52 protein-coding genes and 1 tRNA gene (2 of these 53 only partly in view) are annotated in these 57,671 nt (G+C 46.7%); 38 read left to right on the forward strand and 15 right to left on the reverse strand.

Annotated features, from left to right (window positions below; translation table 11 throughout):
- The 4 genes from H6626_01190 to H6626_01205 all read left to right on the forward strand — a co-directional run.
- Window positions 1-122, forward strand: partial view of a S8 family serine peptidase gene (locus tag H6626_01190; protein ID USN47738.1) — the final stretch only. It extends 487 nt beyond the left edge of the window; only the last 122 of its 609 coding nucleotides appear in the window; its start codon lies beyond the left edge, outside the window; its stop codon occupies window positions 120-122.
- A 280-nt stretch (window positions 123-402) separates the two neighbouring features.
- The gene (locus tag H6626_01195) at window positions 403-3,033 is read left to right on the forward strand and encodes a cation-transporting P-type ATPase (GenBank protein ID USN47739.1); all 2,631 of its coding nucleotides are present in this window, start codon (window positions 403-405) and stop codon (window positions 3,031-3,033) included.
- 130 nt (window positions 3,034-3,163) lie between these two features.
- On the forward strand, window positions 3,164-5,188 hold the full coding sequence (locus tag H6626_01200) for a cation:proton antiporter (GenBank protein USN47740.1): 2,025 nt from the start codon (window positions 3,164-3,166) through the stop codon (window positions 5,186-5,188).
- A 210-nt stretch (window positions 5,189-5,398) separates the two neighbouring features.
- Window positions 5,399-6,214, forward strand: a complete 816-nt coding sequence (locus tag H6626_01205; GenBank protein USN47741.1) for a YihY/virulence factor BrkB family protein — start codon at window positions 5,399-5,401, stop codon at window positions 6,212-6,214.
- A gap of 50 nt (window positions 6,215-6,264) precedes the next feature.
- Here H6626_01205 and H6626_01210 read toward each other — a convergent pair whose 3' ends face one another.
- The 3 genes from H6626_01210 to H6626_01220 form a co-directional block, all read right to left on the reverse strand.
- Complete coding sequence (locus H6626_01210) at window positions 6,265-6,717, reverse strand: GNAT family N-acetyltransferase (GenBank protein USN47742.1); 453 nt, start codon at window positions 6,715-6,717, stop codon at window positions 6,265-6,267.
- Window positions 6,718-6,733: 16 nt separating this feature from the next.
- A complete protein-coding gene (locus H6626_01215; protein ID USN47743.1) occupies window positions 6,734-7,159 on the reverse strand; it encodes a hypothetical protein in 426 nt (141 codons plus the stop codon).
- 85 nt (window positions 7,160-7,244) lie between these two features.
- Window positions 7,245-7,667 (reverse strand): hypothetical protein, encoded by a 423-nt coding sequence (locus H6626_01220; protein ID USN47744.1) that lies wholly within the window; start codon window positions 7,665-7,667, stop codon window positions 7,245-7,247.
- Between the two features lie 609 nt (window positions 7,668-8,276).
- On the opposite strand from H6626_01220, the gene H6626_01225 reads away from it, so the two are divergent.
- The 11 genes from H6626_01225 to H6626_01275 all read left to right on the forward strand — a co-directional run bounded on the left by H6626_01225 (window position 8,277) and on the right by H6626_01275 (window position 22,288).
- The gene (locus tag H6626_01225) at window positions 8,277-10,751 is read left to right on the forward strand and encodes a hypothetical protein (protein USN47745.1); all 2,475 of its coding nucleotides are present in this window, start codon (window positions 8,277-8,279) and stop codon (window positions 10,749-10,751) included.
- A 107-nt stretch (window positions 10,752-10,858) separates the two neighbouring features.
- Window positions 10,859-13,297, forward strand: coding sequence for a hypothetical protein (locus tag H6626_01230; GenBank protein ID USN47746.1), 2,439 nt, complete (start codon window positions 10,859-10,861; stop codon window positions 13,295-13,297).
- Between the two features lie 392 nt (window positions 13,298-13,689).
- On the forward strand, window positions 13,690-15,657 hold the full coding sequence (thrS, locus tag H6626_01235; protein USN47747.1) for a threonine--tRNA ligase: 1,968 nt from the start codon (window positions 13,690-13,692) through the stop codon (window positions 15,655-15,657).
- Window positions 15,658-15,704: 47 nt separating this feature from the next.
- The gene (gene infC, locus H6626_01240) at window positions 15,705-16,280 is read left to right on the forward strand and encodes a translation initiation factor IF-3 (protein USN48918.1); all 576 of its coding nucleotides are present in this window, start codon (window positions 15,705-15,707) and stop codon (window positions 16,278-16,280) included.
- Window positions 16,281-16,484: 204 nt separating this feature from the next.
- Complete coding sequence (gene rpmI / locus H6626_01245; GenBank protein ID USN47748.1) at window positions 16,485-16,676, forward strand: 50S ribosomal protein L35; 192 nt, start codon at window positions 16,485-16,487, stop codon at window positions 16,674-16,676.
- Window positions 16,677-16,693: 17 nt separating this feature from the next.
- Window positions 16,694-17,041, forward strand: coding sequence for a 50S ribosomal protein L20 (gene rplT, locus H6626_01250; protein ID USN47749.1), 348 nt, complete (start codon window positions 16,694-16,696; stop codon window positions 17,039-17,041).
- A gap of 67 nt (window positions 17,042-17,108) precedes the next feature.
- A complete protein-coding gene (locus tag H6626_01255) occupies window positions 17,109-18,149 on the forward strand; it encodes a type 2 isopentenyl-diphosphate Delta-isomerase (protein USN48919.1) in 1,041 nt (346 codons plus the stop codon).
- Window positions 18,128-19,486, forward strand: coding sequence for a hydroxymethylglutaryl-CoA reductase, degradative (locus H6626_01260; GenBank protein ID USN47750.1), 1,359 nt, complete (start codon window positions 18,128-18,130; stop codon window positions 19,484-19,486). Before H6626_01255 ends, H6626_01260 begins: the two co-directional genes overlap by 22 nt.
- A 5-nt stretch (window positions 19,487-19,491) precedes the next feature.
- Window positions 19,492-20,427, forward strand: coding sequence for a hypothetical protein (locus tag H6626_01265; protein ID USN47751.1), 936 nt, complete (start codon window positions 19,492-19,494; stop codon window positions 20,425-20,427).
- Window positions 20,424-21,398: a diphosphomevalonate decarboxylase gene (gene mvaD, locus H6626_01270; GenBank protein USN47752.1), complete on the forward strand. Its 975-nt coding sequence runs from the start codon at window positions 20,424-20,426 to the stop codon at window positions 21,396-21,398. Before H6626_01265 ends, mvaD begins: the two co-directional genes overlap by 4 nt.
- Window positions 21,398-22,288 (forward strand): hypothetical protein, encoded by an 891-nt coding sequence (locus H6626_01275; GenBank protein ID USN48920.1) that lies wholly within the window; start codon window positions 21,398-21,400, stop codon window positions 22,286-22,288. The genes mvaD and H6626_01275 overlap by 1 nt, the downstream gene beginning before the upstream one ends.
- 38 nt (window positions 22,289-22,326) lie before the next feature.
- Here H6626_01275 and H6626_01280 read toward each other — a convergent pair whose 3' ends face one another.
- Both H6626_01280 and H6626_01285 read right to left on the reverse strand, forming a co-directional pair.
- Window positions 22,327-23,217, reverse strand: coding sequence for a ThiF family adenylyltransferase (locus tag H6626_01280; protein ID USN47753.1), 891 nt, complete (start codon window positions 23,215-23,217; stop codon window positions 22,327-22,329).
- Window positions 23,218-23,265: 48 nt separating this feature from the next.
- Window positions 23,266-24,303, reverse strand: coding sequence for a hypothetical protein (locus H6626_01285; protein USN47754.1), 1,038 nt, complete (start codon window positions 24,301-24,303; stop codon window positions 23,266-23,268).
- 170 nt (window positions 24,304-24,473) lie between these two features.
- Between H6626_01285 and H6626_01290 the strand changes: the two genes are divergently transcribed.
- Window positions 24,474-25,661 carry a hypothetical protein gene (locus H6626_01290; GenBank protein ID USN47755.1) on the forward strand — a complete coding sequence of 396 codons (1,188 nt, stop codon included), beginning with the start codon at window positions 24,474-24,476 and terminating at the stop codon, window positions 25,659-25,661.
- Window positions 25,662-25,706: 45 nt separating this feature from the next.
- Here the strand turns inward: H6626_01290 and H6626_01295 are convergent, their stop codons facing one another.
- Genes H6626_01295 through H6626_01305 form a run of 3 tightly spaced genes read right to left on the reverse strand, consistent with a single transcriptional unit; the run spans window position 25,707 to window position 28,550 of the window.
- Window positions 25,707-26,702, reverse strand: coding sequence for a hypothetical protein (locus H6626_01295; GenBank protein USN47756.1), 996 nt, complete (start codon window positions 26,700-26,702; stop codon window positions 25,707-25,709).
- Complete coding sequence (locus H6626_01300; GenBank protein USN47757.1) at window positions 26,692-27,333, reverse strand: hypothetical protein; 642 nt, start codon at window positions 27,331-27,333, stop codon at window positions 26,692-26,694. Before H6626_01300 ends, H6626_01295 begins: the two co-directional genes overlap by 11 nt.
- Window positions 27,330-28,550: an ankyrin repeat domain-containing protein gene (locus H6626_01305; protein USN47758.1), complete on the reverse strand. Its 1,221-nt coding sequence runs from the start codon at window positions 28,548-28,550 to the stop codon at window positions 27,330-27,332. The genes H6626_01300 and H6626_01305 overlap by 4 nt, the downstream gene beginning before the upstream one ends.
- A 198-nt stretch (window positions 28,551-28,748) precedes the next feature.
- Between H6626_01305 and H6626_01310 the strand changes: the two genes are divergently transcribed.
- Complete coding sequence (locus H6626_01310; protein ID USN47759.1) at window positions 28,749-30,536, forward strand: hypothetical protein; 1,788 nt, start codon at window positions 28,749-28,751, stop codon at window positions 30,534-30,536.
- Window positions 30,533-31,156 carry a hypothetical protein gene (locus tag H6626_01315; GenBank protein USN47760.1) on the forward strand — a complete coding sequence of 208 codons (624 nt, stop codon included), beginning with the start codon at window positions 30,533-30,535 and terminating at the stop codon, window positions 31,154-31,156. The genes H6626_01310 and H6626_01315 overlap by 4 nt, the downstream gene beginning before the upstream one ends.
- A 218-nt stretch (window positions 31,157-31,374) precedes the next feature.
- Here H6626_01315 and H6626_01320 read toward each other — a convergent pair whose 3' ends face one another.
- Window positions 31,375-31,875 (reverse strand): hypothetical protein, encoded by a 501-nt coding sequence (locus tag H6626_01320; GenBank protein USN47761.1) that lies wholly within the window; start codon window positions 31,873-31,875, stop codon window positions 31,375-31,377.
- A gap of 281 nt (window positions 31,876-32,156) precedes the next feature.
- Between H6626_01320 and H6626_01325 the strand changes: the two genes are divergently transcribed.
- Entirely contained in the window at window positions 32,157-32,852 is a 696-nt protein-coding gene (locus tag H6626_01325; protein ID USN47762.1) for a hypothetical protein, read from the forward strand.
- 115 nt (window positions 32,853-32,967) lie between these two features.
- Here the strand turns inward: H6626_01325 and H6626_01330 are convergent, their stop codons facing one another.
- Together H6626_01330 and rsmG are read right to left on the reverse strand one after the other, a co-directional pair.
- Window positions 32,968-33,696 carry an RNA methyltransferase gene (locus H6626_01330; protein ID USN47763.1) on the reverse strand — a complete coding sequence of 243 codons (729 nt, stop codon included), beginning with the start codon at window positions 33,694-33,696 and terminating at the stop codon, window positions 32,968-32,970.
- The gene (gene rsmG, locus H6626_01335) at window positions 33,693-34,397 is read right to left on the reverse strand and encodes a 16S rRNA (guanine(527)-N(7))-methyltransferase RsmG (protein ID USN47764.1); all 705 of its coding nucleotides are present in this window, start codon (window positions 34,395-34,397) and stop codon (window positions 33,693-33,695) included. The genes H6626_01330 and rsmG overlap by 4 nt, the downstream gene beginning before the upstream one ends.
- Before the next feature lie 133 nt (window positions 34,398-34,530).
- On the opposite strand from rsmG, the gene pheS reads away from it, so the two are divergent.
- The 8 genes from pheS (at window position 34,531) to H6626_01375 (ending at window position 41,829) form a co-directional block, all read left to right on the forward strand.
- Window positions 34,531-35,550, forward strand: a complete 1,020-nt coding sequence (gene pheS, locus H6626_01340) for a phenylalanine--tRNA ligase subunit alpha (GenBank protein ID USN48921.1) — start codon at window positions 34,531-34,533, stop codon at window positions 35,548-35,550.
- Window positions 35,551-35,552: 2 nt separating this feature from the next.
- On the forward strand, window positions 35,553-38,027 hold the full coding sequence (locus tag H6626_01345) for a phenylalanine--tRNA ligase subunit beta (GenBank protein ID USN47765.1): 2,475 nt from the start codon (window positions 35,553-35,555) through the stop codon (window positions 38,025-38,027).
- 133 nt (window positions 38,028-38,160) lie between these two features.
- Complete coding sequence (locus H6626_01350) at window positions 38,161-38,514, forward strand: integration host factor subunit alpha (GenBank protein ID USN47766.1); 354 nt, start codon at window positions 38,161-38,163, stop codon at window positions 38,512-38,514.
- 23 nt (window positions 38,515-38,537) lie between these two features.
- Window positions 38,538-39,008, forward strand: coding sequence for a MerR family transcriptional regulator (locus H6626_01355; GenBank protein USN48922.1), 471 nt, complete (start codon window positions 38,538-38,540; stop codon window positions 39,006-39,008).
- A 145-nt stretch (window positions 39,009-39,153) separates the two neighbouring features.
- Window positions 39,154-39,933 carry a response regulator transcription factor gene (locus H6626_01360; GenBank protein ID USN47767.1) on the forward strand — a complete coding sequence of 260 codons (780 nt, stop codon included), beginning with the start codon at window positions 39,154-39,156 and terminating at the stop codon, window positions 39,931-39,933.
- 32 nt (window positions 39,934-39,965) lie between these two features.
- Window positions 39,966-40,484, forward strand: a complete 519-nt coding sequence (locus tag H6626_01365) for a pyridoxamine 5'-phosphate oxidase family protein (GenBank protein USN47768.1) — start codon at window positions 39,966-39,968, stop codon at window positions 40,482-40,484.
- 167 nt (window positions 40,485-40,651) lie between these two features.
- Window positions 40,652-41,626, forward strand: a complete 975-nt coding sequence (locus H6626_01370) for a hypothetical protein (protein ID USN47769.1) — start codon at window positions 40,652-40,654, stop codon at window positions 41,624-41,626.
- Window positions 41,627-41,752: 126 nt separating this feature from the next.
- Window positions 41,753-41,829, forward strand: a tRNA-Pro gene (locus H6626_01375).
- Between the two features lie 18 nt (window positions 41,830-41,847).
- Here H6626_01375 and H6626_01380 read toward each other — a convergent pair.
- The gene (locus tag H6626_01380) at window positions 41,848-44,004 is read right to left on the reverse strand and encodes a S9 family peptidase (protein USN47770.1); all 2,157 of its coding nucleotides are present in this window, start codon (window positions 44,002-44,004) and stop codon (window positions 41,848-41,850) included.
- 306 nt (window positions 44,005-44,310) lie between these two features.
- Here H6626_01380 and H6626_01385 point away from each other — a divergent pair, with 306 nt between their 5' ends.
- The 3 genes from H6626_01385 to H6626_01395 are packed head-to-tail and all read left to right on the forward strand — an operon-like array spanning window position 44,311 to window position 45,461.
- Entirely contained in the window at window positions 44,311-44,727 is a 417-nt protein-coding gene (locus H6626_01385; GenBank protein USN47771.1) for a MarR family transcriptional regulator, read from the forward strand.
- Window positions 44,724-45,017, forward strand: a complete 294-nt coding sequence (locus tag H6626_01390; protein ID USN47772.1) for a cupin domain-containing protein — start codon at window positions 44,724-44,726, stop codon at window positions 45,015-45,017. The genes H6626_01385 and H6626_01390 overlap by 4 nt, the downstream gene beginning before the upstream one ends.
- A 12-nt stretch (window positions 45,018-45,029) precedes the next feature.
- The gene (locus tag H6626_01395; protein USN47773.1) at window positions 45,030-45,461 is read left to right on the forward strand and encodes a hypothetical protein; all 432 of its coding nucleotides are present in this window, start codon (window positions 45,030-45,032) and stop codon (window positions 45,459-45,461) included.
- A gap of 126 nt (window positions 45,462-45,587) precedes the next feature.
- Here H6626_01395 and H6626_01400 read toward each other — a convergent pair whose 3' ends face one another.
- Window positions 45,588-47,582, reverse strand: coding sequence for a hypothetical protein (locus tag H6626_01400; protein ID USN47774.1), 1,995 nt, complete (start codon window positions 47,580-47,582; stop codon window positions 45,588-45,590).
- Window positions 47,583-48,811: 1,229 nt separating this feature from the next.
- The gene (locus tag H6626_01405; protein USN47775.1) at window positions 48,812-49,153 is read right to left on the reverse strand and encodes a hypothetical protein; all 342 of its coding nucleotides are present in this window, start codon (window positions 49,151-49,153) and stop codon (window positions 48,812-48,814) included.
- Window positions 49,154-49,334: 181 nt separating this feature from the next.
- Here H6626_01405 and H6626_01410 point away from each other — a divergent pair, with 181 nt between their 5' ends.
- The 3 genes from H6626_01410 (at window position 49,335) to H6626_01420 (ending at window position 50,737) form a co-directional block, all read left to right on the forward strand.
- Window positions 49,335-49,613, forward strand: coding sequence for a BrnT family toxin (locus H6626_01410; protein USN47776.1), 279 nt, complete (start codon window positions 49,335-49,337; stop codon window positions 49,611-49,613).
- Window positions 49,597-49,833: a BrnA antitoxin family protein gene (locus tag H6626_01415; GenBank protein ID USN47777.1), complete on the forward strand. Its 237-nt coding sequence runs from the start codon at window positions 49,597-49,599 to the stop codon at window positions 49,831-49,833. The genes H6626_01410 and H6626_01415 overlap by 17 nt, the downstream gene beginning before the upstream one ends.
- Window positions 49,834-50,263: 430 nt before the next feature.
- Window positions 50,264-50,737 carry a hypothetical protein gene (locus H6626_01420; protein ID USN47778.1) on the forward strand — a complete coding sequence of 158 codons (474 nt, stop codon included), beginning with the start codon at window positions 50,264-50,266 and terminating at the stop codon, window positions 50,735-50,737.
- A 78-nt stretch (window positions 50,738-50,815) separates the two neighbouring features.
- Here the strand turns inward: H6626_01420 and H6626_01425 are convergent, their stop codons facing one another.
- Window positions 50,816-51,901 carry a hypothetical protein gene (locus H6626_01425; protein USN47779.1) on the reverse strand — a complete coding sequence of 362 codons (1,086 nt, stop codon included), beginning with the start codon at window positions 51,899-51,901 and terminating at the stop codon, window positions 50,816-50,818.
- A gap of 121 nt (window positions 51,902-52,022) precedes the next feature.
- On the opposite strand from H6626_01425, the gene H6626_01430 reads away from it, so the two are divergent.
- The 5 genes from H6626_01430 to H6626_01450 all read left to right on the forward strand — a co-directional run.
- Window positions 52,023-53,045: a helix-turn-helix transcriptional regulator gene (locus H6626_01430; GenBank protein USN47780.1), complete on the forward strand. Its 1,023-nt coding sequence runs from the start codon at window positions 52,023-52,025 to the stop codon at window positions 53,043-53,045.
- 213 nt (window positions 53,046-53,258) lie between these two features.
- Entirely contained in the window at window positions 53,259-54,971 is a 1,713-nt protein-coding gene (locus H6626_01435; GenBank protein ID USN47781.1) for a VWA domain-containing protein, read from the forward strand.
- A 34-nt stretch (window positions 54,972-55,005) separates the two neighbouring features.
- Window positions 55,006-56,625 carry a S8 family serine peptidase gene (locus H6626_01440; GenBank protein ID USN47782.1) on the forward strand — a complete coding sequence of 540 codons (1,620 nt, stop codon included), beginning with the start codon at window positions 55,006-55,008 and terminating at the stop codon, window positions 56,623-56,625.
- A 131-nt stretch (window positions 56,626-56,756) separates the two neighbouring features.
- Complete coding sequence (locus tag H6626_01445) at window positions 56,757-57,458, forward strand: outer membrane beta-barrel domain-containing protein (GenBank protein USN47783.1); 702 nt, start codon at window positions 56,757-56,759, stop codon at window positions 57,456-57,458.
- A gap of 4 nt (window positions 57,459-57,462) precedes the next feature.
- Window positions 57,463-57,671: the 5' end (the start) of a hypothetical protein gene (locus tag H6626_01450; GenBank protein ID USN47784.1), read on the forward strand. Its footprint extends 1,294 nt past the window's final position; only the first 209 of its 1,503 coding nucleotides appear in the window; it begins with the start codon at window positions 57,463-57,465; its stop codon lies off the right edge, out of view.

The following is a 57,671-nucleotide window of genomic DNA, read 5'->3' on the forward strand; positions in this document are numbered from 1 at the left end:
ACGGCCCTGAGATAGATCGGGTGATCGCCCCACCCTCTGGCTTAAAAGGCAGCAGTTTCTCAGTGGCCAAGTTAGTGGGGCAACTGGCATGCGAAAGGGAAAGGTACCCGGTTCAATTCTGATTTACATGGCGTTAGAAGCCTTCACGGTTCCTAACCCCTTACTCAATTCCGGTAGCACGAAATTGTTAACATTGAGGTGCCGATGTTTTTTGCCATATTCAATGTAGAGCTACGGGGGGCTGACCAAAAAAAGCAATTCTAGGGGAGACATATTGAATCTGATGAAAAAGATCAGGACAGAACGTTAAGTATCTCCCGCTCCAAAAAATAGCACATCGATAGACTGCCTAACGCCATGCAAATCAGAATTGAACCGGGTATCTTTCAAGGGTATCTTTCAATGATGTTAAAGGAACAACCCTGGGTACTCACAGTACCTCGTGTATTAGACCTGCTTGAAGTTGATAAAGTGAATGGTCTTACTGCGGAGCAGGTCAAAGAGCGAAATTTCACATACGGAATAAATCGTATTACAACGCAGGCTCCGCCGAGCCTGTTGGCCTTATTTTTTAGGCAGTTTAAAAGTATTTTAGTGGGGCTACTGGCTTTGGCGGCTCTGGTTGCCGCTTTGTCTGGTGATGTTTTAGATGCGGCAGCTATTGGGTTAGTGCTTTTAATCAATTCAGTTATTGGGTTTATCACCGAAGTGCGAGCGATCAGTTCGATGGAGTCGCTTAGAAAAATAGGGCAGACGCATTCGCGAGTGGTTCGTGCCGGAGAGCAGACATTGACACCAGCAGAGGATTTGGTTCCTGGCGACATCCTTATACTGGAGGCAGGTGATGTGGTGACCGCTGACTGCCGAATCATTGAAAGTCACAATCTAAATGTTGATGAATCAGCCTTGACCGGTGAATCCGTGCCCGTCGAGAAAAAACCTTTTGTTGAATTGGATTCTGACACAAATGTGTCTGATCGCCAAAACATGTTGATGAAGGGGACTTATCTCACGCGGGGTGTCTGTCGAGCTGTGGTGACTCACATTGGAATGGGCACGGAGATCGGTAAGATAGCGAAGTTGACAGCAAGCGCTGAAGAGGAAATCACTCCATTAGAAAAGCGCCTTGATCGGTTAGGTCGACGGTTAGTGGTACTCACACTTTTCGTATCGATGGTGATACTCATTAGCGGATTGCTGACAGGAAAAGACACGTTGTTAATGATACAAACCGCCATTGCATTGGCTGTGGCCACGGTTCCTGAGGGACTTCCCATTGTGGCGACCATTGCCCTTGCTAGAGGGCTATTGATTATGTCTCGGAAAAACGCTCTCGTTAATAAACTCTCGGCCGTGGAAACTCTCGGTGCGACAAGTATCATTGTTACCGACAAGACGGGGACCCTTACTGAAAACAACATGACGTTGGTGGAGGTAGTAACAGAAGAGGGGCCTTTCACCGTTAGCAGAGATGAAAACACCCAGAAGATAAACCTATTGGCAAAAAATGGATTACCCATTTTTTATACTGGTGCAGGCGAGATCATGCGACGGCTCATAGAGGTGGTTGGGCTTTGCAATGACGCTCATTACAATCACGGGGCAGAGAGTTTTGGTGACCCGATGGAAGTTGCGCTTTTAAGATTTTCAAAAGAGGTCATTGGTGATGACAAATACCTGAACACACAATACCCGCGAGTTTCTGAGGTTCCCTTTGATTCTCATACGAACATGATGGCCACCATCCATAATGTCTCAAATGAAAAACTGGTGGCCGTAAAGGGGGCACCGGAGTCGGTGATATCCCGAAGCCGCCTCAGTGATGAACAAAAGGAAGCATGGAGACAACAAAATAGGACTCTTGCAGAAAGAGGTTTGCGGGTGCTCGCGATAGCCTACAAATCCGAATACCAAAACGACGAGTCCGTATTTGATGAGTTGGAGTTGCTGGGTCTTGTGGGATTGATTGACCCTGCTAGGCAGGACGTGCCTCGCTCCATTTCGCAGTGCCATAGTGCGGGTATAAAAGTGGTTATGGCCACTGGCGACCAAGCTGGAACGGCCTTAAAAATAGCTAAAGACATTGGGCTGCCGCAGGCTTCGCTGGAGCCCGTTTTAGGAAAAGATCTTACCGGCCCTTGGACGCAAAGCTTGATAGACTCCATTGACAAAACCTCCGTGTTTAGTCGCGTCAGTCCTGAGCAGAAGCTGCAATTGGTGACTCACTACCAAAAGCAAGGCGCCATAGTGGCGATGACCGGTGATGGGGTCAACGACGCTCCGGCACTTAAGAAGGCCGACATTGGCATTGCCATGGGTCAGCGTGGTACGCAAGTGGCAAGAGAGGCCGCCGATATGATTCTTAAAGATGATCGCTTTGAAACCATTGTGTATGCGGTGGAACAAGGCCGCATTATCTTTTCTAATATTAGAAAATTTGTAACATATTTGCTTTCATGCAATATCAGCGAAGTTTTTATCGTGGGAATTGCAGCTGTGTTTAGCACCAAGATTCCGGTCACACCCTTGCAGATTCTGTTTTTGAACTTAGTCACAGATGTATTTCCGGCCCTAGCTCTGGGCATGGGAAACGGCGATCGATCCTACCTGTCAAATCCTCCCAGAAAATCTGAAGAAAAAATAATCGAGAAGTCCCACTGGTATTTCATTTTTTTGTACGGAATACTTATAACGGCAAGTGTTCTGGCCGTGTTTTATCTCTGTTTATATTTGTTCTTGTATTCATTTGAAAAAGTGGTGACCATTTCGTTTTTGACTCTGGGTATGGCCCAGGTGTTTCATGTGTTTAATTTGTCCGGAAGAAATTCAAATGTATTTATTAACGAAATCACAAAAAATCCCCACGTGTGGGGTGCGGTCATGCTGTGTGTGGGTTTACTGGTTGCAAGCGTTCACGTTCCATTTACTCAGGAAGTTTTAGACTTATTGGCATTGTCAAAGAAGGATTGGATTCTTGTGTTAGGCTTTAGCTTATTGCCATCACTGGGTCAGTTGGTGTTGAGGATGAAATGACCAATCAGCCAAGGCCAAAACTCCACGAATGTATGGGTTGCTGAAGCATTTATAATTTCGATTGGACGTTGCCAAAAATATTTTTACAGTTAAATATATTTAAAAGATTTCAGTGGTGCAGGAGGCCCGTGTGCACGGCAGCTTTGTAAAAGATATTGCATTGGTATTGGGTGTGGCCGCTCTCATCGGATCAGCATTTTTTCGCTTTCGTTTGCCATCCATTTTGGGTTATCTGACGGCAGGTCTAATTATTGGACCTTATATCCCCATACCGCTTTTTGCAGATCCCCATCGGGTGGAAAGTCTATCCGAGTTCGGTGTGATTCTAGTTATGTTTGCTGTGGGACTAGAGTTTTCTATTGAAAAGTTTTTTAGAGTATTGCCAACGGCAGGAGTGACGGCGGCTCTAGAAATCAGTGGCATGTTTTTGGTTGGGTTGACGATAGGATATTTTTTAGGGTGGTCGACGGCGCAGTCCATATTTTTGGGCGGCGCACTGGCGATTTCTTCCACAATGATAGTGAGTAAGGTTTTTGAAGATCAAAGGCCAACCCAAGGAACGCGAGATCACGTATTTGGTGTGCTGGTGATTCAGGATATGGTAGCGATTTTACTTTTAACTGTATTTGGCACATTTGCAGTGAGCAAAGAGATCAGTTTAGATAGCCTGGCCCCTACCTTGGCAAAAATGGTATTTGTGGTGACCTCTTTGACGTTGTTGGGGTTGTTTGTGATCCCGAGATTTGTGAAACATATTGTCGCTCAAAACAACTCAGAGGTGCTTATTGTTGTGGCAACGGGGTTGTGTTTCACTGTTGCGCTTGTCATGAAGAGCTTGGGGTATTCCGTGGCACTGGGTGCGTTCTTGGCTGGAGTGCTGGTCTCGGAGAGTGGGGAGTCTCACAGAGTCGAGTCAATATTGAAGCCATTGAAGGATGTATTTGTTGCCATATTTTTTGTGTCTGTGGGAATGACCGTAGACCCATTGATAGCTATTGAGGTTTTACCTCAGTCAGTTTTGATATCGGTAGCTGTGGTGGTGTCACAATTTCTACTTGTGTTTATAGGGAGCGTATTGTCAGGATCTGGCCTTAGTAGATCACTGTGCTCATCGATTTCTCTGGGACAGATCGGAGAGTTTTCATTTATCATTGCGGCGATAGGGTTTGGCGCAGGTATGGTGACGAAAGAGTTTCAGGCCATTGTGGTTTCAGTAGCTATACTGACTTCATTGTCTACTTTGGTGCTTTGGAACAGGTCTGAATTTATAGTCAGTAATATATCAAAAAAACTTCCTGAATCTTTTCGAATTGCTGTTGGGTTTTATGAGACTTGGTTTCGCAGAATGAGAGACTTTAGTGCCAGAGAAGGCCGATTTTTTGGCGTACCGAAGAAAGTGATTTTCGGATTACTATTTGATTTAGTTTTGCTGATCTTGATCCCTCCGCTTTTCTTAAAGTTTTTGCCGGCAACACTTTCGCACATGGGTATTGCAGAGGGGACTGTTGTAAGTCAGGTTGTTTTAATTGCAGCTTTAGGGGCGGTATTGGCACCAATTATCTACGGTTTTGTGATCATGTCTTCGGCTTTGATTGCTAGACTGTCACAAGCCGCGTTTTCGGGGGATATTGATGGGAGTAGGTCGGTATCATCAGTGCAGCGACTATTTAATTTAACCATTTGGACTATTTTGGGGTTGATGGTGGCCTTTCCGCTACTGGCATCAATAAGGCCGTTTATTAACAATACGATTTACACGGTATTAGTTCTGTTGACGATCCCGACCATATTTTACCGGTTGTGGCGAAGTGCCGGCAAGGTGGCATTTGAATGCGAGGCGGGTAGTGAGAAGCTCATATCGATGATTAAGCGGCAAACTATGATTAGATCAAAGGCAAGTGTTGAGTCAACGCCTCCCAGTTTGCCTGGATTTGATAATTTAGTTTCAATTAGTATGAATAACAATAATTTATCGGGCAAGACGATTGCCGAGCTAAATGTGAGAAAATTGACTGGAGCGACAATAGTATCAATATTGCGAGACGGAAACTTGATGATTTTTCCCAATCACCTAGAGGAAGTTCACGTCGGAGATACTCTACACCTTTCGGGAGATGAGATGGCTATCGAGAGCTGTCGAGAGATGTTTCGGTAGAGATTTCATTGCACTTTGAGTGAAAGCGTTTTTGTTTTGGACGTGAGATGATTTGTGTGAGTTTAAGTATTGCCTGCCCATAAATTATAGAGAGTGAGATAGGCGACGTGGCGATCCCGATGGAGCCAATAAATACAATATCTTTTTACTTAAGCCAGTTGACGTAGTGGCATCATAAAGTATCGTTGTCTTTGGAAGTGAAAAAGTACAATGAATAACATCCGTCCAATTATTCCTAAACCCACTGATTTAAAACCAGTGTTCAAAAGGTTCTACCGAGAACTCATTGCTATGCAAGTGGGTTCGCGCTCAGCCGAGCTGGCTTACCTTACGGTGATCTCCATTGTTCCGATTTTGTCGGTGTTGATGGTCACGTCGCGGGCGTTGGGAAGCGGATATACCATGATGATGAGGTTGCAAGATTGGGTGCTTGGATTTGTTACTCCAAGTACTTCGCCAGAGCTATTGGGTTTGATGTCGTCAGCCATTCTAAAAATGAGTGACGGAGTTATAGGGTTAAGTGGTCTTATTTTAACGATACTAGTGACAGCGCGCCTTTTGAGTCGACTAGATCAGCTGACCCAGATGATTTGGGGTTTGGGCCCATCTCACAAGTCCGTTAAGAGGTTAGCGTTCATGTTGTTGGGCTTGCTTGGGGGGTTGCCAGTATTTTTGTTTTTTATGGGGTCTGCCTTGAAGTTGTTACCTTTGGTCAATGACATTTTGCCTGTGGTCTGGATATCGAGGGCGGCCTCGTTTTTAACGATATTTTTAATTTACTATTTTTTGCCAAATCGAAATTTGAAAATACAAAGCGCGGTCATTTCATCTTTATTTGTTTCATTGATTTTGTATGCTGGGCAAGCGATATACAAATGGGCTTCCCACAGTATCTTTTACTACGACGCCGTATACGGATCGTTAGCTTTTTTACCACTGTTTTTGGTGTGGGTGCTTATATTCTGGCGCATCATTTTAGGTGGAATGATTTTCACCCGAATACTAAACGGCTGGAAACAGATCTAGTCCGTTGGGCAGCTATGTGGCTAGTACTCACAAGGAGTTATTAACAGATCTTATTTGAGCCACTCAAAAAGTGCGTAGTGATCAGAGGTCATGCCCAGTTGTTGATAAACCTTTTGAGCATTGATATTTGACTGATCTACGTAGAGCCGCAGGCCGAACAATTGGGGTGACGCCTCCACAGTGGCCTTTAGGGCGTTGTACATTTCGCGAAACACGCCTTGTCCGCGATATTTTGGAGTAATATAAACAGAGTGAATCCACCACACAGATCCGTTGCGCCAATCGCTCCACTCGGGAATGATAAGTAGGTTGCCGACCACCTGACTATTTTTCTCAGCGATCCAATATTGCCCTTTATTAGAATCTTCAAAAACAGCAGATACACCGCGCTCCACGGTTTCTTTGTGCAGGCGTAGACCTTCAGTTTCAAGGGCCATGGCCAACTGAAAATCAACAAGGGTTGTGAGTTCGTCGAGTGTGGCGTGCCTAAAAATTGTGTTCATAGTTTGAGCTTGCTAGTTAGAATCCGTTAATCTGTTGACGGTGCTGGTGGTTCCGGTAGCTGTCGGCATCCCCGCGAGAGGTGCCCCTTGGGGCATAATAGTCAGTGCCGTGAAGCGGTTCTGGGGTTGCTGCCGGATCCACCCCGGGGTGCATTTCTAAAAATTGCTCGAAACTGTGAAGGTTTTCTTTTGGCAATGGTTCTGGAGACTCGTTGTCGGGAAGAGACTCCAAATCAAAAATCAACTCGGTGTCGTTGTACTTGGGTGCAAGCTCAAGGTTACCAAAACGCAAGTTCGCAGGGGTGGATTGATTTGAGTCCTCGGGTTTAGTCAGGCCAGGAAGGGCCGCATGATCTTTAGCTTGCGAAAAATTTTCAGAAGCGTATCCAAATTGGGAAACCACGATGATGAGTGAAGCCAGCAAAACGACTGTAGATTTCATTTTAAACCTCGTCCTTAGAAGTCGGGCAATTCAGCTGCAGAGTGTATGCCAATGGCAAAAGTTGAGGCAAAGTTTTTCGTAGAGGTCATAGAATCTGCAAAGATCGAATATCCACCAATGGAATTCGAGCTTGCCCCACATCGCCCACGTGCATGACCAAAAAGTCAGAGTTAACTTCCTTAATCACACCACCAGTGACGGCTTCCATGGTGAACACCATATCGGCAGGGTCGGGGAGCAGCCAACTCACATTGATTTTTTTGTTCAGATGCCCGAGGGTTCGAAGAAGGACTATTTTTTTGTGTTGTTTTGGATTCAAATCCTTTTTTAAGTGGACGATCTCACCATCGAGAAGCTGGTTTATCTTGTTGTTTATGTCATCGATTTGATCCACCGAAATTCGGGGCTTTGGCCCGAGAAACAGCACGCATCCACTGTATTCGTCGGCCTGAAGTGGTCCAGAATACGCCAAAAACATCAACAAAACGGGCAAAATTAAACGCATCATAAGCGCTCTCCCTTCGTTGGTGTTTTTATAAGGCAAAACGGCGACCAAGCTGATCTCAAAGAGGATGAGCCTCGCCACTCAGGTCCCTAAAAAGTTTGTAAAGGCGGTGACAAAAATTGATTCGGTCGACGGGAGCCCAGATCCTCAACCGGGCTTCCCGGCGGCAGAGGCGGGGGCTCCGAGGGGGAGAGCACACACCAACGGCACGAGTGGCCGCATGTCGTCTTCGGATTGCGTCACTTTCGTGCCGCAACTCGGATACGCCATGCACATCGTGATGTTGGTGTGTGCTCTCCCCCTCGGAGCCCCCGCCTCTGCCGCCGGGAAGCCCGGTTGAGGATCTGGGCTCCCGTTGGCTCCTTTGAGTGTGATTCAGTTTGACTAAAACACGCGTGTTGCCCAATTAGTTTGGGTTACCCAAGTGACTCATTTCGAGATTTGATAAAACCGTTTTTCACGATACCAAAGTCTCGATAGTAACCCCTTAAAATAACTAGTAACTCTCATTTTGAGGCAATTCGTTTCATACTGATACGTATGAAAAAAGCAGTCAAGTTTTAGGGCCAAACTGCCGATACTAAGTACATCCATATTAATGGAGTTCTTCTTATGGAGGCAAAATGTCGTCCTACAAAAATGGAACGTTACCCAATGCTGACATTTTTTAAAAAAAGAATTAACCGGCCGTTCTACGCCAACGTATTGTCTGCACTGAGTTTGCTTTGTGTACTTATCGTTGACCTTTCCACGTTAGGCTGCCAGCTCGCTGACAACAGAATTTCCGGTCGCGTGCAAAATGGTGGCTCCGGCGGGATACAGCAGGTTGTGCCTTTGCCGACTGAAGACGTTGTTTTTAATGATTCTGTGTCTATCTCTTGGAATCAAAGCCCGGAGTTGTATGCTGTTAATATTGCCTATCTTCAGGGTCTCGCACCACCGGCTTCATGTGCCGAGGGCACTACTTTAAGTAACATTTCATCCTCACCGTTTTCTGTCGCAGGCTTGCTGCCGGAGACCACCTATTCCTTTTTGATTTGTACAGTGAACAATGCCGCGACGGCCGCCCTCACTGTCACAACCTTAAGTGATGTCAGCGTCAGCGCAGTCTATGCTGGTGCTAGCGCCAACTGGAATGGCTATGTTAGAAATAACGGAGCCTCGATTTACGAATCTGATGGCACTCCCTGCGACGGCACAGAATCTATATCGGGCCTTCTTGACGAGGTTTGCATTCACGGGGCCGAGATAAAATTGGCCACTTCTTCGGCTTTTGGAAATTCATGTACCGGATTAACAGCTCAAGATTCACTACAAGCTTTTAATTGGGTTTGTGATGACTCCATGGGCTCTGCTCAGTTTTTCTCGTCAGGCCTTGCTGATGGCAAGGGTCTAAAAGACCTTGTCTCTGAATCTGGTTTTGAGTCTCTTCGACTCACGGTAAAAGCAAACAATACCCCGATTGCCAGCAGTAGCGCGGCCACGTGGTGGTCGAATCCAGTGCTGCCTTTGCCTGCGGCCTCTGCAGATTTGGATACGTCAGGAGCCATTTACGTTTTAAATTCTAGCCGAACTGATGTTGGTCATGCCATCACAGTGGATAAAGTTTCTGTCGTCATTAAAGATGATGCCCTTTTTACCAATACGGGCACTGGGTTTACGGCGGCCTCAAAAAAATATTTGTGGTTTGAAGGTCACTTTGCAAACTCAACAGGCACCATTGCCTCAGTGGGCCTTTCGAAGTTTGTGCAAATGAGAAATGTCACAATTGCGAACCTTGCCAGCGCTACGGGATTTGATATTCAATCGTCGACTCACATTAAAATCAATAACCTTGTCGTCAAAGATATATCCTCAGCTAGCTACTATGGGGTCTACTTCAACAGCGCCTCTAGCATTCAAATTACTCACGCCAACTTAAGTGACAGCATCTATCCATTGGTGTTTTCGAACTCTGGCTATGTTGATGCCAGTTACATATATGGTTTTAATAATTTTTCACATATTGGAAAAAACGGGGGGTCAGCCGCCGTATATGCGCGCTTTAGGCATATTTATCTACAATTGGGTTCAAATGGAATTTCTGGCTTTTTCTCCAATAGCGCTGAGTTTTATGACATATCAATGATCAACCTTTCTTCAAACTGTTTCAACCAATCCACCGGCAACGCCACCATCGTGAAGGCCCTCCTCGCCAATTGCGGCGGCATCGGACTATGGTTTAACAACAACTCAAATCGGTTTAACACTGTACTTGACGTCACAATTGTCAACGCTGGTGGTAAGAGTTTTAAATCCTATGACGGTCAAGACAATTGGCTACTCGGTAGCATCTTTAGCGGCGCCCTTATTGAACTCAACAGCGAAGATGGTGACACATTTTCAAATGTTTATATCGACGGACAATATTGGCCCCAAAACGCTGCAAACGATATTAAATTTACCGACGCATTACTCACCGGGCTTAGTTTGTATTGCATCAACGCGGGATCGCCTCCCGGCGCCAACAGCGGTCTCGACCGGGCCACCTGTTTAAGCACTGGGATTACCGATGCCACACGCATCGATGGGTTAGACATTAATTCTTCGTTTGTGGGCAAGGTCGGCGCTCCAACGGCGTTCGACAGCATCACTGACTTTACGGAGTTTGGTTCGGAGTTTATCGGGTGGGGGCGAAATGCGGTAAGCCCGATTGCTGAGCTCGGTGACTGCGCAACGGGCGAAACTTGTCAGGCTTGGGACTGGCGACTTAAAAGCACTGATACTATTTTACGAAATACCCGCGGCGATGGATCCTCACAAAGCCCAAATTTTGTTCCTGGAGCCACTTGCCCTGCCCCTGTTCACGGCAACCTTGTTGAAACAAATTTTTATGCAGAATTGTATCTTATCAATGCCACAGAAATCATAGACGACGACGTTGGCGACGACGATGGCCTTTGTGAATCCAACGAGTCATGCGTTTATTCACCAAATTTCGGAGCCTACCAAGGACACGGTGATTATCTCAGTCAAGGCACATGCTTGTTTCAAAACGGCACAGTCACCGGCGTAAACATGTACGCCTACCCGCAAAACGGAATTTAATTTGTTTCGAGTGACTCTCGTTTTGAGACAATTCGGCCAATTCAGCCAAAAGTCCTAAAGTTAACACCATTTTCTGCCGATAGAGTATTCGATAATATGGAGGCAAAATGTCGTCTTGCAAAGTCGGAACGTCATCGACTTATAGTCGACGGGCATTATTCACGTTGATGTTTGTTTTCAGCGTGGGGTGTAAGCTCAACGACAACACCATTAAGGGATCCATAGCCGGAGGTTCGATCGGTTCTGGCGTTAATATTGCCGCGCCCATTCCTCCTAGTGGGGATGTCGATAGCGCCTTTGTTTTTGCTGTTAGTTATGAAGCTGGTTCCACAATTAATTTGAACTTACACAAAGTTGAAGTTAGCTCCACGGGCGACGTCACGTGTGATCCTCCACAGGTGTCATCAATCAGTTCAAGCAATCGCAATATCACTTTAGAAAATTGCAACGGTAACGGCACGATCAGTGTCACTTTGCTTCCGGGATCATCGACGAATCAATCGGGTGTTCCTGATCAAGGCTCGCAGAAAAGCACAGTAGCTAGTATTGCAAATGCCGTGAGCCAACAGATTATTACGTCCTCTGACGGTGGAATGGATTTTGGCTCTAGTGATGTGAGTGGTGGCCCGGTTATACAAATCATCACAATCACCAATGACAACAATCGAGACATGACAGATATTGTTCTTTCGGGAGTCAACGCTCCCTACAATTTTGAGGGAGGAAGTTTTCCTGGAACCAGTGGGACCTGCACAGGGGATTTGGCACCCAGTGAAAGCTGCACCATTGCCATTGAATTCAATCCGTCGACTCCCGGCGAATATACTTTGGATCTCACCATGGAGTACACTGACGGGGACAATGTACGACAAGAAACCCTGCCTATTAGCGGCTACGCCACAGACAACAATAGCTGTCCTGATCCCATCTTCGTAGGTCCAGATCATCTTTACACCTCGATTATGTCCGCGCAACGCTACGGCAGTAACGGTGATAATATCATTATTGAACCAGGTACCTATACCCACCACTTCTCTCTGTTTGGACTAGAAAAAAACATCAGGCTTTATGGAGCAACGGGCAATCCAGATGATGTGACGTTAGTGTCGTCAACTGGCAGCACCCATTTTATGGGAGTATTTTTTGATCGCATGTCGGATCTGGTTCGTGACTTGGGCCTTTACCACGTGAGTGTAAACAAACCCTATTCCAATTGGGCGCCTTATTTTTATGTATTTGGGGACGGTGACCCTGCCAATCATTCATTTACCCTTGAGAATATCAAAATCACAGGTGATCTAGGTGGCTCAAATGATCTAGTGAGGTCAGCCCAGCCCGGGTTTACCCAAATTTTTAACAATGTTTCACTAACTCACGGAACCAAACCTTACACGTTCATGCAAAACAATAGCCACGCCAACTTTGTTGAAGTGAACTCCTTGTACACACCAATTGCGCCAACACCGGATTTCTGGAATCCGACTAATTTGACTATAGTAAATAATAACTACAGCACAAATTCGTCGACTCACGGCACGTCTCAGTACGGCGCTCCCAGTTTTCCCTGCGGATATACGCCGGGCGTAGTGAAACCGGCAAGATTCAGTGTCGTGTACGCCTCACAGGGATTGACCCCAAGAATCAGTTGGATGAAATCGGGCCACGCCACAAGTTATAAACTTAAAATTAAAGATAGCGATTCCAATGTTATTTGTCCGCCTATGACAACAAGCAATCAGTACTACGATGTGACAGATTGTGAATTGCAGGCTGGAGTAACTTACAAGGCCGAGGTCGTCGCCTATAATGGAGCTCAGTTAACACCTGCTGAAAACACGTTGGATTTTACGCCACAGGCGAGTTGCGTGGGAAATATTCTACACGTGGGTGGTGGACAAACCTATTCAACTATTGTGGATGCGCTGACGGCGGCGAGCGATGGTGACAATATTATTTTACATCCGGGCAATCACACTGTTCCCGCCTACACAACTATTTCAAAAGACGTGCGTTTTTATGGTTCTACGGGTGATCCGGATGATGTCTCGATCAATGTGGATATTGGATCAGATGATGTTGTTTTTCATCTGCGGGCTGACTTGATGGCGCCAGCACAGGTGAAGCCAGGTTTTTATCACATGACTATTCAAAGAAATACATTAGGGCAGTGGGATTGGTTTTTTGATATTCGTGGTAAAGCTAATCCCGATGACAGTGAATTCACCTTTGAAAACATAAAGTTTAACAGCGGTTACCCCATATATAATATCGCCACAAGCGTGGGATCGCCCCGGCTAATTGTCAGAGGCAGCACTTATACTGCCGACCCAGGTCGATTAGTGAATTTCGACAACAAAACGGCCTACTCCTATTTTGACAGTGTGGCATACAGCGACACCTATGAGGGGACCCCGCTGTATATCAATAACGGGTCCGTCACCACAGAGAAGAACGATGCAACAAGTATTATGGCCGCCGATCAGGGAACAGCAGCCTACATCCGTCGCACAGGCAGCCCCCGTTTCCCATGCGGATACCAACCCTAAATTGACATTTGAACTCCCGGCCCCAGTTCTGGCCACGCAGCGTCAGGGCGGGCGAGGTGGAAGGAGAGCGCGCGCGACAACGGCACGAGTGGCCGCATGTCGTCTTCGGATTGCGTCACTTTCGTGCCGCAACCCGGATACGCCATGCACATCGTGATGTTGTCGCGCGCGCTCTCCTTCCGCCTCGCCCTCCCTGACGCTGCGTGGCCAGAACTGGGGCCGGGAGTCCAAACCATGGACATTGCCTTACAAATTGAGTATTTTGATCCCTCAGCAAGACCGCAAATTTCCGGTTTTTGCCGTTGATATTTCAATAGAAATTTTAAGTGTAGGTGTTCTTAGTTAATGTGCTTTGACCTAAAAAATATGACTCGTATCTTCTTTGTTTGCTAATGGCGGCCGTTCGAATCATTTTACCCGATAACTCTGTGAAAGAATTTGACCATGAACCCACGGTTCTGGAAGTGGCCCAATCTATTGGTTCACGGCTGGCAAACGACACCTTGGGCGGGCAGCTCAATGGCTCGAGTGAGGTGGTCGACCTTCGCACGCTGTTGCCAGATAACACTCAACTAAAAATAATCACCACACGTGACATCGAGGGACTCGAAGTGGTTCGCCATTCGGCGGCTCACGCGATGGCGCAAGCGGTGCAAGAGCTGTGGCCCGATGTGAAGGTGACAATTGGCCCTGTTATTGACAACGGATTTTACTATGACTTTGATTCGCCTCGCCCGTTTACCCCGGAAGACCTTGAAAAAATTCAAGGCCAACTGGAAAAGGTGATCGCCCGCAATGATGAAGTGATTCGCGAAGTTTGGTCGAAAGACAAAGCCATCGCGACATTCCAAGAGATGGGCGAACGATTTAAAGTTGAAATTATCCAAGACCTCAATGAGTCCGAAGTGGGTATCTACCGTCAAGGGGAGTGGTTTGATCTTTGTCGTGGGCCCCATGTGCAGCGATTGGGACAGATCAAGGCCGTGCAGATTTTATCGCAAGCCGGTGCCTATTGGCGGGGCGATGAAAACCGTGAGCAATTGCAAAGGGTTTATGCAACGGCATTTACTGATAAAAAAGATCTCAAACGGCACCTGCAAAACCTGGAAGAGGCGAAAAAAAGAGATCATCGAAAGCTCGGCAAAGAACTTGGTCTATTCACTTTCCATGAGTTTTCACCGGGGGCGCCGTTTTTTACCCCTAAAGGGTCGGTGATTTATAACCAACTACAGGGGTTTATGCGCGATAAATACCAGCTGTACGGGTATGATGAGGTGATCACTCCACAGATTTTCGACGTGGATCTTTACCATCGCTCGGGTCATTATGATAACTATCGTGAAAACATGTATTTCACCAAAATCGACAATCGCGATTTTTCAGTGAAGCCAATGAATTGCCCCGGCCATTGTTTGTTGTATGCGGCCGAAAGAAAATCTTATCGAGATTTGCCCTATCGGGTGGCAGACTTCGGTCGACTGCACCGCTATGAGCGCAGTGGCGCCATGCATGGGCTCACTCGAGTGCGATCTTTTTGTCAAGATGACGCCCATATTTTTTGTACACTCGAACAAATGCAGCAAGAGATTCAAAGTTTTATGAAGCTCTTGCACGAAGTGTATGAACAACTTGGCATGACAGAGTACCGCGTGTTTTTCTCCACCCGGCCAGAAAAACGTATGGGCAGTGATGCTGTCTGGGATCGAGCCGAGTCAGCCCTTGAGCAAGCCTTAAAAAATCTAAATCTCAAATACACTGTGAACCCCGGTGATGGGGCGTTCTATGGTCCAAAACTCGATATTATGTTTGTTGATGCCATTCAGCGGCCGTGGCAGTTAGGCACTCTACAGTGCGATTTCAATATGCCAGAGTCATTTGATCTCCAGTATGTGGGTGAAGACAACAGTGAACATCGGCCAGTGATGCTTCATCGGGCAATTTTGGGCTCATTGGAACGATTTATTGGTGTTTATCTTGAGCACACGGCAGGGCATTTGCCGCTGTGGTTGGCGCCCGTGCAAGTTCGAGTATTGAATGTGACTGAAAAACAAGAAGAGTATTGTCGAGCCCTGTATGACCAGTTGAAGGCGGCCGGTGTTCGTGTAGAGCTAGATGTTCGCAGCGAAAAATTGGGATACAAGATTCGTGAAGCTCAGTTGCAAAAAACCCCTTATATGTTGATTATTGGCGATCAAGAAAAGGATGCCAATCAGGTTTCCGTTAGACTTCGAACGGGAAAAATGAAAAAAGACTTGGGTCGCAGTGAGTTTTTAGATAGCGTTCGAAACGAGATTGAATCTCGGCAACTGGTGAGCCCCTGGCTTGAAGGGGACACCGACCAACAAGGAGAAGAGTTATAAGAGCCAAAGGCAGTGGTGGACGGCCACCTAGAGACGAAGGTTACAGAATCAACCGAAGTATTCGGGCCCCAGAAATTCGTTTAATTGACGAAGAGGGTAAAATGGTTGGGGTTATGTCGCCGCAAGATGCCCTGCGAATGGCTCAAGACCGCGGCATGGACCTGATTGAGATTGCTCCTAATGCGAAACCACCCACTTGCAAAATTATGGATTACGGCAAGTGGAAGTACGAAAACAAAAAGAAGCAAACGGCGGCTAGAAAAAAACAAACCGTTGTTGTTGTTAAAGAAATCCAGGTGAGACCCCGTACAGACGACCATGATCTCCAGGTGAAAGTGCGACAAGCGCGCAAGTTTCTGCTTGAAGGGGATAAGGTAAAAGTGAATCTTCGGTTTTCTGGCCGAGAAATGGCCCACCAAGATCTTGGCGTGCAGCTATTGGATAAACTCACGGCCATGCTTCAGGATTTGGCCATCGTTGAATCTCCCCCAAAACGCGAAGGGCGGCAGATGTTCGTGCTTTTGGCGCCAGATCCAGTGAAAGTTAAAGAATTCGAAAAGGCCAATAAAGTTCAGGCCAAAAAAGAGTCGACCACTGAGGTTGAGGCTTCGTCGGCCGAATAATCCGATGGGGCTGGGCTTGAAGCCCCCAATGACCAGAGGCGGCATTTGACCCACTTTTAGGGGGAAATAAAAAGTGTCTCTGGTCATTCAAGGGGTTGCCACGCAGTGTCCGAGCCGCTATATTGCCGGCACAAATAACACTGAAAACGGCTTTTAAAAGTACAGGTGCTCAGCCACCAGTCGCCCTTTCAGAAGGAGTATCAAATGAAAATGCGCACTCATAGTGGGGCTAAAAAGCGCCTCCGAGTAAAGCCGAGCGGAAAAATAAAACGCTCAAAGCAGAACCGCCGTCACCTTCTTTCCCATAAATCATCAAAACGTAAGCGTCAGCTCGGCACGATGACCTATGTGGACAGTGCCAACCGTTACCAGATGGAACGTTGCTTAGTTCTGTAAAAGAAGGAGAGATTTAAATGCGTGTTAAAAGAGGCGTTAAAGCCCGTCGTCGTCGTAATAAAGTTTTAGCCAGAGTCAGCGGTTATCGTGGTTCAAACAGCCGTTGTTATACCACGGCCATAGAGAAAAATGATCGAGCTCTGGTTTATGCCTACAGAGATCGTAAAGCCAGAAAACGTGATTTTCGTCGTTTGTGGACTCAGCGGATTAATGCCGCTGCCCGAATGAACGGGACAACTTATTCACGTTTGATGTTCGCATTGAAGGAAGCCAACGTGGGTCTTGACCGTAAAGCCTTGGCTGATATGGCCGTTCAAGACGCCGCTGGATTTACAGCATTGGTTCAACAGGTTTTACCTCAATAGGGCCGACTGCAGTTCAAGGGCAACAGCTTCAGGGAGGGCCGGATTGGAAACCACAGATCCCCAACGCATAGAGGATCTGGCTCAGTTTGAGCAAAGAAAGCGCGATCATATTGCGCTTTCTTTGTCTCCAGAAAATGAGGCCAAAGGGTGGTCCGGTCTATCTCACATTGAACTCATACATGAAGCCTTACCAGATCTCAATTTTTCTGAGGTGACGATTAGCCAAGTATGGCTTGGTGAAACGCGTCCCACACCTTTTTTCGTGAGCTCAATGACGGCAGGTCATTATGATTCGCTCAATCTCAATCAAATTTTAGCTCACGCCTGTGCCGATCGTGGCTGGGTGATGGGAGTGGGTTCTCAAAGAAGAGAATTGGGTGATTCGGAGGCGGCCAAAGAATGGCGTTCTGTGCGGAAGGCGGCTCCCAAAGCCCGGCTTCTAGGCAATCTAGGTTTGGCTCAACTCATTCACACACCCACATCCCAGGTGGCCAAGCTTTCCGAGTCGCTAGATGCCTCGGCAATGATTATTCACCTCAACCCTCTGCAAGAGTGCTTGCAACCAGAGGGTACGCCCGAGTTTCGTGGAGGTTTGACAGCTATTGAAAGACTTTGCAATGAGCTTGAGATTCCCGTCGTCGTGAAAGAGACTGGTTGCGGGTTTTCAAAGTCCACATTGCGCAGGCTTTCGGGCATTGGAGTGGCCGCGGTGGATATTAGCGGATTAGGTGGCACTCACTGGGGGCGGATTGAGGGGCAGCGTTCGTCAACAGACTCGATTCAATTTGAAGCCGCTAAGACTTTTTCAAATTGGGGGGTCACCACAACTCAGTCCGTATTGAATGCGGTTTCAGTGGACCCAGATTTTGAGATATGGGCTTCTGGGGGCGTCCGATCAGGCTTAGATGCAGCCAAACTACTGGCCATGGGAGCTTGTGCTGTGGGATTTGCAAAACCGATATTAGAGGCGGCTTTAAAGGGTGAGGACTCATTACAAAATGCAATGGCAACGATCGAGTACGAGCTAAAGACAGCTTTGTTTTGTACCGGATCAAATGCTGTTCACAATTTACATGCGAGAAAACTATGGCAACAGCGACAGATGTAATAACAAAATCAAAAGAACTATTAGCTGGATTCTCTAAGTTGAGTTTGGATGAGCGGTTACAGCGTCTTCAAAACTTGGGAGTGCTGTCTGCTGCTGATCTTAAATCCTTAACCAGTCGCACGGTGCTCGACCCTGGGCTTGCCGAAAATTTTATTGAAAATGTGATTGGCTATTATCAAATGCCTCTCGGCGTAGCCACGAACTTCGTGATTGATGGTAAGCCCGTGACAGTGCCGATGGCTGTGGAAGAGACTTCTATTATTGCGGCGGCTAGCAAAACGGCGAAGTGGGTTCGTGATCATGGCGGAGTTAAAACCGAGATCATAGGGCGAGATATTATTGGCCAAGTGCAAGTGGCTCGGGTTAAGAATTTTGAAAACTTTGAAAAAGTCATCTTAGAAAATGCAGAAGATTTGATTCAATCGGCCAATACAGACGTGGCTCACGGCTTGGTAAATCGTGGGGGCGGTGTGCATCGCCTTGAAGTGCGGCAAGTGGATCGCGGGGACGGCGGAAAAATGGCTGTGGTGCATGTGCTCGCGGATGCTTGCGATGCCATGGGCGCAAATATCATGAATCAAGTGTGTGAATATTTACGTCCAAAGATTGAAGATCTCACGGGCGAAGATGTGACCATGTGTATTCTATCTAACCTGGTGGACACAAAGGTCACACGAGCCACAGTGGTTTTAAAAAACTTGGATTCAGACCTCATCGATAAAATCGTAGAGGCATCTTTGTTTGCTAAACAAGATCCCTATCGTGCCGCTACCAACAATAAAGGTGTTCTTAATGGCATTGATCCCATTTTGTTAGCTACCGGAAATGACTGGCGAGCGGTTGAAGCCGGGGTGCATGCCTATGCGGCCCGATCGGGTCAGTACCGATCCATAACGGAATGGCGGCGAGAGGGCGATGATCTTGTAGGGACTTTTGAGGCGCCAGTGATTTTAGGTGTTGTCGGAGGGGTTACACGTTTGCACCCAACGGCCCAAGTGGCGTTGAATATTTTAGGCGTCAAAAGCGCAGACGAGTTGTCTCGTATTTGTGCTGCCGTGGGGCTCGTGCAAAACTTAGGGGCAATAAATGCCCTCACAACGGTTGGTATAATTGAAGGGCATATGAAGCTTCATATTAAGAACCTCACGATTGGTGCAGGCGCAAAAGAGCGGGAAATCCCGCTCGTGCAGCGTCGACTGGAGGAGATTTTACGCCTGACCAAGCGAATCACCTCAAGCCATGCCGTGGAAGTTCTAAAAGAAATTAGAGCGGGACGAAGTGGCCAGATCTTGGGGGCTTCATCGCATGCGGCCACCCACGTGGACTCAAGCCTTTAGGGGGCATGATGAAAATGACATTAAGTGCCCCAAGTAAAACATTTCTGTTGGGGGAGTATTTGGCTTTATCCGGCGGGCCAAGTCTAATCTTGAACACCACTCCACGATTTGAGTTAAAAGTTCGGCTTCGAGGTGAAGGCCGTTGTGAAGGGATTCACCCGAACAGTCCGGCGGGGCAATGGATTCGCCAGAACAACGAGGCGTTTTTTAAAAGGGATTTGGAGTTTGTTGACCCCCACGCCGGGCTTGGTGGGTTTGGTGCATCGAGCAGTCAGTTTTTGCTCACGTATGCCTGGGAAGAGTTAAGTGGGCGACGCATAGATGAATCAGAGCTAAAAATAAACCCCCAAGAAATGTGGAATAGTTATCAGGCCATTGTGTCTGCCGGATTGAAAAACCCACCCAGTGGTGCCGATGTGGTGGCTCAGTGGATAGGGGGCGTGAGTTATTTTTCATCCTCGCCGTTTAAAACTTTTCAAAAACAGTGGCCGTTTAGTTCTTTAGGTTTCGGTATTTATCGGACCGGTCATAAAATAGTGACACATAAACATTTAGAATCAGTGAGCACGCTTCCCTTGCTTCGACTGAAGGAGTTGGTTTTGCAGGGAGTTTCAGCGTTTGACCAGGGTCAGGCAGAACGGTTGGTCGATGCGGTTCAAGGCTATGCCGATGAACTTAGCCGATTGAACTTAGTGGCGGATTCCACCGTCAGTATCCTTAAGAGGGCCGGCGGAATTGCTGGAGTGAAGGTGGTCAAGGGCTGCGGCGCCTTGGGTGCTGACACCGTTTTGGTGCTATTTGATATCAATGTCACTGACGCAACCGCCATTTCACATGCCCTGGGTCTAGAGTTGGTCGCCGATCATCGTGGATTGGCATCGGGTCTACAAATGAGTATGGAGTGGACGTCCCAGAACATGGGGAAAGAGAACGAACTATGATCAAGTCCTGGCGTTCTAGTGCCCCGTCTAATATTGCTTTGATCAAGTACATGGGAAAGCAAAACAGGGGTGAGGGCAATCTTCCCACAAACACTTCGCTATCGTTCACGCTGAACCACCTTCAGACCCATGTGTTCATATCTCCGAAAGAATCAGGTAACGATGCATGGGAGCCCTTGAGCGAACAGGGTCTTTCGCCCATTGATTTGAGTTTAAAGTCTCAAGGTCGGTTTTTAGATTTTTTTGCAGATTTAAAAAAACAATGGAAAATACCTGGAAGTTACCTCATTCAATCTGCAAATAATTTTCCGTCTGATTGTGGGTTGGCAAGTTCGGCGTCTAGTTTTGCCGCACTCACCTTGGCGACACATGAGCTGGCAAAAGAGTTTGGGGTTGACTGTACTTTGGCCGATCTGTCGGCTTTAAGCCGTAGGGGGTCAGGTTCTTCCTGCCGTTCGTTTTTTGCGCCCTTTGCAAAGTGGGATGGAGAAACGGCGCAGTCCGTAGATTTGGGTATTGAGGATTTATTGCATCAGGTGGTGGTGGTAGGAGCTGAGAAAAAACAAGTGAGCTCAAGTGAAGCCCATCTACGAGTCCTAACTAGTTCATTGTTTAAAGGTAGAGTGGAAAGGGCCCAGCTTCGCTATGATCAACTCGTGAGTGCCTTGAAGACGGGTGACTGGGGGCAAGCCTTTCAAATTGCTTGGGCCGAGTTCTGGGATATGCATGCGCTATTTGAGACATCGGCCCCTCCGTTTGGTTACATGAACTCAGGAAGCTTAATTGTGCTTAAGGCCGTTCGTGATCACTGGAACTCTCAGGGTGACGGCCCCATAGTGACAATGGATGCTGGGGCGAATGTGCATTTGCTATACCGAGAAGACCAGATTGAGGTGGCAGGTCAGTTGGTGCGTGATTCATTTTCGGTTTTTGATGTTATTCAATCCCCCAAATTGGATGGAAAGCCGTGATGCAACCACTATCAGTGACCACCTATGGAAAGTGGATTTTAGCTGGAGAACATACCGTGTTGCGAGGTGGTCCGGCATTGGTGTTTCCTGTGAGAAGTAAAAGCTTTCATTTGAACTATTTGCCTGCCGAAAAGGGTCTGAAACTAAAGTTTTCAGGACCTTACGGGGAAGACTTCAAGCTTTTGGTTTGGGGTGTTTTAGAGCAAGCGCTTGAGGTCTCAGGAAAAAAGCGAGTGGACCTTCCGGGGCAATTAGAAATAGACAGTCAGTTGCCGTTGGGGGCGGGACTCGGGGCTTCAGCCGCCCTTTGTGTGGCCATTGGCCGTTTGTGGCAATACATGGGTTGGATCTCTGAACGAGAGGTTTATGAATTTTCTAGGGACCTTGAAAATTTATTTCACGGTGAAAGCAGTGGAGTTGATATTGCGGTGTCGGTGGCTGGTCAGGGCATTCGATTCATGCGGGGTGGAGAGTGGACAGATGTGGATATGCAATGGCAGCCCACCTGGTTTCTTTCTTACTCAGGCAAAAGAGGCATGACCTCTGAGTGTGTTAAAAAGGTAAAAGCCTTGGCGGATCGTTCACCCGAGTTGTTAGAAAAAATTGACAACGAAATGAGCCGGGCCACAGATAAGGCCGAGCTTGCGTTGAGCCTGCCAGAACACGAGGGGCTTGCCCGTTTGGCCATGGCGATTGATCGGGCTCGTGATTGTTTTGAGCAGTGGGGCCTCATTGGCCGAGAATTGAGCAACCACATGCGTCTTCTTCAAGAAAATGGAGCTTTAGCGGCAAAACCCACAGGTTCAGGTGGGGGCGGTTACGTATTGAGCTTATGGAAGAAGCCGCCGGCAAATCTAAGTGACTTGCCCTTTGAACTTCTTCCGGTCTAAGCCGAAGTCATCCCGTGTATTCAAGCTAACCTGAGTACCTAATTGATAAATTTTAAAAAGAGCTGTTTGAAGTCGGCGTATTTTTTTCGCGCATAAAAGATCTTGAGTTTTTGCAAAAAGCCTCGGTTACCCCACAGAAGCTTTTTTCGAACATGCTTTTGCGTAAGCAGATCAATTTGCACATACTGCGGGAGTGTTTGTGGGCGGCGTCTTTTTGTCAGATGGCAGATCACTTCGGCGCCTATCAGGGCTGCTCCTAAATTTACAGACAGCGCCAGCGACGGCCCAGTTTCAATTTCAACCAGGCGTTCTTTTTTAAATTCCATATATTTTAAGTGCAGGGCCTTTGGTGACAGTCCCACAGTAAATCGCAACATCTTCTCAAAGGGGTCAAGCTCGTCATTGATATCAAAGTAATCGTGGAAACTCATACCCTCTGGTGATACCGAAAGAAAAACAGCAGAAAACCCAAGCGGGGCGGCAAACACGGCTGGAATCTTTTGCTTTCGAGCTTCATGGTGAAGTAGCTCGCGGGCACTGAGAGTGAAATACTCGATTGAATCCACCACACAGCCCACCCCACTGACAAACGCCGCCACATTGTGTTTTTGTACTCCCTCGGTAAAAGTTTTCACCTCTATCTCTGGGTTGATAGCAAGAATTTGTTCTTTCATCACATCGACTTTCGGTCGACCAAAAGTGTGTATGTTGGCACCCACTTGGCGGTTAAGGTTAGCCACATCAAAGTGATCTAAGTCAGCTAAGTGAAAGCGTCCTACACCCATTCGCGCAAGGCAAAGGAGAGCGGCTCCGCCAATGCCTCCGAGACCTGCCACCGCTACGCAAGATTTTCGCAGTTGCTCTTGTTCCTCGCTTGTCAGTATGCCAATATTTCTACCGAACCGTTCGGAGTAGTCAGGTGCCGCCATAATCCCTTCCTTGGTTCATGTTGCAGGGTCATAGAAAACGTAAAATGCCTAGTCTCTGTCAGTAAGATCTTTAAGTTGCGATCGGTGGTCCACATCAAAACTGTGGAAAATTACAGCTTTTAAAACATCTTTGTCCTGTTCGAGGTCGTCTTTTAATATGTCTAGCAGCTTTTTATTATACTCGCCAGAGAGAGCATGGATTTTTTTAGCGGCATCATGGGAGAGGGAAGCAATCCATCCGGTGAGATAATCAGTTGAGTTAGGGTCTTTATCTTCAGGCTTCTGTCCAATTCGTCGAAAAATACTTTGTTTTGCAAGCTGGGCAATAAAGTGGGCCAAGCGCAACCCGTGCTCCATTTTTGGAAAAAGATTAACCGGTTTGTCGTAGTTGACGGACAATCGATCACCATCAGTCACTAGCCAGCCGAGATCGAGCATTCTTTGGACTTCCACGTCGACAGTCGACAAATCAATATCAAAAAAATCAGCGAGCGCGTCCTTGTCGGCACCATTTTTTATCACTGCCTTTACATTTAGGGCTTCAGAGAGGAGGGCTGCTAAGACATTCTCGCCAAAGAAGGGGCGCGCTTTTTCTTTAAGTTCATGATTTTCAATATCTACATCTGTAATGTCATCAGGAAATAATTGCGCGTAAAAATCAGAAAATGTCTCGGGACTGTGTTTTTTAAAAAGGGCAAATACCATTGCAGCTGGAGGTGAGGACTTGCCAGAGAGCCAGTTTTTTGCGGTTCTCCGATCCACGGATTTAATGTCTAACAATGCTGACAGCATGTCTTCACTGTTGGATCGTATGAGAAATCGGCAAATGTCTTTGAAGTTTTCTATGCTGCCTTGAAACTCGTCAGCAAATGAGATTTCTCGGATATTTGTCTTTTTAGAGATCAAGCCAAAAAGCTCTTCCCAGCTAATAGGCTTAATATTGGACTCCCAGCGAAAAACGGCACTGTAGGTAAAGCCCAATTTTGTTGAGAACTGCCTTTGCGACAACCGACCTCTGTGGGCCTGAAGTAAATTTAAAACCAGTTCAGAATGCTCATTTCGAGAAAACACTTTTTTCTTCGACATTGCTTATTTATATCCCGCCTCAAAAAAGGGAACAACCTCAAGGTCCAGCTCGCCCGTGAGATCTTGTTACTAAAATTGCAGCCGACAGGCAAATGAAGGAACGCAAACATCGGGGCGGCTCTTTAAACACCAGGGTCTTCGTCCGATTAAAAATCAAATAGGATTTACCAATGAATGATTTAACGAAAAGATTGCTTTATGCTATGCCCCATTCGCTGCGCCGCTCGATTCTGCTAAAGGGCATGTCACTCACCTACGAGATGGACCCCAGAATCACCTTTAAGGTGGCCTCGACAAAAGAAGAACTGGAGGGGGCCTTTCGACTTCTCTATGACGCCTACTTGCGTGTTGGCTTACAAAAACCAAATAAACAAAAATTAAGAGTGACGCCTTATCACGCCTTAGACACAACCACCACTATAGTGGCCATGTTTGGAGATCAGGTGATTGGTACTCTTTCGCTCATTCGATTTGGGGCATTAGGGTTGCCGTCAAAAGATCTTGTTGATTATTCTCTTCGTCGTCAGCGAGGATTGCAGTTGGCAGAAGTGTCTGCTTTGGCTGTGGATCGAGAGTTTAAGGGCAAGATATTTGTTCACCTCATCAAGTATATGTATGAATACAGTGTTCGTTATATGCAATTGGATGAACTGATTGCCGTGATTGTTACAAATCGACTGGCCCATTTGTTTTACGAGTCTGTATTGCAATTTCGACCCATCGAAGGAACGCTACATAAGAGCTACGCCTTCGGAAACTATCAAACAGTCGTGGCCGAATCCTTGGACCTACACTGGGCCAAGCATAGATATTGGGATATCTACGGCCAGATGTTGCCTAGCGAGAACCTTTATTATTTTTTTGGTCAGTATCAGTGCTCGCAGTTTCAGTTTCCGAAAAGGCCTAGTCATTTTGTCTCAGACCCCGTGTTCAACGGTGATCTTTTTAAGTACTTTTTTATGGAGAGAACAAATGTTCTAGAGGAGATGGATGGCATCGCCAAGCAGCGGCTTTTAGAAAAATGGTTGGGGTCCGGCCAGGCAAATAAACAATCAAATCGAGCAGAGACCAATGTGCACGGGTTTCAGGTCGTCGACGACCTGTTGGTTCCAGTGAGTGTGCGCAATGTTTCAAAAGAGGGTTTTTGTTTGCACTCCCTGGACGACAGAATCAGGCAGCTGCGAAACACTTCGTCGGAGTTTATTTTTAGGTGGGGGAACGGGCAGAAGGTTCGTGTGAAGGCCCGGCAGGTCTGGGCAAATGCAGAAAACTACTCTGGATACGAAGTGCTTGATGCGTCTGAGAGCTCTTGGCTTTCGCTTAATGGAGTGGAGCCAACAAAAAAGAAAGTGGCTTAGTCATAGAGACCACCGGCCACTTTGCGCTGTAAACCCTGACGTCCTTTAAATCTGAGCTTCAAAAACCAACCGCAGTGACTGATCATCACTCATCACTTGAAATTCGTTATTAAACCCATCGTATGAAGTTTGCCAGAGAGCTTCCAGGCCCACATTAGGATGAGTTTGCCAGCCTATTTTAGCCACATTAGAGCGGCGCAACACCTTTGTAGTCTGCTGGTGCCAAAGGCTTTCATACCAAGTGGCATAGATTTGTTTCCATGAAATCTCTGGGTAAAGGATCAATCCAACTGCCTGTTCAGCACCAGGGGAAAGTCCAGTCTCTTTTGTGCCCCAAGCTTCGGCAGTGGCCTTGATGTTTACTCCGGTGAAGGATTCATAGTGACTTGTTTGTCCGCCCACTCCAAAGCCTTGAAAAAAAGAACCGCGGTGATACTTGCGGTCGAGGTAGCTGATAAAGGCCTGGTGTTCGCCGTCTTTCCATAGGGCCGACAGAATCACTGGAGGTTTCACTGCAGGTGCGGCAAACCCTTCATCAGCACGAAAACGTTGGCCCGTGAACACGGAAACTTCAAAAGAAAAGGGTGTATCAGGCAGCCTATAGGAACCAGTAACGCCGATGTCGAGACCGCCGAAGCCCCCGAGAAGATGATTAAGTTCTTCAGGTGTTTCAATAAAAATATCTTGTTGGAGACTGAAGTGGCCAATGGGATAATACATTTTGCCAGCCTCGATATAAAGATTCTTTTGTCCGAGCAGTGGCCACTTGACCGTAAGTGTTTCTAAATAAAACAGGCTGTCATTCTCAGAAGATTCAAATACTCCATCAATTTTAATTTGAAGGTCATGGAGGCCTTGAGTCGCCAACGACAGTGTTGTTTGATTAAAACCATACTCTTGTCGGGTGGATAAGGCCGGAGTCTGTGAGGTTCGTTGTTCAAAAATCCCTAGGATATCGATTTGGGTGCTAGGTGCAGCCAAAACACTTGCATTAAAAAGTAATGAAAGAAAAAAAACATTTATACTCGCTCTAGTCCACATATCTCACCCCCCTCTTGGCTGTATGTATTACGGCATTATCTAATGAAATCCCCCAATAGTTGCCACGGCCGTAAGATCGTAGAGTCATTCCCATTCCTACAGTATCTAGATCTGCCGAAGCCGCATTCAACGTCGCCTTTTTATGAAAGGTGGAGCCGTGGTTGAGAATCTGATTGTTCCAGATAAAAACGCCCAGAGGCTGGTCAAAAAAGTGATGGATTTCAATGTGTAGATCAAAAGTTCCATCCACAGCAACACTGTCAGCGATAACCCCATTGACCTGTTTGCTGTATCCAGGTGTTGAAATAAACACATTCATGGAGTGATCTTGAGGAATAAACTCAATGACAACTCCATCATCGTCATCGAAGCCAGTGAAATTTGAGATTAAAGTAAGTTGTGACGCCTGTCCCACGAAGCGACCCGACAGGTGAAAGTGACTGGCAGATTGGGTCTGAAACAACGGGCGAGTGAATCGAATTTTGGCCGTCCCGCTGAGGTCAGAAGTGTGGGTGGTCAAAGTGGAAGAGTCATAAACTTCATAGGGTTCAATCTGGTTTGACGGTGGGTCAACACAGCCCTGAAGGATAAAAAATAGCGTTAAAATGAGACTGTTAAGGTGAGGGCTCAATGGCGCGATCCTTTAAACAGTTCATGCGGAGTCAAGCCATCATGGTCCGATAGAAAAACGTCGCCATAGGGCTTTAAAGCTTCATAGTAAAAGGGGTCAGAAAGTATGGCGGCCCAGTGGAGGCTTGATCGACCGGATTGGTCCACAGAATCCACATAGTCAGAGGTGCGGAAGAACCATGACATCACCTGGTTTTTGTGATCAAGGATTGAGAGAAAGAGTGCTTTTTTATTTTGCGACGTGTGGGGCGTGCGGGGGTCAATGGTTTTAAGAAACTCAATCAGATAACTGTTTCCCACAGCATTTTGATTGGAGAAATCAATTTCGTGACATCCCATGAGTGCTGTCGAAGCTTCTAAATGTCCCGATCGAATAGCCAGGTGCAACGGGGTGTCTTCGGCAATGTCTTTTCTGTTTATTGGATGTTGCCTTACAAAAGAAAAAGTCTGAGGTGTGTTGTCGCTAAAAAAATCCCAAACATGGCCGGCAAATCGTTTGAGAAAAAAACTATCTGGATCTTGCCAGCTGTTGCTGCCACAGGTCTTGTCAGCGGCCCATAAAATCACATCAAAGCGATTTTCCTGAGCCGCTCGGTGCAAAAAAGTACGGAGCGACAAATCGCGGTGGTGAAAAAAGTCATTAAATGGGTGTTCGAAATGGGTGGCCCCAAGAAACCAATAGTGTTGAAGTGTTTTGGCTGTTTCGGCATTGAGGGCCACAAACAAGGCTCTCTCTAGGCTGTCAGTTTCTTGATCCAGCTCCGAAAAATCAAACACGTCAAAGGTACCTAGCGATTGTTCGTATTTGCTGGCAAGGTTTTCAATCACATCATTGAAGCCCTGCTGAGAGGCGAGATAAATGTAAGACTCGCCGGTATCGTTTTTATGGCGAAGTGAATCCACGCTCATTCGCAAAATAATCTCGTTGGCAATGGCTCTTTCGCGCAGCCGGATCGCTACGGCAAGCGGTGTATCACCATGAACTGCATTTTTTTGTTCAAGCAGGGTCGATGATCTATCGGCATGGACGCGGACCTCTTCTAAGTCACCCTTATAGATAGATACAAACAATGGGTTCGGCGCCACTTGTTGTTGTTCTTGTGGCGTCATTCGCTCAAATCGATTGCGATCCGCCGGATGGGGTTGTGACTCCGGCGGGCGTCCACAGCCCACAAGTGGCCCCGTGGTCACCAGAAGTAATAGTAAAACCCTGTACATAGAATAGCTCTCCATTGTTTAAAGCCCACATTTAGGTGAAAACCCGGGAACAGTCCACAAGGTTTCCGTAGTTGAAAATCCGTTGAATACATTATCATTTGGCAGTCACTACCAATTTGTGATGGCCCCGGAATCGTATAAATGGTACGGAAGAGCCCTTCACAATGTTCACTTTTTTATCGGAGACACGTTCTGGCTGTGCTGAGAACTTATTTTTTACCCTACTTGTTTGGAGTGGGTCTGATTTTGGCCTCGCTGGACGGTTATTCCCACGACGGGCATGACCATGGTCATGCGGTCAACGATGATGACAGTGGCCTCAGTCGCCACGTCCTGGTTTTAAAAAGCGCCACGGAATTGGTTCCCGATATGTTAAGCCACAAGACCGCCTCCGGCGTCATGCCCTATGTTCATGTTGGCGGAGAGAAAATCTACCTAAATAGTCATTTTTGGGAACTCGTAAGGGGAGCCAGCCAACTTTACTATGAGGAAATTAAAGAAGAGTGCGTCCATTGTCATGTGCCTCATCCAGAGGAAGTCGTGGAGCAGGCAAAAGAGTTGGTGGCGAAGGGTTGGTTGACTCATACATCTGGAAGATTCGCCAATGTCGCTGTTGATCGTTACGGGAGGGCCTTTGTGGGTTTGGGGGCCCGCTATGGCGTGGTCGCTGGCGTATTAAAAGTGGTCGGGGAGCTAGCTGAGGATGCTTTATTGGTCGTACTCAAGATGCCCGGTGCCCATATGATGTGTGAGGTGATCACGGCGGCTTTGACAGTGGCATCGAGTCGCTTGCAAACAGGGTATCGCGCCTTTCGTTACGGTGGACAACACCACACGGGATCATGGAGTACGTTAGTGAAGGTTGCCTATTATGGCCGAAAGATTCGTAAGGCTCAAAATCGGGTGGTGTTTGCAAGCCCTCCATTTGAGCTAGATGCCGCAGCCCTTGAGCTTCTCGATGCCCAAGGACCTCAAAAGAAATCTTTTTTCACTTCGCTTGAAGGGGGAAAACGGCAGCAATTTTTGACATGGTTAAAAAGTCAAACTCAACACCTCTATGAAGAGTTACAGCAATTGCCCCCGCCGAAAGACAGAACTTGGCGCCAGAAAATTCAAGAAAAGACATTGCAGAAAAAGCTGGAGCGTGTGCAAACGCTTCATCGAAAATTGGTAGAGGGGCGCCGTTATAAGAGGTTTTTTCTTCTCGTATCACGTAAGGGTTCTCCTCAGTATTTGAACGGCTCCACTGAAATAGAGCGCTCATTGAGGGGGCCTTGGCTTTGGGTGTTGTCCGCGGAAGCCCATTTTCTGGACCGAGTGATAATTCCTGAGAATGAACAAGGGTTAGAGGTGTCCCGCTTTCAATCGAGACCAGCTGGCGAAGAAGATTTCATTCGTCAGAGTCTGGCAGAGCAATTTGTGGGTTCAAATGATGAAGCGCACAAGAGTTTTGTATCGGATGTTTTAAACGACATTGGTTTGTTGTTTGACTCGAACATTTCCCGAAATCAAAAGTACATGAATTTGGTGAGTCTTGAGGCCCTTATGGGTGGGTACTTGCTTCGACTTAGCCAAAAAGTGAATGAACAAGAGTGGCAAGAAGCTGTAACAGAAAGTGGCCTTGAGGGGTTCAAAAAACTTTCTTTAAATGCAAAATATTGGTGGCGCTCTGAAAATTTGGGTTATTACTTTGACCAGTATTTTGATTTTCTTCGAGTGGTGGCCGTGTCGCCCACCAGCCGATTTGATGGCTGGGCTAAATATGAAGCTATGGAGTATTTTTTATTGCTCCTAAGAACTTTGTCACAAATTGATGTGGAAAATCTGAAAGAGAAATCACCGGCATCGCAACAGATACTGGATATTCTTAAAGATCAGCTACAAACACTCAATGGTTCGCGGTTTTGGGTGCCAAAAAAGCGAGTTTACCGATTATTTCCCTTGAGCACTTCGCCACTGCGCTGCGAGCAGTTGGGGGGCATATGACTAGTAAGCGGGGAATTGACCTGAGCAGGTTGTTGTTGGCAATAGCTGTCGCTGGGTTCATGGGAGTCAGTGAAATCAGCTCGGCCGATGAGGGCTGTCAGGCGGCTCTTCATAAAAGTCATTCGGGCCCGCTGAGCGAAATTGTAAGTTGGGGTGAGGGTATAAAAGAAGAATTATTGAAAGTAGCCAAAACAAAAGAAGACAAAAAGTGGGCTCGAGGAATCATTAAGACTCTAGAAAGAGCAAAAGATCATCTCTCAGAGATGGAAAAACAAGAGCATAAACTGGGTCATGACCCGCTCATTCCGATGTTCGAACAGGCGAAAAAAAAGATCATTGAAATGAAGCAAGCCATTGAACAATCACAGGTATCCTCTGGTGAGAAGGCGGCACTAAATAAAGTCTACCAGTCCAGTGTGTCGTTGGTGACGGCTCATTACTTCACTTACCTTTCAAATGCTAATTATAGGCAAACTGAACGTCCCCGACTGAATGAAGTGTTAAAGGTCGTAAACGCTTTCAATGCTTCAACAGACCAGGAGCTCCGCTTAAAGGCCTATGAAATTCACAAAGTCATAAAGAAATTCTACTCAGAAAAAGAGTTCCGCACCTGTATCTAAGGCACCGGCTTCCCCTTGTGGCGACTGTGCATCAGGCGAGCCGCCCATCTCCACACCCGCGCACCACCGCCGGCCCGAGTGGCCGCATGTCGTCTTCGGATTGCGTCACTGCGTGCCGCAACCCGGATACGCCATGCACATCGGGAGGACGGCGGTGCGCGGGTGTGGAGATGGGCGGCTCGCCTGATGCACAGTCGCCACAAGGGGAAGCCGGTGCCTTACTCTGAATAACAGGCAGTCAGTATAAGGGCTTGTTTAGTTTCTTCGTCGTAAAGATATACGCTGCCGCACGAGCCGAAGGAGTTTCCGTGGCCTCCCAAATAAGATTTAATTCTCGATTTTTGGGCAAAACTGTCAATGGCATCGAGCTCATTTTCTGGTAAACCGGCGGGGCTTGAAAACAGTCCGGGCAATTGAAAGAGTTTTTTTGTTAGTTTTTTGACCTCTGCCGGTCGCATTTCGCTGATATCTACATATTCAGGTTGATTGTGCGATCCCTTATTTGAGGCAATAATGTGGGTCCATTGCTTCAGGGAATTAACAACGGACTCAGACTCACGCTTAGAAACAATAATGCCCGTTTCAGAGCCCAGCGAGGGGACTTTCTCGATCAGTTCGCTGTAGATGCTGTCAGTGGCGGCCAGGTCATCCCAGCTAGCAGCAAAAACAGAGGTTGAGATCAATGTGAGAGCTAATATCCCAGGTACGATGAATTTCATGTATTCCCCAGTGAAGAAAGGTTCACGCCGAAGGGATTACCAACGGGGGTGGGGCCTGTCCACAAAAAGGATTCCCTTTGCAAATATGGACCGGCCTTGAGGTGCCTAGATTTGTAAGAATGTCATAGGGTTAGGCACTCAAATAGGGTAGAAAAAAGTGGGCCCTTGGCCCTAAGACATTGAATAAAGGCACTGTCGTTAGTGGGCAGGAAGTTTGCATAGATGTTCTTTAAAAAAAATGGCTGTATGGCCGAATCACACACGTTACCCAGGGAGCATGAATGTATAAAGTAAAAATCATGGCAGTCATCGTTGGAACCATGATTTTTGGCCTTCTGGGCTGCATAAATCCCAGTGGTGAGCCAAACCGAGTGGCGGCCGAAGACGAAGAAGCTTTGTTGCGGGAATCGGGATGCACCTTTCACAAGAATCTAATACACGAAGGGACTCATTCCAATGTCTATGACGTGAGCCTGAGTTGCGATGAGGTCGAAAGTAAGATTCAGATCGAAAACCAAGTTAGAGATCTTAAAGAGTTTGCCAAATCAGCTGAGGAGATCAGTCAGGATGTGGGCCTCAAACAAAATGAACAGGTTATGCTGAAGAAGAAGGCTCTGCGAGCTAAAGAAATGGCCTTGAAGCTTGAAATTGATTTGAAAATCGCTGAAGCCCGCCAAAACGATGAAGACCAACAACAGTTGCGGACTCTTAAACGTGAGATCAATCAAACCCTTAGAAAGATGGCAAAGGTGGGTTGTGGATTTGTTAGAGATCAACTCACTTGCCGCAATGGTTCTGAACAACTAAGCCCTCAACAGGACATCCGTCTGCGTTTGTTGGTGGAAGAATACAACATTAAAGCCCAGGCCGCACTGGACATCTATGAGAGCCGTAACGAGGGTGCCTATGTGGGAATGTCAGTTGCTGAGGCCGAGTTGTTACGAAATCGATTAATATCATCTCAAGAACTGTTCTAGAAAAAAGGTAAGACACCGGGTTCAAAGGTATCCCTTTCCTTTTTGCGTTGCACAGCGCTACAGAGTAGCTGCTGTGCAACGCAAAAAGGAAAGGGATACCTTTGAACCCGGTATCTTACCTCCAGCGGGCCATGGCCAGTGCCACGCTGGTTGCGGCAACGGCGTTGAGGGATTCTACCTGTCCCTGCATGGGTATGGAAATTCTTTGAACGCTTATCAGGTCATCGGGTATCCCTAGGCCCTCTTCTCCGATGAGGAGTCGACAATCTTTGGGCCAGTTGAATTCGGCAATGGATTCGCCCGTCTTGTCTAGTGCGAGAATGGGACCTGCGCCATGTATTTCTTTAATCGATGGCCCCGCTGTCAGCGGCACTCTTAGGCAAGAGCCACTAGAGGCTCGCACCGCTTTTGGGTGAAAGGGGTGGGCCGCCTCTTTAAGTAGTATGACCTGGCTAGCTCCAAAGGCCTCAGCACTTCGTAAGAGAGCGCCAAGATTTGATGGATCACTTAATCCGCAGAGAATTTCTAATCCCATTGGCGCATCTGAAAGTTTGCAAGCATCAATTGCGGGCGTGTCTGCAACGAGTAAGGGGAAGTGGGTGCCAAAAATATCCAGTTGTTGAAATAAACTCGATTTTAATTCCACCTTGGGCAAAGAACACTGTTCTACAAAAGGTTGCCCCTCTACGTATAAAAGCTCGGCCCCAGACAATGAGGGAATTTCTGTCATTTCAGGTACTATTTTTCGACCTGAAATTATAAATTTGCCGTGTTTTCGAAGGCCCCGGCTATCTAGCAGTGATCTCCATAGCTTGAATCGCGGGTTGGCAGCACTTTCAATCACTGGGGCACCTCTTGCACCTTTCGCCAACAGATCAGTCGCCGTTGATTTTGAGTGTTTGGCAGGGTGTAAGCGGTGTCTTGAATCAGTTCAAAGTAAGGACGCCACTGAGCCTTTGTAAGGAGCAGCTCTTCATCCACATTGGGGCCTTTCATAAAATACATCACCCCGCCCACCTGCAGAGCCTTAGAGATTTGCCTTAAGGTGATAGACATATCAGCCACAGCTCGAGTGATGGCCCCTTGTACGGGAAGAACAAAGTTTTCATCCACATTTCGGCCCACAATGTCCAGGTTTTGTAGATGCATTTCTTCGCGCACCACTTTTAAAAAATCCACTCGCTTTTTGACCCCTTCGGCAAGAATAATGCGCTCATCGGGAAATTCAATTTTTAAGGGTATGCCCGGAAACCCGGGGCCGGATCCGATATCTAACAGCGGAAACTGCAAATCAGTTAAGCGAGGAATCATCAGACAATCAATAAAGTGCTTAATGGCAATGTCTCGAAATTTGATAAGTCGGGTGAAGTTATCTGTTTTTTGCCGGGTCATTAAGAGTTGGTAAAACTGGGCCAGCTGCTGTCGCTTTTCATGGGGGTAATCCGTAAATCCATGGTTGTGAAAGATATCCAGCAACCGATCATTGGCTTCTTCAAGCGGGTAAATCTTTTCGGGTTTTTTGTGTCTCTGCGTCATATAACTCATGCATGGTTAGGTCCCAGCACTCGGCGTTGTTTCCAGGGCCGGATGCGGGAGGCTGTTGAAAGTCACCGGTTTCTGAGATATCAAAAAAACCTCTAAATTTGGATAAATCCTTTAAAATAGTGAATTTTTGAAAATGCTTGAGGAAAAAGTCAAAAAAATACAGGCCGAAGCGGCGCAGGCGATGGCGTCTTGTGAAAATTCAAAGTCTTTATACGACGAAAAAGTGAAATACCTTGGCAAGCAGGGCGCTTTTTCAAAGATTATGCGTGAAATGGGGCAGCTCGATAAGGCGGAAAGACCCAAATTTGGGGCCTTGGTCAACGAAGTGAAGCGGGAGCTGGAGACCATTTATGAGGCCCGTGAGCTTGAGCTCAAGAAAGCCGAACTGAAAGGAAAAATTGAAAATGAACGCCTGGACCTTTCATTACCTGGCCCACTGAGCCCGCTGGGCAGTGCCCACCCGATTTCATTGGTGATCGATGAGATTGTCGATATCTTATCTCGCGTTGGTTACTCTGTGCGAACGGGGCCACTGATTGAACACGATAAATATAACTTTGAGGCGTTGAACATACCGGCAGATCATCCCGCCCGCGATCTGCAAGACACATTTTATATCGACGACCAGCATGTTTTACGTACCCATACAAGTCCCATTCAAATCCACACCATGGAGAACGAAGCCCCACCACTTCGGATTCTTGCACCCGGTTCGGTGTTTCGTTGTGATAGCGATATCTCCCATTCGCCGAACTTTCACCAGATCGAAGGTATGCTTGTGGACCGCAAGGTTTCTATGGCCGACCTAAAGGGCACTATTTCTTATTTTGTGCAGGAATTTTTCGGTAAAGGCCTTGAAACCCGTTTTCGCCCGAGCTTTTTTCCGTTTACCGAACCTTCGGCTGAGGTGGATTGTTCTTGCCCCATTTGTCGAGGCAGCGGTTGCCGTATGTGTAAACATACAGGCTGGGTTGAAATTGGCGGCAGTGGTCTAATCAACCCGAAAGTTCTCCAGTTTTCTGGTATTGATCCGAAGGAGTGGCAAGGGTTCGCCTTTGGATTTGGCATCGAACGAATGGCTATTATCAAATACGGGATAGACGATATTCGATTGTTTTCCGAAAATGATATTCGCTTTTTAAGGCAGTTTTAACTATGAAGATTTCTCTGCATTGGCTCAATGATTACGTTGATTTAAAAGACTACTTTGCCAAACCGAAAGACTTAGCGGATTTGCTCACCGGGGCCGGCATAGAGGTTGAAAACATCGACAACCAAAATGAAAAGTACCGAGGAGTGGTGGTTGGCCAAGTGATCGAGTTGGGACAACATCCTGATGCCGATCGTTTGACTTTGTGTCAGGTGGACGTGGGCGATGGTCAAAATCGTCAGATCGTTTGTGGAGCAAAAAACCACCGACAGGGTGACAAGGTTGTGGTTGCTCTACCTGGAGCTGTCTTGCCGGGTGATTTTGCCATTAAGCTTTCAAAAATTCGTGGCGTTGAAAGCCAGGGGATGATGTGCTCTGAAACTGAGCTTGGTATCAAAGACGAAGCCGAAGGGATTTTAATTCTCGGTGAAGACGCTCCGGTAGGCACGCATTTTTCTGAATTTTACGGATTCAATGACGTGATTTTTGAATTGAGTGTCACTCCCAACCGTGCTGATTGTTTAAGTCACTTTGGCTTGGCCAGGGAACTTGGGGCCATACTCAATCGGCAGGTGATGCTGCCCTCTGTGACATTGACCAAAGAGTCTGGCCAGGTGAAAGAATTTGCTGAACTGACGGTGAATGATTCAGAGCTATGCCCTCGATATTGCGGTCGAGGTGTATCGGGCGTGCAAGTGGGCCCCAGCCCCGCATGGCTCAAGCGTCGGCTGGAAGCTGTGGGGATGAACACCATCAACAACGTGGTCGATATTACTAACTTCGTGATGATGGAGTTGGGCCAGCCCCTGCATGCATTTGATGCCGGTACTATCTCAGGCGGCAAAATTATTGTGGACCGCTCACAAAGTGGCGAAAAGTTCATAACTCTTGACGGCACCGAGCTCGAGCTCACAGGGCGCGAGTTAATGATTCGAGATGCCCAGCGACCGGTAGCTTTAGCTGGTGTGGTGGGCGGTTTAAATTCGGGAGTGACCGATAATACTCAGCGCCTGTTTTTAGAATCAGCCCACTTTCTGCCTCAAACGGTGCGCCAAACTTCGCGGCATTTCGGCATAGAGACAGACTCGGGATATCGTTTTGCCCGGGGAACTGATCCTGACGGCGTCTTATTTGCGATGAATCGAGCTTGTTCCTTATTTCAAGAAATTTGCGGCGGAACGGTCACAGAAGATTTTTATGATCACTATCCAGAGCCTTCTGAGCCCGTCGCTATTACATTAAGCCAAAGTTATCTTCAAGAGCGGCTTGGCTATGAGGCTGACATGAAGCTTTTTACTGAGTGGATGACTCGGTTGGGCTGCACAGTTGAGGTCTTCAATAAGAAAGACAATATTTATCAGGTAACGCCTCCTCCCTACCGGTGGGACCTCGCCTTAGGTGTGGACCTTGTTGAAGAATACGCGCGTCTGAACGGATACGATAAGATCCCCGAGACAACTCCACCTTTGGTGAATTCTCCATCCCCTCACTCCACGGGGTATTTGAACGAGAGGGTGGTGGTTCGACATTTAAAGTCCCAGGGCTATCACCAGGCGATCAACTACGGCTTTTTGCATGACAAGTTTCAGCAGCCGTTGATGTTTAATAATTCGGTTTCTGAAGTTTCCACAAGGGCTTCAGCCCTTTACGGTCGTTTGGGTTTTGATGTGTCTGAGCAACCCGTGCGAGTGAAAAATCCGTTGAGCGAAGAAACCAATGTGATGCGCTCCCTGTTGTTGCCGGGATTAATTAAAAATCTTCTGCACAACTATAGACATGGTATGGGGCGGGGTCGGTTGTTTGAAGTTGGATATGCATTTAGCCGGCTTGCTGAGCAATATAAGCACAACCATCACTTGGCCCTGGTGGCTTGGGGACAAGCCGAAGGCCTTTGGGACAAACCCGGTGACCGACCCGTGGTTTTTGACCTCAAGTCTGCGGTTGAGAACTTGCTTAAAGGGCTTCATAGTCAAACTTGGCAATGGCGGCCCTTAAGAGAAGAGGATCTGCCGCCTTTCTTACACCCGGGGCAATCGGTGGGTCTCTTTTTTGAAGGCCGCACAGTGGGATTTATGGGAGCCTTACACCCAGAATTGGTACATGAGTTTAAACTTCGCAATGACTGCGCGGTGGCTGAGTTCAATTTAGAAAGCTTGATGCGGGGTCAGCCGCGCACTCCTAAGGTCAAAAAGATTTCTAAGTTTCCAGGGGTCGAGCGGGACTTAGCCTTCTTGGTGCCCTCTCATGTTTCAGCTGGAGATATGGTTCGAGAAATTCAAAAAGTGGCGGGGTCTTTACTGCAGGAGGTGAGCGTTTTTGATGTTTATCAAGGCTCAGAACTCCCTGACGGGCACTCGTCCATTGCCTTTAAGCTCCTCTATCAAGACGACAAGGGCACGTTGCAGGAGGAGCAACTCAGCGACCTTCAATCCAAGGTGATTGGTCACATCAAGAGCAAATTGCAGGTAGAAGTGCGCTAGCGGGGTGCGCACAATCCATAAACGCGCTGCAATATCAAGTTCAAGTTGTAGTTGAGAGGTCATAAAAATATTGAAAGTTTTCAATGACTTGATAGCCTTTAGGCAACAACCAGGACACACCTTGGAGAGCATCATGGTAGAGAAGAAGGCAAGATCGACAGTTACGAAAGCAGACATCATAGAAAAGGTCTATGAACGAATCGGATTTTCTAAGAAAGAAGCTTCTGAACTCGTAGAGTTAGTGTTTGGTGAGGTCAAGGGCGCCCTTTGTCGCGGGGATAAGGTTAAAATCTCGGGATTTGGTAATTTTGTGGTGAAGTCGAAAAACGAACGGGTGGGCAGAAACCCACAAACCGGCGAGCAGATCACCATCAGTGCCCGGCACGTGCCGACTTTTCGCCCTAGCCAGGTGCTGCGATCCATTCTCAATGGCGAAGAGCTGAGTGAAAGCCAATTGGCAGCACTGAGCAAAATGGATGAGGCATAAGGCCTATGAGTTCTACAATTTCAATGGATGAAGTGGTCTTTGAAACCAAAGATGAGCGACGTTACGCTCCTTCAGCGCAAACGCCAGTGACCACAGAGCTGGCTGCCGATGCTGACATTCAATTTGAGCGAGAGCTGCAGAAGATTCCTGATAAAATGGCCTTTAAAATCGGCGAAGTGGCCCGCATTGTGGGCGTAAAACCCTATGTTTTGCGATATTGGGAAACAGAGTTTGAGCAGTTAAAGCCTAAAAAATCCAAGCACAATCAAAGAGCCTACACTCGCCGCGATGTGGAGATGGTGATGACCATCAAAAAGCTCCTTTACAAGGATCGTTTTTCCATAGAAGGGGCGCGAACGGCATTGAAGCAGCAAAAAAAGGCCACACATAAGGCCAAGGTGATTCGAAGTACGGCCGAGCACCTGGATCATCTTAGGGATGTGGCCGATCACTTGATTGCTGACATTCAAAAACTCAAGCTATTGTTTCAATAAGTGACATGACAGATGCAGATCGATGCAGGAGATGGCTCAATAGGTACGTCACTTTCATTTATCTTGATCTAACCTACAAGAAAATTGGCACACTTATAGAAGTGTATGGAGTCACACAAGGCAAATGCTTAACAGTGGAGGCTCCATGCACAAAATATTGATTGTTGAAGACTGCGAAGATGAATTTGCTCTGATTTCCAGAGCCCTTCCCACGAGTTCCGAAGTTTACTGGCGCCAGACGGTGGCCGAAGGGCGTAGGCTCGCTAATACCAAATCATTCGATATGATCCTACTCGATGTGGGTTTGCCTGATGGCAGCGGGTTAGAGTTGAGTGCCGAGCTGTCAGCCAATCCACGGTGTGCGTTGACTCCCATCATACTCATAACGTCTCGCGATTCGGTGGATGACAAGATCTTGGGCTTCACCTCCGGTGCCGATGACTACGTGGTGAAGCCGTTTCACTTGCGAGAATTGAAGGCTCGATTGGAATCAAGAATTCGTCGCTATGAGAGTTTTAGAGATCATGCAGACCATGTGGTAGCGGGGCCACTAGAGATTGATTTGACATCACAGATGTGTCGAATCACTCGTGATGGCGTCACCATTCCCATTGATGACTTAACCCCCATTGAATACAAGATTCTGACTTTACTGGCGGCGCATCCGGATCGGGCCTTTTCAAGGGATCATATTTTAACCCAGGTCTGGGGGCACGATGTGCATGTGTTTCCCCGCAGCGTAGATACTCATGTGAGTAAGCTTCGTCGCAAGCTGGGCGAGTCTGCGGATATGATTAAGAGTGTCCATGGGTTGGGCTACCGCTTTGAATTAAGCGCAGACAGAGACGAGGCAGAAGAAGGTATGGTGTTGAGCGGCCCGCGAGAGACCCTGGCCTCAGGTGTTCCGAGAATGCTTTCGCAATAGGAAAGGAGAGCCGTTGGCTCAAGGAGTGATTGATGAAATGGCCAGCAGAAAGAAGAAAATTGGACTTAGACAACTTAATGGTGCTGAAGCAGTTTATTGAATCCAACGAAGTGGGTATTTTGGCCGTGCAAAACTGCGACGGCGGATTATCCAGTTATCCCCTAGTGATCAGGTGTTTTGAGCTAGATGGATCTTTGTGGTTTTTTATCAATGCCACCGGCAAGATGGCTGAATGCCTGCGCAAAAACCCAAGGGTGAGTTTTCATATTCAAGATCAGGTACGCCATGTGTCGCTGTCACTAGAAGGAACTGCTGGACTTGTTCAAGATACTCTACGCGCCTATAGGTATTGGGAGCCCCGGTTTAGGGCTTGGTTCCCCTATGGGGTTCAAGACAAAGATCTCCGGTTACTTCGAATATCGGTGGAAAGGGCTCACCTGTGGGAAGCTCCGAAAGAGGTGCCGTTGACGATTACAGCTGCTGTGGTTTCGTCTATCCAACATGAAATCCACCAACTGGAAAAAGAAGTGGTCTTTGATCTCAATGCCTAGAGACTTTACACACTTTTATCCTTAAACAGTCCAAATCAAGAAGAGAGCTGGGATTTTTTAAGCGAGTCATTTATGATCCCCATTTGGGTCGATGCGTGAGACTCACGTTGAGTGAGGGACTAGAGGACTGAGCCGTGTGTAGCATTTTTAAAATAGAAAGGGGTGCAGTGACACGAAGGGTGTGGCTAGCAGCCTGGTCGATATTTTTAGGCGCATTGATTGTAGCGCCGGCCATAGCGCAAGAGCCGAGCGCCACAACCAGTACCCGATTGGCTGTAGACAACCTTCAAAGTGACCTCACTGCAAGACTCAACCAGATATCCCGGCGGATTGATCGCATATTGGGTGTGGATGAGTTGGATGATGTGGGCCCAGAAAGCCAGGTGCGAGTGAAGGTGCGATCAGCCACCGATGCCGCTGGTGAGGGATCAGTAAATACGTCAATCAACGGAAAGCTTGCGCTACCAAGAACTCAAAAACGTCTCCATTTGTTTATTAGCAATTTACAGGACGAGATGAGAAATCATGGAGACAGTGAAGGTGAAGTCGACACAGATGGTGTTTCGACGAAAAATTCAAGAAATTTAGAGCCGCAGGAGTTTTCAGCAGGATTTCGACAACGTCTCTCAGAAGTAGAGGGATTTCACGTACACGCGGATCTGGGTTTTCGTATGCGTGACAGTGATCCCTTTGTGAAATTGTTTTTTCGACAAGACCTTCCGTGGAAGACTGTGTCTTTGACCTTCCATCAAGATTTGCATTACTACCGAAGGGGCGGCTACGGGCATCAGCTCAGAGCCACATTGGATTGGCCGATCAACACAAACTTAGAAATCCGGCAGGAAAATCGTCTGGCCTTTGAAGATCAGCCTCAAAGCTTAGATGTGAGTCACGGGTTAAGTCTCTTCCAATTTCTCCGTGGTTCGCAGGTTGTCACCTATTTTATAGGGGGTGAGGCGTCAGGGTTAAGGAGTTGGACTGCGGAGTCTTATGCTGCCGGTGTGGGGTACCGGACCCCAGCGATTTGGAAGTGGTTCACCGTAGAAGTGACGCCAAAAGTGAGCTTTGATCGCAGTCAGCAGTTTTTAGTTAATCCCGGCATTTCATTGCAGCTTGAAGCCTTGATCGGACCAACGGGGTGAAGGGTCGCCACTGGTTACGCCTTGCGCCAAGTGCCGGGTGGGTCTCGTTATTAGCCACGATTTGATCTTGATTTTAAGCAGCCAGGCCCCTAAGTTGTGAGCCTCAAAAAAGCAACCAACCACAGTCGGACCGTGGCGCAGTTTGGTAGCGCGCCACCTTGGGGTGGTGGAGGTCGTGGGTTCAAATCCCGCCGGTCCGACCAAATTTTCCAAAAACGGCTCTAGTTAGAACAGGCCCTTTTATCTGAATGATGCTCTTGCATGTAAATAAGAAACGCGTACTCGCGAGCCAATTCATGTAAACTTTGAAAACGTCCCGCTTGCCCAGAATGCCCTGAGGCGAGATCCGTGTGCAAGAGTAGTAGGTTTTGATCATTTCTTAGATCTCGCAATTTTGCCACCCATTTTGCGGGCTCCCAATATTGCACTTGAGAGTCGTGATACCCTGTTGTGACGAGCATATGGGGATAACAGTGGCGAGTGATATTATCGTAGGGAGAATACGATTTAATATAATCATAAAATTCTTTTTCATTTGGATTCCCCCACTCTTGATACTCGAAAGTGGTGAGTGGGAGAGAGTCGTCCAACATGGTTGTCAGAACATCCACAAAGGGGACTTGAGCCAAGGCCCCCTGGAAAAGATCCGGGCGCATGTTAATAGCAGCCCCCATCAATAAGCCGCCCGCGCTTCCTCCCATGGCGTAGATTGCACCCTTTTGGGCGAGATCCTGTTTTTCTAAGCCTTCAGCTACGGCGATGAAGTCGAGGAACGTATTTTTCTTCTTTAGATATTTCCCATCTTCATACCACAAGCGTCCCATTTCCTTGCCCCCTCGGATATGGGCTATGGCAAAAACGAAACCGCGATTTAGCAAGCTAAGCCGATTGGTGCTGAAATAGGGTTCCATACTAGCTCCGTATGAGCCATAACCATACACCAGCGTGGGGGCGCCAGATCCATCTGCTGGCAAAGAGCCCTTTTTGTAAACAATTGAGGCCGGAATGAGGGTTCCATCATGACTGGGAAACTCCATTCGTTTTGTGACATAGTCGTCCGTGTTAAACTCTCCCAGAACCTTTTTGATCTTCAGAATCTTAGATTCCTCAGTCTTATAGTGTGTTTCAAAAGTTGTCGGAGGGGTGGTCATTGATTCATATCGATAGCGATGCCAATCTGAATCGTAATTCGAGGCGGGTTGACTGGCGATGTAGTGAGAGGCTTCCGGCGTTTTTAAAGTAGAAATTTTTGATGTTTTTCGATTGATAATTTCAATTTCCGTTAAACCGTTCTTGCGAACATCGAGCGCTACAAAATTTTTGTAAACGGACATGTCATCAATCAAGACATCAGGACGATGCTCCACGACAATCTTCCAATTTTTAATTCCAGTGTGTTTCTCATCTTTGGTTCTAAAGAGTTGAAAATTTTTAGCACCGTCTTTGTTGCTCAGGATATAAAAAAAGTTCCCAGCATGCTCTATCTGATATTCATGATTAGGTTGCCTTCTTTGAAAAAGAATAGGAGTTGAAAGGGGCTTTTTTGCAGGCACCAAAAGGTGCTCAGTGCTCTCCTTTGATCCGGAGCCAATAATAAGGTACTTTTTACTGCGCGATTTTCCAACATGGGCGAAATACTCTTCATCGCCCTCAAAATAGAGCTTCTGTTTTTTTTTAGTTTTTATGTTGTAGCTGTTGACGGTGTCATACCTGAGAGTTTCCTGGTTTTGGGTGGTGTAAAGGAGAGTCTCTCCATCTTCAGCCCAGGTCATATTACTTGTAGTTGGATAAATCGGCTCACCCAAAAACTGCTTGGTCTCTAGGTTTAAAAAATAAATATTGTGTTTTTGTCGGCCCACCAAATCTATGGCCATCGCAAGAACCTTGTGATCGGAGCTGATGGCATAGCTGGACATATCAAAGAAGTCTTTCCCCTTAGCCATTTCATTGGCGTCAAAGAGTACTTCTTCCTCAGCGTCTAGGCTCCCTTTTTTTCTGCAGATGATCTCGTGTTCGCTATCTTCTTCAAACCTCTCATAGTAAAAGTAATCGCCCATTTTATCAGGTACTGATTGGTCCTTCTTTTCAATTCGTCCGACCATTTCTTTGAAAAGGGTCTCTTGAAGGGGCTTCATTGGTGCAAAGTTCTCATCAAAATAAGCGTTTTCTGCCTTCAGGTAGTCGAGGACGTCTGCGTGGTCTCGTTCATTCAGCCAATAATAAGGATCTACGCGGACATCGCCAAATTTCTCCAAATTTTTTTCGACCTTTTTTGCTTTTGGGGGCTCCAGACTGGCAATTGCCCTTTTCGTGGCCGGTGTACTACATGAAGACAAGAACATGAGGGCTAAGGCAAAAAGAATAATTGGGGATTTCATTGAGACCTCGTTTTAGATAAATTCCAATTTTTGATATCAAAAAGTCAACAATCGCAGCTATCTATAGATAGAAGAATGTCAAAAAAAAGAGCTGGCCCGGCCGGCCCCTATTTATATAACAGCCAATCAGGTTATTTTTAACAACCCTTTGAGGGTTTGGCCACGACTATTTGATATGAGACTATCAAATAGTGGCCCTCTGGAGCGCGTTTGCGCCCTCGTCGACAGCCTTGGTGATGGAACTGGCTCAAAATAACCCATTAAAATATTAGTTGCATTAATGCAACAGTTGTATATAATTAATGAATGGGCAGAAAAATAATTAATTCACCGATAGAGCGTTTTACTAGGTTGCTTTTTAGTAAGGTTATTGAACGTTTAGCGGTTGTAATGAGTGAAGAAGGTCTGAGCTTTTCTCAAGTCGCAGCTCTCCATATTATCGATCGAGAGGGGTCCGTTAATATTAATGACATTTCAAACAAGCTAAACCTGTCAATGTCTGCGACCAGTAGAATGATTGATGAACTAGTTAAAAAAGAATTTATAGATAGAAAAGAAGATCAAGACAATCGACGAGCTAAAATTTTATCGCTCACGACGGGAGGAGAAAAATTTATGAATAATCTGAGCGTAGAACGAGTTAAAACGATAGAGCAATCCGCAGATTTGGTAGCAGACAAGGTGTCGGTCAAAATAATCGAAAATAGAAAGAGGGTGAAGTGATGAAGCGAATTCTGATGGACGAGTTAATTCTAAATGAAACCACAAAAGTAGTTAAAGTCTTATCTAACCCGTCCTTTAAACTGATTGGACTAGGTTTTAAAAAAGGACAAGTTTTAGAAAAACACATGACACCGACTAAAGCTATTTTAGTAGTTCAGTCTGGTGACGTCGATTTTTTAATTAGCGGTAAAGAGTACAATCTGCAAGCTGGCAGTTTTTTTGAGATTCCAGAAAATGTCGAGCATGAAGTTAAGGCTAATGCAGAATCATTTTTATATTTAATTAAATAAAAGGGAGGGAGTATGAAAACTGGTATTTTTGCTTTACTGTTTCTGATGGTAAACGTTGCTGGCGCGCAAAGCCATGACCATCATAGAAGTCATCATGCAAAAAGTAACAAACCAAGTGGGGAAAAGAAACAGTTTGTGCCAACAAAAGATCTTAAAATTCGAATGGAAAAAGTGTTGGCTTTGGTGAAAGAGTTGAATCTAAAGAAAAATGATTTAAAGATCGTCAAAGAATACGGAGTTAAACTTACAGACACGGTAGGTGATATTTTTAAAACCTGTAAGCTAGAGCCAGATGCGGATGCTGCGATTCATCCATCGCTAGGATTAATTCTTGATGGAGCTAAGGATTTTAAGCGTGGAGAGTATGAAAGTGGACATGAAAAAATTCATAAGGCCCTTTTGGCGTATGAGGAGCTATTTAAACACGACGGATGGAGCCACTAGAAATTTGCATTTTTAGGTTCAATGGCTGTGACCAGAGCCTCGACTTCAGTGCCAATTGCCTGTGGTTGAACGCGAAGTGCTTTAGTTTCCAGCCCATAGGGTGCTGAATGCAGAATCCAAATGCCCTTACAGATGGGGCAAAAGATACCGACCCTCTGGTGAAAACAGTAAGTAACTGTGCTTCCCATAGTGAGTGATTTTTCTGGCAAGGGTCTGTTGATCCGTGTTCGCGGGTAACCCTAAGAAAACAATAATCTGGTCGGTGTCTTTTTGTTTTAACACCAGCGCGGCGACGGTGGCGTCGGCGCTCCTGAAACTTTGTTCGGGTAGCGTGACCCCCTTTGATGTCAACTCGACCTCGACAGTTTGAGCCCATTGACTCACCTTGGGCAAAAATTTGTTGTTCCACCCGACCACCCATACCACGGGGGATTCTGGAAATGTAAGAACGTCTTTTTCATTAATAAACTCAAACTCATTCGACTTTTGCTTTTTCCATCCCTCGAAAAAAACAGCAGGGGAGATGTCTTTGTCAGAAACCACCACAAGATGTGGCTTTTCGCTTTGACCAATCACATCGGTCAGTATTGGCGGGATTTCATCTTTTAAAGGCTTGCGAAACACATCAAACCGGGGATCCACTTTTACAGACTCTACAGGGCCTGCAAGCTCGACAGAAAATTCATGGCTTGCCGTGGTTATATTAGTGTGGCCCGTGACGCGTGTTCCCTCTTTCAGTTGCATTTCCCAGGGCACCCGTAATGAATACGGAGGCTCGGCATCTTGTTTTAAAATCACATCTACTACTAAGCGGCCCGATTCTTCTCTTTGGTGGAAGGAAGAAATTTCTAGAGTAGGGGCTCCGGTTCGCTCCGTCCACTGCGAAAAAAACAGATCTAGGTTTTCATTCGTGACTTGGCTGAATGCCGCTTTTAACTCAGGGTAACTGGCTTCTTTAAAAAGATTTTCAGTATAGAAAATATTAAGACCTTTTAGAAAGGCCGTTTCTCCCACCAACACTTTTAACATATGAAAAAAGAAGAGACCTTTGTCATATCCCACGGCTTTTGTGCTGTCGTTGTGTCGGCCTTTGAATTTTTTTAAGGGAAAGTCATTGCCCGCTTTCACATAACTTGCAAAGTTTTTAAGAGCCGTCCGCCGATACGCGACACCTTGCCCAGTCTGTTCTTGAAAATAGTGATCCGCCATATAGCTGGTGAGGCCCTCGCTCCAGTTGCCATTGGAATAATCCACATAAACACCATTGCCCCACCAATTGTGTAAGATTTCATGGGGAAAAGAACTTACGGCTAAAAAGGGCAAACGGATGACCGTGGGGCCGAGTAGAGTGATGGAGGGGAGTCCAAAGCCCGTTTCCCAAAAATTTTCAACTGTTGCAAATTTCTTGTAAGGGTAGGGGCCGATCCTTTGTGAAAAAAGCTCGACGTATTTGTGAGTGAGGTCGTGATACATTCTGGCCAATGAATCGTCGTTTTCTCTTAGATAGACGTAGGATGTGAGGTTCCCTCTTTTGTCCACGCTGCGATGAAATCGACCAGCCAGTAAATAAATGGCATCTTGCGGTTGCGATTCTTTCCAGTTAAATGACCACTGTTTGTCGCTGATACTTTCACTGATTTGTTCGCCCTGTCCCACCACGTACCACGAAGCGGGCGTTTGGACAGTGAGATCCACGCTCACGAGTGGGTGGGTCGACAACTCTGGGTACCAATAGGTAGACCCCATCAGTGACACGCCTTCTTCTTGAATGGAGCCCGGGGCCAGTTCTTCTTGTGGGGGATGATAGATCATCCCTTCATATTGCAGCTGAACCTGACAGCGGTTTTGGGGCACATCTAGTTGATAGACGTCTAGTGGAAAATCCCCCTGATCTCGGGAGACAAGTTGAAGCGTGGCTGGGGCATCGACCACAGGATTTAAGCCACCGTGCAGGCGAAAGTTGAAAACTTGGTTTTTGCCGCATTCAGGAAAAGTCAGCGTATCTGAAACCCGGAGGTGATGCTGATCCGGGGTCAATTGTACGTTCATATTGTGGTGCAAGGTTTTAGCATGTGCCGAAAAGCCAGTGACTACACAGAAAAAAAACAGAGCCATGTTCATGGTTGACCTCCTGCCCCCAAAAGAAAGACCTTCGGCGATAAACCCATCTATGTAAATGAAAAAGTTCAACAAATCCCAATCCTAGATTGACCCACTTAATCAAACGGCTGGCATTCGCCGTCAGCTACTGAATCCTTTTAAGAGCTTGAATTTTTATGATCTGGCCAGAGGCAAGCTCGTGGCCGAATGTGAATTTACTCGCTCGACCTGCGTTTCAAACAAAGAGATCCTTTGAGGCTCTAATTCTGGCCTTTTTTCTATTCAACCCCAGTTTTGGCAGTCAATCTTATATCACACAACATGCTATGGTGCCGACGGGAGACAGTGAAATAAAGCGGTGCTGAATTAAGAAAGGAGAACGTGCCCTCTCCAGCACGAGAGTCGGCGAGCCTCGGGGCCAGCGGTAGATTTCAAGGACATGAGGCGTATATTAACGAGCACTAGGGTTTGAAACGAAGGACGGCCACATGCTGCAGCTGTACAGCTTCGCATGCCGTGTCCCAGAAGTCCCTAGCTGAACGCTCCCGCCAGCAGAGTTGAGTTCTGCTATGATAAACCAAGAGCAAAAGTGTTAAGTCCCGCATCAGATAAGTCGGGCCGAAGTAGCTCATGGCAACCTAGGGTTTGGCCATATCAGCGAGTAAATTTCTAAATAGCGGCATCTCCTTGTTCTGCTCATTTTGAGCGGTTGGTTTTGTTCACCAACGAGGTTATGCCGCTATGTTTCTGTTGTCACCCATCCACAACTTTCCAAAATTTCTCTTTTTGCAATGCAATTCCTGTCATATCATGAGGCCGCATGAAACCGACCGTCCTCCGCGCGGGGCACGGTAGGACACATAACAAAAGGCAAGACGGTCCGCTCAAGATCATAGATGGCAAGCTGTCCTGCGAAAGTTCTATAAGTTCGCTGAGATCAACATATTTTTCATCTGTCCCGAGCCTTTTGACTTGTCCTGTTTTTGGAGCTGGCGCACAATTGAACTAGTAGAGCAATAACCATGGGCTTTTTCCACGATTTGAGGCTTGCGCCAGGGACTCTTTCCGTAGGCCCCGTTTTTTATGGAGACGGAAGTGAAATTAGTCAGTTTATTTTTAATCCTTGTGAGTCTTCACTCCTATGCCGGTAACGATTGCCGTGAAGTTGATAGGGGAAATGCTTTTTTTGACACCAAAAAAAGCTCATGGCGAGAAAGTGAGCAAATTAAAATCCTGGATTGCAAAGGAAATTACTTTTTGACTTTAAACCGAATGAAGCCAGAAAAAGTCCTAAGATAGCTGTTATGCGACCAAACCCAGGCATTGTCAGCGGAACCAAAAATTTGGTAGTGAGGGTCCCTGTGACCTGCTGGTAGCGGGACGCCTTCGGTGTTCAATGCCGTAGAAAACAGTGAATCAATGGGTTCAGGCTCAGGTTTCGGTGGCGGCAGGGGTGACGGAGGGGGAGTTTCCCCTTCGCTGGTTTTGGTCTCTTTTCCGATCCTCGGAAGCGGCTCAGCCCAATTTTGAAACAAAAGCGCCACAGCAGATACAGTTAATACTCCCAATATCAATTGAAACCTTAAGCTCATGCTTCCCCCAAAACATTTACGTCCGCAAAAGGTATACCCGCCCAAAAACTGGTTGGAAGCGAGTTAATTGTATATCCAATTGGCAGTGTCGATAAAATTGAACCATTAAAGTCACCCTGACAGATTCTGGCCCTTAAAATAAAGCTTGACAAATGTATTCTTGTGTATATACAATGGCGTTGTGCAGTTTGAATGGGATGAAGCCAAGAATCGCAGTAATTACCAAAAACATGGCCTCTGGTTCGAAGAGGCTCAGACTTTGTGGGCAGATGCCCACTCAGTGGAATTTTTTGATCCTAGCAGCGAATCTGAAGACCGTTTCATCAGAGTAGGGCACTCCTCAGCAGCACGCGTGCTACTGGTGGTGTTTTGCGAACGCCAGGACGGCGGTATCATACGAATCATTTCGGCCAGAAAGGCGACTAAAAAGGAGCGCCAACAATATGAAGAAGGAATATGACCTAAAGAAATTGAAAAAACGACCCGGAAAAGCGAAGACCTCAACCTCAGCGGCCAAGGTCCCCATTAGTATTCGCCTTGACGGCGCTGTTCTGTCAGAGTTCAAAACTGAGGCTGAGAGACTAGGAATGCCTTACCAAACCTTTATCGGAAGTATTCTTCATCGGTACGCCAATGGTGAGCTTGTGGATAAGACAATTGCCAAAAAGATCCTTAAATGAGCATCCTGAATAGCCTATCTAAAGGGCACTCGACCAGTTATTTCTAATAAACAAGAAACAACTATCTTTTGGACCAGATCTGGGTGGAAAAACTACTTATGTTAGAAACAATAATTTAGCCAGCATCTTTGTTGATCACTGACCACGTGTAATCGGGTCGATTTGCCAGCGTTTTTCGCTGCAACATCCATTGCTGACAAAATCAACTGAAGCCCGCAGTCCTATCAAAAACCCACTGGGTGCCCGTCGACCTCCTTTACATGGAGATTCTGAAACTGAAAAAGCCACCTCTATGGAAAGAATTTACTTGCTGCTTTAAAAAACACACAAATCAGAGGGAGTGATCTTTGTAACTCGGTCGGATTATGCTGTTTACATGTTGCTCTCCAGCGTCTAGGATGGCGAACTTTGATTTTACGGGGAGGTTTCAATGAGACGTTTATTAGCGGCGACGGCTTTAGTTCTGGTGTCACAGACTGTTTTTGCGCAAAATCTTGCGGACCCATCGCGGTGGGTGGGGCTTTTTAAAATTCAACAATCCGAATGTAAAATAGACGGTGTTCCCTATGATGCAGATATTATCAGCCACACCTTAGCAATCACAGTAGAAGGAAATTACCCGATTGATAGTCGGTTGAAACTAGAAATGCTGATGTCACCAGCAGACCTTGAAACGGTAGATGATGTTCGGGCTTATGCCATCGTAGCGAAGTGGATTCCAGAAGGTCTAACAAAAGGTAAATTAGATACTGACAACTCCACGTACTTCACGATCAAGCAAGTTGACGGCGAAGACTCCTTTGTTAAGTTTTACATTGCTGACAGCAAATACTATTTAGAACAAACAACATTCTTTGATGGCGCCGAATACCAGTGCGTCGATAAGTTACAAAAGATTAAATAGGGCAGGTACGCTGGAAAGTATTGCACGCTTGGCAGAGCCTAGTCGGGTGTCCGCGCTCAAGGCTTGTTTATGCGGCGGTTAATTCATAGGCATTGTCTGCTGGGTTAAAGAAATAGACATGACATCTTCAGCACGAAGCCTGTCCACGCCCATCTCCTTTGGTAGCGGCGAGGCATACCCTATGCGAAAAATCCACGCGGGGACCTCATACTTTGGGGTAGAAAAGGATTGTCTTAGTGTGGCGAGTCCATTGTCGAAGTGTTGCTGATGGCGATGAATGATCTCGCTGGGCTGATCTTGTTGTAGCTGGCTAAAGCAAGAAAGGCTTGAAAAAGAAAGAGGCTGAGCGGACAGCCCCTGTTCGGTGAGCGAAAGCCAAAGGTGGGCTGCATGTTGCCCTAAGGTGAAAAGGTGACGTCGCTCAGAGTTGGGGGTGGTTAACAAAATCAAATCCGAGCATTGTTGATAGGTCTTTAATTGAGTTTGGCTTAGAACATGGGCCAAGCCGTGTCGCAACAACCAGGAAAATATCTTGGGTCGTTGTTTTAAGATTCTAATGGCAAGGGCATCACTTTCTTTAAGGCCGGCGGATTTATAGCCAAATCCCACCTTAGGAATTTTTCCAGAAAAATCCACAAGCTTTAGAGTTTCTAGAATTAGCTCTGGCTCGCTCCAAAAAATCTTTTCTGAGTCCCTCAGGTAATTCCAAAGTGACGTGGCCTGTGGGGATGCAAAATAGGCTTTGGTTTCGTACTGTTCATTTAACTTTAAGAGATTTTCCTTCAAGTCGCTCGAAAGAGCTTTTGCAAAATAAGCCCTACGATCAGTTCGCCGAGTTTTCAACGCGGGATAGAGTTTCTGCAGAGCCGGGTCTGTGGGCGGTTGATCGAGCAGTTCCATTTGAGCAGACAGCCAATCGGGTCCCAAGGGGGTGCAGCGCACACTCAGTTGCCGGTGGCTGGCGGCCACCTTCACATATTTAATAAAGGCTCCAAGCGACAAAATAGAGGCGTGATGATGGGGATCCACCGGATGACACCATTTTTCTGTGGCCACTCGAATAAATATGTTTTCAGAGGAGGCCTGAATGTCCCAGGCTTGGATATTGTCGGGAGTGGGAGCCCACAATGCGTCGTCGATGATGTCAGATAGGATGGAATTCATTGCCGCCCCTTGTCGCAAGCAAAAGAGTTTTCTGTCTGCCAAGGCCAGTGTAACGTCGTCAGAGCGATGTTTTCAAACTCTGTCACGGAGTGTTTCTAAATTTGTAGGGGGTGAGGCAAAAATGGAAACAATACACGAGCCCACATCAACTGCGAACATGTTCAAACAAGTCTGGCCCCTGCGGGACTATTACAAAATCTGTCGCGAAGTACTTCGTTTGCTACGGGGGGAGCTCAGCCAGCGGCAGCTGAGTGAAAAGTTGGGTTACACTTTCAATCAGGTGGGCAAGTGGGAAAGTGGAGTCACCCAGATCAAGTGGGAAGACTTTATTCAGATCAATCACGCATTGGGCTTGCCAGTAGATGAGCGGCTTCAAGTTTTTTTCGGCAATGGTCATGGTCCCCACACATCTCAAAATGTGAAACGACTTTTTTCCAATTGGCTGGCTTTAGACTCTATAGATTCAGACGTGATCAGGAATAAATTGAAAAAGTGGAAAGCATCACCAGAATCGTTGGATCTAGCCGAGGCTCTTATGGCTATGGATTCACGTCCGGCCATGCTATTTGGGTTTTTAAGTCACTTTGTGAATTGTGCGGAAATAGAAATACTAAGGCAAGATTTTGAAAATTTTGAAAAAGAAATGAACCTGTTGTCAGCTGAGCCGCTTGTGGGATTTATCAATGAGGCCTTATTGGTAGAAGACTATCGGCGATTGCCGGAGCATGATGACGAAGTGCTAGCGTTTCATGCCAGTTGCACCGTTGACGAACTAAAACCTTTACTTGAGAAATTGGTGCAGATGGGAGTGGTTGGATTTGACGGCCACAAATACTTCTCCAGCCCCACAAGCTTTAGTTTTTCAACTTTAAGTAATAAGAGCTTGCGAAAATTTAATAAATTTACGTTTGAATGGGTGGCGAAAAAGTATCCCCTTGAGATTTTGTCAAAGAACAGGCCTGGCGTTTACAATGTATCTGGTACCTCCACGCGAGTGGTGGCTATCAGCCGAAACGCCTCTGAAGAAATCGATAGATTGGTCTCGCAGTTTCACAATGCCGTGGGAGAGGTTGTGAAAAACGACAGCCAGCCCAAGGAAAACGTGCAGATTATTAGCTTGGCCAATGTGGTGTCCACCGTTTAGGTCGAATCATTGTGATTATAATTGAGTTAATCTTAAGCAAATGTCCAAGTTTTTGACAAAACTGTCTAACTAGTTGAAAAGGCCTCGGTTTACCCTTCTAATATTAAAATGAGACACTAAGTTTTGGGCACAGACTCGCGCGTAAGCCATTGTATTTGCTCTGAAATTGGCCCAGAGCTTGCTCATTATAGAGGTTAAGGGGAGGGCTTTGCTTTGAAACAAGGTCATATAATTTTAAGTTTAACAGGTGTTGTGGCATTAACGCTTCTGGCCTTTAACAACTGCTCGGATGTGCGTCTTAGCTTGACTCCGCCCGTGGTGGTTAAAGCGAGCAGTGGAGCGCTTTGTATGGCGCCGCCAGAGAGTTTGATCCGTTATAGTAAAGTTCTATTTATTATGGATAAGTCTGGGTCGAACACAATCCATGATCCGGATGATGTGCGCCGTGCTGACAATGTCCAAGCGTTTCTTGATAAGCATAAAGATGATCCCTACTATCGGTTTGGTTACATTGCTTTTGGAATTGATGGAAATAAGGCCGTACCCTATATCGCTGATGGAGATTTGAATCCAGTTTTTAGGGAAGCTCCTGAATTGCAGGCCGCTATTGATCGGCATCGGGCAGAAGGAGATACAGGTTGTACACCCTATTTAGCGGCACTGGGGCTTGCGAAATCAGCTATTGAAAAAGATATTATTGACCACCCTGAAGAGGACAACGTCTATAACATATTTTTTATGTCCGACGGATTTCCAAATGATGCAAACACGGCTTCGGGTTGCGCGAGCAATGTGGCTGTGACAAATAGTCCCGATGACCCTTATATTTCCGCAGTTAAGGATATCGTGACTATCGCTCCGGAGAGGACGTTTTTGAGCACAGCTTATTATACGCCATCAGAAAACGATCCTGGCCGTCAGGCTGCGCGCGGATTAGAATATATGGCCGAAGCGGGGAATGGGCACTTTGTGGATCTGCAAAATAACGACAAGCTGGATTTCGAAGAAATGAAATTAGGAGAGCGCCCAGAAGCGTGGGTATTGAAAAGGCTCGTTGTTTACAATATCAATTCCGGTTTTTGCACGGATGGCACTGTTGACGTAGATTCTGACGGCGACGGCTTATGCGACAAGGACGAAGACCACTTTAACAACATTTTCGCAGATAAGCTGAATGAACTTGGAGTTCGTTTTGATAAGCTCAATCGAAACTCAATTAATCCAAAATTTGCTGACTCTATCTCTTACAAATTAGAAGTGTTGCCCAGTGGTGAGGGTCTGAACGAGTGCAATCTCAATAAGCCAGATCGAGACTTTGATTTACTCAATGACTGCGAAGAGCGAGCTCTATTAGACTCGCAAGCCAATGGGCCCACGCCGCAGTGGACGGCGGAAATGCGTAACAGTGGCGGTGGCGCGGCGGATCCGCTAAACCCCGACACCGATGGCGATGGATTTTTAGATTCACTTGAGTTCTTTCAGTTTCAGGTCAAGTCAGTCGCAGTTGACTACACGAATATCACGGATCGCCATTTAGGTGGAGTCACTTCAGAGACTTTAATGACGGAACATCGGCATCCGATGATACCTGAGGAATTTGCAAAAACCAGCTATGATACACAAGTGCGGTTCACTGGAATTAATTCTCAAGGCCAAAATTGCTATGACTTTAAAATGGAGCAATTGGCCCTATATCCCACTGAAGCCGTCACCCTTGAGCAGGTCAGTGAGTTAAAACAGCTTCAACACGAAGCCAATGAAAATATAGTTCTTATTTACTACATTACCACCCCTGAGCGTGATCCCAATGGTAAAGGGTATTTATACCATTCCTATCAGCGCATTAGCTATGGCGGCGGCGCTGATGGATTGCGGCTCGATAAATTTAAGCCTTACAAGGTACCGGCGGTGCCACTAGGTCTTTAATGTTTCGTTGCCGTAAGACATTTTGGGGGATCAAATGTTTTTACGCGGATTATTCACTATAGGTTTTGCCACATTTCTATCAGGTTGCTTTGGCCAGCCCTTTGAAGCCGTCAATACGGGGTCAGAGACCCGTTTTGGTGAAGGGCCAAGCGCTTGCAAACCGGTGGTGGCAAAAATATCACCTTTTGCTACGCCGAAAAAGGTTCATATTGATCTATCACAAAAAGGTGACCTTCGAACAGTCTCGCCATTTCAAGTGATCAGTAACGATACTCAAACCCTTTTGCATCCAGATAAAGATCTCATGGGTCTCATTGATCTCAAGTGCGTGGACACTCATAGCGGCAAGAGCTCATTTGTGGAGTCCATGGTGATTACCTATATGCCGACCATGCACCCCACTATGACCAAAGGGGCTTTTAACTTTCGCGTGCCAGAGGTAATGAGCGTGAGTGAGGTGGAGTTATTGGCTCAAAAAGACCCTTGTGTGTTAAGCGTGACCTTGGCCGGTGAAGGCGATGATGTTCATGCGGCCTCCGATTGGGTGAACTCAGATCCTGATACAACCAAGCAGGGGTACCTTAAAGATACCAAGGCCGATGTGTCTTACGACAAATTTTATGATCAAAGCTATGGCATAAATAAAGACGTAATTATTGCTGATCTAGACACGGGGGTTTATTTTAACCACGAAGATATCAGTGTGGATAACTTGTGGCGGCAGTCGAATGGGACCATTGGTTACAATGTTCTTAGCCCGAGCCAAGACGCCGTTGATGACTATGGGAGTTCAGATGGTGGCAATGCCCATGGTTCAAAAATTGCCGGAATCATCGGCGCCACTCATGCCAACAGCACGGGGATTATGGGTGTGGTGCCTAAATATGTTAAGGTGATGGCGGTAAAATATATTAGCTTATCATCAGCCAGTAGCACCGATCGAGTGAATGGATTTATCTACGCTATGGATAATGGTGCCGAAGTGATTAATTTAAGCATCGGGTTTTCCTCTAACGAAACAATGTTTCGGCAACTCATTGAAGAGTTTGTTTCGCAAAAAAATGGCTTTGTTGCCACAAGTGCCGGCAACGACGGCCAAGTCTTGGGGGTAGATAAATCATCTTATCCGGCGGTATGGGGTAGCTCTATTCCGGGGCTAATGACTGTGGGGGCCACAATGTCGGGCTCAGATAGCCTTTGGTCGGGCTCGAATCGAAGCGTCTCCTTGGTGGAAATTGCAGCTCCAGGTGGCAGTGTATATACCACCATTCCCTATCACCCGAACCTCGCACGGTGGGGCAATTACTATGGCACGACATCGGGCACGTCTTTTTCGTCTCCGATTGTGGCGGCAGCCGCAGGAATGGCCATTGCGCTCTTGAAATCTCACGGTATTGCTTACGACGGAGCCCTCATTGAAGACTTAATCACCAGTTCGGCCCGCCGAGTGAGTGGGTTGTCCAGTTATTTCAAAGACGGAAAAGTTTTGAATATGGACGCCCTAGCTGATGAGATTTTCAGTCGCTATCCCCAAATTCAGAACTCTTCTGGTTCAGGGGGCTCGGGCTCTTCGGGATCAGGTTCAGACTCTGGTTCTGATTCTAATTCTAATTCTAATTCTAATTCTGGCAGCGGCGGCAGCGTTTGTCAGTGATCTGTGTGTTGAGATTTGAATGGTTTAATCATTGACCTTGACCTAGACCTTGGGGCATTCCTTACTTCATTCGTTGAGGTTCTTGGATAGAATCGTTACATTAGTATAGATACATTTTAGGGAGTCAGCGAATGTTTTGGCGTCGAGTTTTAGCATCCACAGGTTTGGGTTTATATATATGTATGTGCAGCTTGGCTCAGGCCGAGACGGAGTCAAAAAACCTTTACTCGGTTCCCCAGCTCGTAGCCATCGAGGATCGATCTTACTATTTTGACCATGGAGTCACCCTCAATTTGGGTATGTTGCCGGTCGATGCCTTTAATAAAGGCGTTATCGCGGGGCTTAGCTACAACTACTACTTTTCAGAGTTTTTGGCCTGGGAAATTCTTAACTTCAACAATAACTTCAATATTGTCACAGATTTGAAAAAAGACTTCGACACGTTAAATATCAATATTGAAAACACGGCATTTGGCGGAAAATTAGACTTCCCCGATTTTTATGCCACAACCAGCCTTATTTACACACCCGTGTACAATAAAAACTTATTTTTTAACAGCACCGTTGTACATGGTGAGATGAGCTTTTTATTTGGCGGCGGAATGGTGAAGTTCAATGCCACAGGCACAAAGCCAATGATTTCTGCCGGTGTAATTCTGCGTTATTTCTTAAGCAAGGGCACTTCATTTGCCTTAGATGTGCGTGAGCACATCTTTTTTGACGAAGCCACAGGCGCCAACGGAATGTTGGCTATCACCGGTGGATTTTCGTTTCAACTGGGCACTCCTAAAGGCGAGACTCCTGTAGCCTCCGAAGAAGAGGAAGAGGAATAACTAAATGGCTGTTGCAAAATCGCAAATATTAACAGCAATGATGATTGCGGGAGTGTCTTTTAGTGTATTTGCACAAGATAGCCAAATGGTCGGCTCACCGGGTACAGACACCGCAAAACCAACTATTGCCGAAGTTGAAGAAAAGTATTCGTATAATCCCTATGATCGGGATTTCTGGTCTGAGGTGAAGACAGCCATGGCAGATAATGACTC

This window comes from Pseudobdellovibrionaceae bacterium (assembly GCA_023898385.1).
Taxonomy (GTDB): domain Bacteria; phylum Bdellovibrionota; class Bdellovibrionia; order Bdellovibrionales; family UBA1609.

What these genes read in the sequence shown, in the direction of transcription:
- H6626_01195 (USN47739.1), top strand. Translation starts at nt 403, where the DNA reads ATGATGTTAAAGGAACAACCCTGGGTACTCACAGTACCTCGTGTATTA.
- H6626_01205 (USN47741.1), top strand. Translation starts at nt 5,399, where the DNA reads ATGAATAACATCCGTCCAATTATTCCTAAACCCACTGATTTAAAACCA.
- H6626_01210 (USN47742.1), bottom strand. Translation starts at nt 6,717, where the DNA reads ATGAACACAATTTTTAGGCACGCCACACTCGACGAACTCACAACCCTT.
- H6626_01215 (USN47743.1), bottom strand. Translation starts at nt 7,159, where the DNA reads ATGAAATCTACAGTCGTTTTGCTGGCTTCACTCATCATCGTGGTTTCC.
- H6626_01220 (USN47744.1), bottom strand. Translation starts at nt 7,667, where the DNA reads ATGATGCGTTTAATTTTGCCCGTTTTGTTGATGTTTTTGGCGTATTCT.
- H6626_01225 (USN47745.1), top strand. Translation starts at nt 8,277, where the DNA reads ATGGAGGCAAAATGTCGTCCTACAAAAATGGAACGTTACCCAATGCTG.
- H6626_01230 (USN47746.1), top strand. Translation starts at nt 10,859, where the DNA reads ATGTCGTCTTGCAAAGTCGGAACGTCATCGACTTATAGTCGACGGGCA.
- thrS (USN47747.1), top strand. Translation starts at nt 13,690, where the DNA reads ATGGCGGCCGTTCGAATCATTTTACCCGATAACTCTGTGAAAGAATTT.
- rpmI (USN47748.1), top strand. Translation starts at nt 16,485, where the DNA reads ATGAAAATGCGCACTCATAGTGGGGCTAAAAAGCGCCTCCGAGTAAAG.
- rplT (USN47749.1), top strand. Translation starts at nt 16,694, where the DNA reads ATGCGTGTTAAAAGAGGCGTTAAAGCCCGTCGTCGTCGTAATAAAGTT.
- H6626_01260 (USN47750.1), top strand. Translation starts at nt 18,128, where the DNA reads ATGGCAACAGCGACAGATGTAATAACAAAATCAAAAGAACTATTAGCT.
- H6626_01265 (USN47751.1), top strand. Translation starts at nt 19,492, where the DNA reads ATGATGAAAATGACATTAAGTGCCCCAAGTAAAACATTTCTGTTGGGG.
- mvaD (USN47752.1), top strand. Translation starts at nt 20,424, where the DNA reads ATGATCAAGTCCTGGCGTTCTAGTGCCCCGTCTAATATTGCTTTGATC.
- H6626_01275 (USN48920.1), top strand. Translation starts at nt 21,398, where the DNA reads ATGCAACCACTATCAGTGACCACCTATGGAAAGTGGATTTTAGCTGGA.
- H6626_01280 (USN47753.1), bottom strand. Translation starts at nt 23,217, where the DNA reads ATGGCGGCACCTGACTACTCCGAACGGTTCGGTAGAAATATTGGCATA.
- H6626_01285 (USN47754.1), bottom strand. Translation starts at nt 24,303, where the DNA reads ATGTCGAAGAAAAAAGTGTTTTCTCGAAATGAGCATTCTGAACTGGTT.
- H6626_01290 (USN47755.1), top strand. Translation starts at nt 24,474, where the DNA reads ATGAATGATTTAACGAAAAGATTGCTTTATGCTATGCCCCATTCGCTG.
- H6626_01295 (USN47756.1), bottom strand. Translation starts at nt 26,702, where the DNA reads ATGTGGACTAGAGCGAGTATAAATGTTTTTTTTCTTTCATTACTTTTT.
- H6626_01305 (USN47758.1), bottom strand. Translation starts at nt 28,550, where the DNA reads ATGTACAGGGTTTTACTATTACTTCTGGTGACCACGGGGCCACTTGTG.
- H6626_01315 (USN47760.1), top strand. Translation starts at nt 30,533, where the DNA reads ATGACTAGTAAGCGGGGAATTGACCTGAGCAGGTTGTTGTTGGCAATA.
- H6626_01320 (USN47761.1), bottom strand. Translation starts at nt 31,875, where the DNA reads ATGAAATTCATCGTACCTGGGATATTAGCTCTCACATTGATCTCAACC.
- H6626_01325 (USN47762.1), top strand. Translation starts at nt 32,157, where the DNA reads ATGTATAAAGTAAAAATCATGGCAGTCATCGTTGGAACCATGATTTTT.
- rsmG (USN47764.1), bottom strand. Translation starts at nt 34,397, where the DNA reads ATGAGTTATATGACGCAGAGACACAAAAAACCCGAAAAGATTTACCCG.
- pheS (USN48921.1), top strand. Translation starts at nt 34,531, where the DNA reads ATGCTTGAGGAAAAAGTCAAAAAAATACAGGCCGAAGCGGCGCAGGCG.
- H6626_01345 (USN47765.1), top strand. Translation starts at nt 35,553, where the DNA reads ATGAAGATTTCTCTGCATTGGCTCAATGATTACGTTGATTTAAAAGAC.
- H6626_01350 (USN47766.1), top strand. Translation starts at nt 38,161, where the DNA reads ATGGTAGAGAAGAAGGCAAGATCGACAGTTACGAAAGCAGACATCATA.
- H6626_01355 (USN48922.1), top strand. Translation starts at nt 38,538, where the DNA reads ATGGATGAAGTGGTCTTTGAAACCAAAGATGAGCGACGTTACGCTCCT.
- H6626_01360 (USN47767.1), top strand. Translation starts at nt 39,154, where the DNA reads ATGCACAAAATATTGATTGTTGAAGACTGCGAAGATGAATTTGCTCTG.
- H6626_01365 (USN47768.1), top strand. Translation starts at nt 39,966, where the DNA reads ATGAAATGGCCAGCAGAAAGAAGAAAATTGGACTTAGACAACTTAATG.
- H6626_01380 (USN47770.1), bottom strand. Translation starts at nt 44,004, where the DNA reads ATGAAATCCCCAATTATTCTTTTTGCCTTAGCCCTCATGTTCTTGTCT.
- H6626_01385 (USN47771.1), top strand. Translation starts at nt 44,311, where the DNA reads ATGGGCAGAAAAATAATTAATTCACCGATAGAGCGTTTTACTAGGTTG.
- H6626_01395 (USN47773.1), top strand. Translation starts at nt 45,030, where the DNA reads ATGAAAACTGGTATTTTTGCTTTACTGTTTCTGATGGTAAACGTTGCT.
- H6626_01400 (USN47774.1), bottom strand. Translation starts at nt 47,582, where the DNA reads ATGAACATGGCTCTGTTTTTTTTCTGTGTAGTCACTGGCTTTTCGGCA.
- H6626_01405 (USN47775.1), bottom strand. Translation starts at nt 49,153, where the DNA reads ATGAGCTTAAGGTTTCAATTGATATTGGGAGTATTAACTGTATCTGCT.
- H6626_01415 (USN47777.1), top strand. Translation starts at nt 49,597, where the DNA reads ATGAAGAAGGAATATGACCTAAAGAAATTGAAAAAACGACCCGGAAAA.
- H6626_01420 (USN47778.1), top strand. Translation starts at nt 50,264, where the DNA reads ATGAGACGTTTATTAGCGGCGACGGCTTTAGTTCTGGTGTCACAGACT.
- H6626_01425 (USN47779.1), bottom strand. Translation starts at nt 51,901, where the DNA reads ATGAATTCCATCCTATCTGACATCATCGACGACGCATTGTGGGCTCCC.
- H6626_01430 (USN47780.1), top strand. Translation starts at nt 52,023, where the DNA reads ATGGAAACAATACACGAGCCCACATCAACTGCGAACATGTTCAAACAA.
- H6626_01440 (USN47782.1), top strand. Translation starts at nt 55,006, where the DNA reads ATGTTTTTACGCGGATTATTCACTATAGGTTTTGCCACATTTCTATCA.
- H6626_01445 (USN47783.1), top strand. Translation starts at nt 56,757, where the DNA reads ATGTTTTGGCGTCGAGTTTTAGCATCCACAGGTTTGGGTTTATATATA.